Annotated in this window: 58 protein-coding genes (2 of these 58 only partly in view); 29 read left to right on the top strand and 29 right to left on the bottom strand. The window is 68.5% G+C overall.

Going from position 1 to position 55,867, the window contains the following annotated elements:
* A protein-coding gene (gene sigE / locus ACYVKL_RS14730; RefSeq protein WP_379165737.1) for an RNA polymerase sigma factor SigE crosses the window boundary here: on the bottom strand, positions 1-297 show its 5' end (the start). The gene continues 348 nt to the left of window position 1, outside the view; only the first 297 of its 645 coding nucleotides appear in the window; it begins with the start codon at positions 295-297; its stop codon lies beyond the left edge, outside the window.
* A 284-nt stretch (positions 298-581) separates the two neighbouring features.
* Here sigE and ACYVKL_RS14725 point away from each other — a divergent pair, with 284 nt between their 5' ends.
* The 6 genes from ACYVKL_RS14725 (at position 582) to ACYVKL_RS14700 (ending at position 5,638) form a co-directional block, all read left to right on the top strand.
* On the top strand, positions 582-1,229 hold the full coding sequence (locus tag ACYVKL_RS14725) for an O-methyltransferase (RefSeq protein WP_379163453.1): 648 nt from the start codon (positions 582-584) through the stop codon (positions 1,227-1,229).
* A 170-nt stretch (positions 1,230-1,399) separates the two neighbouring features.
* Positions 1,400-2,035, top strand: coding sequence for a TetR/AcrR family transcriptional regulator (locus ACYVKL_RS14720; RefSeq protein ID WP_213559633.1), 636 nt, complete (start codon positions 1,400-1,402; stop codon positions 2,033-2,035).
* Positions 2,036-2,069: 34 nt separating this feature from the next.
* The gene (locus ACYVKL_RS14715) at positions 2,070-3,005 is read left to right on the top strand and encodes an ABC transporter ATP-binding protein (protein WP_379163449.1); all 936 of its coding nucleotides are present in this window, start codon (positions 2,070-2,072) and stop codon (positions 3,003-3,005) included.
* A complete protein-coding gene (locus ACYVKL_RS14710; protein ID WP_379163446.1) occupies positions 3,002-4,663 on the top strand; it encodes an ABC transporter permease in 1,662 nt (553 codons plus the stop codon). The genes ACYVKL_RS14715 and ACYVKL_RS14710 overlap by 4 nt, the downstream gene beginning before the upstream one ends.
* Before the next feature lie 213 nt (positions 4,664-4,876).
* Positions 4,877-5,095 (top strand): hypothetical protein, encoded by a 219-nt coding sequence (locus ACYVKL_RS14705; RefSeq protein ID WP_379163443.1) that lies wholly within the window; start codon positions 4,877-4,879, stop codon positions 5,093-5,095.
* Positions 5,096-5,155: 60 nt separating this feature from the next.
* Entirely contained in the window at positions 5,156-5,638 is a 483-nt protein-coding gene (locus tag ACYVKL_RS14700) for a hypothetical protein (protein WP_379163440.1), read from the top strand.
* Positions 5,639-5,670: 32 nt separating this feature from the next.
* Here the strand turns inward: ACYVKL_RS14700 and ACYVKL_RS14695 are convergent, their stop codons facing one another.
* Together ACYVKL_RS14695 and glgC are read right to left on the bottom strand one after the other, a co-directional pair.
* On the bottom strand, positions 5,671-6,834 hold the full coding sequence (locus ACYVKL_RS14695) for a DUF7373 family lipoprotein (RefSeq protein ID WP_379163437.1): 1,164 nt from the start codon (positions 6,832-6,834) through the stop codon (positions 5,671-5,673).
* A gap of 120 nt (positions 6,835-6,954) precedes the next feature.
* Entirely contained in the window at positions 6,955-8,169 is a 1,215-nt protein-coding gene (glgC, locus tag ACYVKL_RS14690; RefSeq protein WP_213559639.1) for a glucose-1-phosphate adenylyltransferase, read from the bottom strand.
* Positions 8,170-8,316: 147 nt separating this feature from the next.
* Here glgC and glgA point away from each other — a divergent pair, with 147 nt between their 5' ends.
* The gene (gene glgA, locus ACYVKL_RS14685; protein ID WP_379165736.1) at positions 8,317-9,486 is read left to right on the top strand and encodes a glycogen synthase; all 1,170 of its coding nucleotides are present in this window, start codon (positions 8,317-8,319) and stop codon (positions 9,484-9,486) included.
* On the opposite strand, the gene ACYVKL_RS14680 is transcribed toward glgA, so the two are convergent.
* A complete protein-coding gene (locus tag ACYVKL_RS14680; protein WP_379163434.1) occupies positions 9,483-9,968 on the bottom strand; it encodes a GNAT family N-acetyltransferase in 486 nt (161 codons plus the stop codon). The two genes, glgA and ACYVKL_RS14680, sit on opposite strands and share 4 nt — an antisense overlap.
* Before the next feature lie 69 nt (positions 9,969-10,037).
* Here ACYVKL_RS14680 and ACYVKL_RS14675 point away from each other — a divergent pair, with 69 nt between their 5' ends.
* The gene (locus ACYVKL_RS14675; RefSeq protein WP_379163431.1) at positions 10,038-10,946 is read left to right on the top strand and encodes a LysR family transcriptional regulator; all 909 of its coding nucleotides are present in this window, start codon (positions 10,038-10,040) and stop codon (positions 10,944-10,946) included.
* Between the two features lie 11 nt (positions 10,947-10,957).
* On the opposite strand, the gene ACYVKL_RS14670 is transcribed toward ACYVKL_RS14675, so the two are convergent.
* From ACYVKL_RS14670 to ACYVKL_RS14630, 9 genes are all read right to left on the bottom strand, one after another.
* On the bottom strand, positions 10,958-12,136 hold the full coding sequence (locus ACYVKL_RS14670; protein WP_379163428.1) for a putative RNA methyltransferase: 1,179 nt from the start codon (positions 12,134-12,136) through the stop codon (positions 10,958-10,960).
* Between the two features lie 71 nt (positions 12,137-12,207).
* Positions 12,208-12,375: a DUF3117 domain-containing protein gene (locus ACYVKL_RS14665; protein ID WP_083869218.1), complete on the bottom strand. Its 168-nt coding sequence runs from the start codon at positions 12,373-12,375 to the stop codon at positions 12,208-12,210.
* Between the two features lie 165 nt (positions 12,376-12,540).
* Positions 12,541-13,101 carry a DNA-3-methyladenine glycosylase I gene (locus tag ACYVKL_RS14660; RefSeq protein ID WP_379163425.1) on the bottom strand — a complete coding sequence of 187 codons (561 nt, stop codon included), beginning with the start codon at positions 13,099-13,101 and terminating at the stop codon, positions 12,541-12,543.
* 8 nt (positions 13,102-13,109) lie between these two features.
* The gene (locus ACYVKL_RS14655) at positions 13,110-13,526 is read right to left on the bottom strand and encodes a DivIVA domain-containing protein (RefSeq protein ID WP_379163422.1); all 417 of its coding nucleotides are present in this window, start codon (positions 13,524-13,526) and stop codon (positions 13,110-13,112) included.
* Between the two features lie 91 nt (positions 13,527-13,617).
* Positions 13,618-14,754 carry an Mrp/NBP35 family ATP-binding protein gene (locus tag ACYVKL_RS14650; RefSeq protein WP_379163419.1) on the bottom strand — a complete coding sequence of 379 codons (1,137 nt, stop codon included), beginning with the start codon at positions 14,752-14,754 and terminating at the stop codon, positions 13,618-13,620.
* 72 nt (positions 14,755-14,826) lie between these two features.
* A complete protein-coding gene (locus tag ACYVKL_RS14645; RefSeq protein WP_379163416.1) occupies positions 14,827-15,693 on the bottom strand; it encodes a lytic transglycosylase domain-containing protein in 867 nt (288 codons plus the stop codon).
* Between the two features lie 176 nt (positions 15,694-15,869).
* The gene (locus ACYVKL_RS14640) at positions 15,870-17,327 is read right to left on the bottom strand and encodes a lytic transglycosylase domain-containing protein (RefSeq protein WP_379163413.1); all 1,458 of its coding nucleotides are present in this window, start codon (positions 17,325-17,327) and stop codon (positions 15,870-15,872) included.
* A gap of 132 nt (positions 17,328-17,459) precedes the next feature.
* The gene (locus tag ACYVKL_RS14635; protein ID WP_379163410.1) at positions 17,460-18,047 is read right to left on the bottom strand and encodes a DUF1003 domain-containing protein; all 588 of its coding nucleotides are present in this window, start codon (positions 18,045-18,047) and stop codon (positions 17,460-17,462) included.
* Positions 18,044-19,369, bottom strand: a complete 1,326-nt coding sequence (locus tag ACYVKL_RS14630; RefSeq protein WP_357191364.1) for a magnesium transporter MgtE N-terminal domain-containing protein — start codon at positions 19,367-19,369, stop codon at positions 18,044-18,046. The genes ACYVKL_RS14635 and ACYVKL_RS14630 overlap by 4 nt, the downstream gene beginning before the upstream one ends.
* A gap of 61 nt (positions 19,370-19,430) precedes the next feature.
* Here ACYVKL_RS14630 and ACYVKL_RS14625 point away from each other — a divergent pair, with 61 nt between their 5' ends.
* From ACYVKL_RS14625 to ACYVKL_RS14615, 3 genes are read left to right on the top strand one after another with little or no spacing between them, the layout of a single operon-like run.
* Complete coding sequence (locus ACYVKL_RS14625) at positions 19,431-20,387, top strand: HpcH/HpaI aldolase/citrate lyase family protein (RefSeq protein ID WP_379163407.1); 957 nt, start codon at positions 19,431-19,433, stop codon at positions 20,385-20,387.
* A 12-nt stretch (positions 20,388-20,399) separates the two neighbouring features.
* Complete coding sequence (locus ACYVKL_RS14620) at positions 20,400-20,894, top strand: YflT domain-containing protein (protein ID WP_213559650.1); 495 nt, start codon at positions 20,400-20,402, stop codon at positions 20,892-20,894.
* 4 nt (positions 20,895-20,898) lie between these two features.
* The gene (locus tag ACYVKL_RS14615; protein WP_213559651.1) at positions 20,899-21,474 is read left to right on the top strand and encodes a suppressor of fused domain protein; all 576 of its coding nucleotides are present in this window, start codon (positions 20,899-20,901) and stop codon (positions 21,472-21,474) included.
* 16 nt (positions 21,475-21,490) lie between these two features.
* Here the strand turns inward: ACYVKL_RS14615 and corA are convergent, their stop codons facing one another.
* Positions 21,491-22,591, bottom strand: coding sequence for a magnesium/cobalt transporter CorA (gene corA, locus ACYVKL_RS14610; protein ID WP_379163403.1), 1,101 nt, complete (start codon positions 22,589-22,591; stop codon positions 21,491-21,493).
* A 35-nt stretch (positions 22,592-22,626) separates the two neighbouring features.
* On the opposite strand from corA, the gene ACYVKL_RS14605 reads away from it, so the two are divergent.
* The 4 genes from ACYVKL_RS14605 to ACYVKL_RS14590 all read left to right on the top strand — a co-directional run bounded on the left by ACYVKL_RS14605 (position 22,627) and on the right by ACYVKL_RS14590 (position 27,038).
* Positions 22,627-23,481, top strand: coding sequence for a PHP domain-containing protein (locus ACYVKL_RS14605; protein WP_379163400.1), 855 nt, complete (start codon positions 22,627-22,629; stop codon positions 23,479-23,481).
* The gene (locus tag ACYVKL_RS14600; protein ID WP_379163398.1) at positions 23,478-23,744 is read left to right on the top strand and encodes a hypothetical protein; all 267 of its coding nucleotides are present in this window, start codon (positions 23,478-23,480) and stop codon (positions 23,742-23,744) included. Before ACYVKL_RS14605 ends, ACYVKL_RS14600 begins: the two co-directional genes overlap by 4 nt.
* A gap of 51 nt (positions 23,745-23,795) precedes the next feature.
* The gene (locus tag ACYVKL_RS14595) at positions 23,796-25,352 is read left to right on the top strand and encodes an FAD-binding protein (RefSeq protein WP_379163395.1); all 1,557 of its coding nucleotides are present in this window, start codon (positions 23,796-23,798) and stop codon (positions 25,350-25,352) included.
* Between the two features lie 468 nt (positions 25,353-25,820).
* Positions 25,821-27,038 carry an NAD(P)-dependent malic enzyme gene (locus ACYVKL_RS14590; RefSeq protein ID WP_379163392.1) on the top strand — a complete coding sequence of 406 codons (1,218 nt, stop codon included), beginning with the start codon at positions 25,821-25,823 and terminating at the stop codon, positions 27,036-27,038.
* Between the two features lie 58 nt (positions 27,039-27,096).
* Here ACYVKL_RS14590 and ACYVKL_RS14585 read toward each other — a convergent pair whose 3' ends face one another.
* Positions 27,097-27,978 carry a sterol desaturase family protein gene (locus ACYVKL_RS14585; RefSeq protein WP_379163389.1) on the bottom strand — a complete coding sequence of 294 codons (882 nt, stop codon included), beginning with the start codon at positions 27,976-27,978 and terminating at the stop codon, positions 27,097-27,099.
* 140 nt (positions 27,979-28,118) lie between these two features.
* Between ACYVKL_RS14585 and ACYVKL_RS14580 the strand changes: the two genes are divergently transcribed.
* The 3 genes from ACYVKL_RS14580 (at position 28,119) to ACYVKL_RS14570 (ending at position 30,513) form a co-directional block, all read left to right on the top strand.
* Positions 28,119-29,282: a sensor histidine kinase gene (locus ACYVKL_RS14580; RefSeq protein WP_379163386.1), complete on the top strand. Its 1,164-nt coding sequence runs from the start codon at positions 28,119-28,121 to the stop codon at positions 29,280-29,282.
* Positions 29,279-29,947 carry a response regulator gene (locus ACYVKL_RS14575; protein WP_213559657.1) on the top strand — a complete coding sequence of 223 codons (669 nt, stop codon included), beginning with the start codon at positions 29,279-29,281 and terminating at the stop codon, positions 29,945-29,947. Before ACYVKL_RS14580 ends, ACYVKL_RS14575 begins: the two co-directional genes overlap by 4 nt.
* A 146-nt stretch (positions 29,948-30,093) precedes the next feature.
* Positions 30,094-30,513: a hypothetical protein gene (locus ACYVKL_RS14570; protein WP_379163383.1), complete on the top strand. Its 420-nt coding sequence runs from the start codon at positions 30,094-30,096 to the stop codon at positions 30,511-30,513.
* A gap of 105 nt (positions 30,514-30,618) precedes the next feature.
* Here the strand turns inward: ACYVKL_RS14570 and ACYVKL_RS14565 are convergent, their stop codons facing one another.
* Positions 30,619-30,963: a hypothetical protein gene (locus tag ACYVKL_RS14565; protein WP_379163380.1), complete on the bottom strand. Its 345-nt coding sequence runs from the start codon at positions 30,961-30,963 to the stop codon at positions 30,619-30,621.
* A gap of 316 nt (positions 30,964-31,279) precedes the next feature.
* Here ACYVKL_RS14565 and ACYVKL_RS14560 point away from each other — a divergent pair, with 316 nt between their 5' ends.
* Entirely contained in the window at positions 31,280-31,924 is a 645-nt protein-coding gene (locus tag ACYVKL_RS14560; RefSeq protein WP_379163377.1) for a hypothetical protein, read from the top strand.
* Positions 31,925-32,005: 81 nt separating this feature from the next.
* Positions 32,006-33,457: an HNH endonuclease signature motif containing protein gene (locus ACYVKL_RS14555; RefSeq protein WP_379163374.1), complete on the top strand. Its 1,452-nt coding sequence runs from the start codon at positions 32,006-32,008 to the stop codon at positions 33,455-33,457.
* Between the two features lie 443 nt (positions 33,458-33,900).
* Here ACYVKL_RS14555 and ACYVKL_RS14550 read toward each other — a convergent pair whose 3' ends face one another.
* The 8 genes from ACYVKL_RS14550 to ACYVKL_RS14515 form a co-directional block, all read right to left on the bottom strand.
* Entirely contained in the window at positions 33,901-34,236 is a 336-nt protein-coding gene (locus tag ACYVKL_RS14550) for a hemophore-related protein (protein ID WP_379163371.1), read from the bottom strand.
* 91 nt (positions 34,237-34,327) lie between these two features.
* Complete coding sequence (locus ACYVKL_RS14545) at positions 34,328-35,689, bottom strand: sensor histidine kinase (RefSeq protein WP_379163368.1); 1,362 nt, start codon at positions 35,687-35,689, stop codon at positions 34,328-34,330.
* Positions 35,686-36,357: a response regulator transcription factor gene (locus tag ACYVKL_RS14540; RefSeq protein ID WP_357191398.1), complete on the bottom strand. Its 672-nt coding sequence runs from the start codon at positions 36,355-36,357 to the stop codon at positions 35,686-35,688. Before ACYVKL_RS14540 ends, ACYVKL_RS14545 begins: the two co-directional genes overlap by 4 nt.
* A gap of 70 nt (positions 36,358-36,427) precedes the next feature.
* Positions 36,428-36,853, bottom strand: coding sequence for a CBS domain-containing protein (locus ACYVKL_RS14535; protein WP_379163365.1), 426 nt, complete (start codon positions 36,851-36,853; stop codon positions 36,428-36,430).
* A 50-nt stretch (positions 36,854-36,903) separates the two neighbouring features.
* Positions 36,904-37,614, bottom strand: a complete 711-nt coding sequence (locus tag ACYVKL_RS14530) for an ABC transporter permease (RefSeq protein ID WP_379163362.1) — start codon at positions 37,612-37,614, stop codon at positions 36,904-36,906.
* Positions 37,611-38,267, bottom strand: coding sequence for an ABC transporter permease (locus tag ACYVKL_RS14525; RefSeq protein ID WP_379163359.1), 657 nt, complete (start codon positions 38,265-38,267; stop codon positions 37,611-37,613). Before ACYVKL_RS14525 ends, ACYVKL_RS14530 begins: the two co-directional genes overlap by 4 nt.
* A complete protein-coding gene (locus ACYVKL_RS14520; RefSeq protein ID WP_379163355.1) occupies positions 38,264-39,409 on the bottom strand; it encodes an ABC transporter ATP-binding protein in 1,146 nt (381 codons plus the stop codon). The genes ACYVKL_RS14525 and ACYVKL_RS14520 overlap by 4 nt, the downstream gene beginning before the upstream one ends.
* A gap of 16 nt (positions 39,410-39,425) precedes the next feature.
* Positions 39,426-40,322 carry an ABC transporter substrate-binding protein gene (locus ACYVKL_RS14515; protein WP_379165735.1) on the bottom strand — a complete coding sequence of 299 codons (897 nt, stop codon included), beginning with the start codon at positions 40,320-40,322 and terminating at the stop codon, positions 39,426-39,428.
* Between the two features lie 312 nt (positions 40,323-40,634).
* On the opposite strand from ACYVKL_RS14515, the gene ACYVKL_RS14510 reads away from it, so the two are divergent.
* Positions 40,635-41,642 carry a glycine betaine ABC transporter substrate-binding protein gene (locus ACYVKL_RS14510; RefSeq protein ID WP_379163352.1) on the top strand — a complete coding sequence of 336 codons (1,008 nt, stop codon included), beginning with the start codon at positions 40,635-40,637 and terminating at the stop codon, positions 41,640-41,642.
* Positions 41,643-41,694: 52 nt separating this feature from the next.
* Here ACYVKL_RS14510 and ACYVKL_RS14505 read toward each other — a convergent pair whose 3' ends face one another.
* A complete protein-coding gene (locus ACYVKL_RS14505) occupies positions 41,695-42,321 on the bottom strand; it encodes a TetR/AcrR family transcriptional regulator (protein ID WP_379163350.1) in 627 nt (208 codons plus the stop codon).
* Between the two features lie 131 nt (positions 42,322-42,452).
* Here ACYVKL_RS14505 and ACYVKL_RS14500 point away from each other — a divergent pair, with 131 nt between their 5' ends.
* The 4 genes from ACYVKL_RS14500 (at position 42,453) to ACYVKL_RS14485 (ending at position 47,726) form a co-directional block, all read left to right on the top strand.
* Positions 42,453-43,973: a flavin-containing monooxygenase gene (locus ACYVKL_RS14500; protein WP_379163347.1), complete on the top strand. Its 1,521-nt coding sequence runs from the start codon at positions 42,453-42,455 to the stop codon at positions 43,971-43,973.
* Between the two features lie 72 nt (positions 43,974-44,045).
* The gene (locus ACYVKL_RS14495) at positions 44,046-44,876 is read left to right on the top strand and encodes an SDR family NAD(P)-dependent oxidoreductase (protein WP_379163344.1); all 831 of its coding nucleotides are present in this window, start codon (positions 44,046-44,048) and stop codon (positions 44,874-44,876) included.
* 27 nt (positions 44,877-44,903) lie between these two features.
* The gene (locus ACYVKL_RS14490) at positions 44,904-45,818 is read left to right on the top strand and encodes an alpha/beta hydrolase (RefSeq protein WP_379163341.1); all 915 of its coding nucleotides are present in this window, start codon (positions 44,904-44,906) and stop codon (positions 45,816-45,818) included.
* A 111-nt stretch (positions 45,819-45,929) separates the two neighbouring features.
* Positions 45,930-47,726 (top strand): AMP-dependent synthetase/ligase, encoded by a 1,797-nt coding sequence (locus ACYVKL_RS14485; protein ID WP_379163338.1) that lies wholly within the window; start codon positions 45,930-45,932, stop codon positions 47,724-47,726.
* A 57-nt stretch (positions 47,727-47,783) separates the two neighbouring features.
* On the opposite strand, the gene ACYVKL_RS14480 is transcribed toward ACYVKL_RS14485, so the two are convergent.
* A complete protein-coding gene (locus tag ACYVKL_RS14480) occupies positions 47,784-48,653 on the bottom strand; it encodes an alpha/beta fold hydrolase (RefSeq protein ID WP_379163335.1) in 870 nt (289 codons plus the stop codon).
* A 105-nt stretch (positions 48,654-48,758) separates the two neighbouring features.
* On the opposite strand from ACYVKL_RS14480, the gene ACYVKL_RS14475 reads away from it, so the two are divergent.
* Together ACYVKL_RS14475 and ACYVKL_RS14470 are read left to right on the top strand one after the other, a co-directional pair.
* Complete coding sequence (locus ACYVKL_RS14475; RefSeq protein ID WP_379163332.1) at positions 48,759-50,312, top strand: molybdopterin-dependent oxidoreductase; 1,554 nt, start codon at positions 48,759-48,761, stop codon at positions 50,310-50,312.
* A 244-nt stretch (positions 50,313-50,556) separates the two neighbouring features.
* Positions 50,557-51,177 (top strand): Uma2 family endonuclease, encoded by a 621-nt coding sequence (locus ACYVKL_RS14470; RefSeq protein WP_379163329.1) that lies wholly within the window; start codon positions 50,557-50,559, stop codon positions 51,175-51,177.
* Positions 51,178-51,282: 105 nt separating this feature from the next.
* Here ACYVKL_RS14470 and ACYVKL_RS14465 read toward each other — a convergent pair whose 3' ends face one another.
* Entirely contained in the window at positions 51,283-52,779 is a 1,497-nt protein-coding gene (locus ACYVKL_RS14465) for a DHA2 family efflux MFS transporter permease subunit (RefSeq protein ID WP_379163326.1), read from the bottom strand.
* Positions 52,780-52,791: 12 nt separating this feature from the next.
* On the bottom strand, positions 52,792-53,421 hold the full coding sequence (locus tag ACYVKL_RS14460; RefSeq protein WP_379163323.1) for a PadR family transcriptional regulator: 630 nt from the start codon (positions 53,419-53,421) through the stop codon (positions 52,792-52,794).
* A 249-nt stretch (positions 53,422-53,670) separates the two neighbouring features.
* Between ACYVKL_RS14460 and ACYVKL_RS14455 the strand changes: the two genes are divergently transcribed.
* Both ACYVKL_RS14455 and ACYVKL_RS14450 read left to right on the top strand, forming a co-directional pair.
* On the top strand, positions 53,671-53,796 hold the full coding sequence (locus ACYVKL_RS14455) for a hypothetical protein (protein ID WP_379163320.1): 126 nt from the start codon (positions 53,671-53,673) through the stop codon (positions 53,794-53,796).
* 83 nt (positions 53,797-53,879) lie between these two features.
* Complete coding sequence (locus ACYVKL_RS14450; RefSeq protein WP_379163317.1) at positions 53,880-54,728, top strand: GNAT family N-acetyltransferase; 849 nt, start codon at positions 53,880-53,882, stop codon at positions 54,726-54,728.
* Positions 54,729-55,012: 284 nt separating this feature from the next.
* On the opposite strand, the gene ACYVKL_RS14445 is transcribed toward ACYVKL_RS14450, so the two are convergent.
* A protein-coding gene (locus ACYVKL_RS14445) for a multifunctional oxoglutarate decarboxylase/oxoglutarate dehydrogenase thiamine pyrophosphate-binding subunit/dihydrolipoyllysine-residue succinyltransferase subunit (protein WP_357191427.1) crosses the window boundary here: on the bottom strand, positions 55,013-55,867 show its 3' end. 2,889 nt of this gene lie beyond the right edge of the window; the window shows 855 of its 3,744 coding nt (coding positions 2,890-3,744); its start codon lies off the right edge, out of view; the stop codon is at positions 55,013-55,015.

Here is a 55,867-nt window from a genome sequence, read left to right as displayed (position 1 = left end):
GGTGATGCGGTGCAGCCAGCCCTCGAAGGTGCCGGGCTGATAGTTCTGCAGGGAACGGAAGACCCGGATGAAGGTTTCCTGGGTCAGATCCTCGGCGTCCTGCGGGTCACCGGTGAGGCGATAGGCCAGGCGGTACACGCGGTCGGCGTGCTCGCGGACCAGCTCGTCCCAGGTCGGCATGACGGAACGGTCGCCGGTGGCGTCGAAGGCGGCGGTCCCGGACAGGGCGGCCTCGTCGTCGGCGGGGGACAGCAGCAACTCCGCGTCCAGCGGGGTGTCGCTGTCCGGCTGCGGCATGAGCTGCGGGTGCAGGGTGTTGGCGTTCTCACGCGCCGCGTCGACCATGTGGATGGGGTTACCTCCTACTCGGGACCGTGAGCCTCGATATCGGTGTCAACCGATCCGATCGATCGGGTGTTCCCGTTTCCCGAAGCCCGCGGTCGCTGGCCTGGCGTGAGCATTACTCTGGCTGGTCCTGATGAGGCATCCGTATGCAGAGGCTGAGGGACACCTGAGAAAAATCGCCACACCGGCCGGTCACCGCCACGCCTTACCGGTGTATCGCCATTAGCCTCTACTTCGTGAGCCTGACTCCCGCGGCACAGAACCTGCAGCGCAACCTCGCCTACGTGGAGGAATCCGTCGCCGAGGACGACATCCTCGTCGGCGCGCGCGAACGCGCCCTCGAACTCGGCGCGGCCCCCATCGCGCCGGCCGTCGGCGCGCTGCTCAGCATGTACGCCCAACTGCTCGGGGCGCGGGCCGTGGTCGAGGTCGGCACCGGGGCCGGGGTGAGCGGGCTGTGGCTGCTCGACGGCATGCGCGAGGACGGCACGCTGACCACCATCGACTCCGAGCCCGAGCATCAGCGCGCGGCCCGCGAGGCGTTCCGGTCGGCCGAGATCGCGCCCGCCCGCACCCGGCTGATCAACGGGCGCGCCCTGGACGTGCTGCCGCGCCTCGCCGACGGGGCCTACGACCTGGTGTTCATCGACGCCGCACCGCTCGAGCATCCGCAGTACGTGGCGCAGGCGGTGCGCCTGCTACGCGAGGGCGGGGCGATCCTGCTGCACAACGCGCTGCTCGGCGGCCGCGTGCCCGACCCGGCCCAGCGTGACCCGCAGACCACGGCCGTCCGTGCGGCCACCCGCGCGATCGCCGAGGACCCGGACCTGACCAGTGTGCTGATCCCGGTCGGCGACGGACTGCTCTGCGCCTCGCGCGGCTGAGAACGCAACGCCCGGTGCCGATTTCGAGTTCGCCGCGGCGTTCCGCGCGTCGATAGTCCGCGTCGCAATCACTGCGTGCGGATAGTTTTCCGCGCCAGGAAAATCCCTGCTCGCCGAGGTTTTCGGTAGGGTCTTGCGCTCGCGTTGAACGAGTGTTTAATCTATTGAACATGCGTTCAACCGATGATCTGACCACCCGGGCCCGGATTCGCGACGCCGCGATCACCGTGTTCGGCGAACAAGGTTTCGGGGTCGGCGTGCGGGCCATCGCCACCGCGGCCGGGGTATCTCCCGGCCTGGTCATCCACCACTTCGGATCCAAGGACGGACTCCGCGAAGCCTGCGACGAGCATGTTCGCGACACCGTGCGGACCGCCAAGATGGAATACATCGAGAACCCCTCACCCGGCGGACTCATGCGGCAACTCGCCGAGATCGAGGAATTCGCCCCCGGCATGGCCTACCTGATGCGCAGCTTCCAGGCCGGCGGGTCGCTGATGAAGACCTTCTTCGAGCACATGGTCGAGGACACCGAGCAATACCTGCGGGCCGGCATCGCGGGCGGCAGCATCAAACCGCTGCGCGACGTCGCCGCCACGGCGCGTTACGTCGCCACCAACAACGGCGGCGGCATGATGATGTTCCTGCAGCTCTACGCCACCGAGCACCCGGGACCCGTCGACTTCCGCAAGGCCCTGCGCGAGTACGCCGATCGCATGATGCTGCCCGCGCTCGAGCTCTACACCAACGGGCTGCTCGCCGACTCCACGGCACTGGACACCCTGACCGCGCAGACCGCGCAATGAATCCGTCAACGTCGTTTTCCTGCAAGGAGATTCGATGAACCATCCGGCCAACCCGGTGATCGAAGTCCGGGATCTGCACAAGAACTTCGGGCAGGTGCGCGCCCTGGACGGCCTCGACCTCGAGGTCGCCGAGGGCGAAGTGCACGGCTTCCTCGGGCCGAACGGCTCGGGAAAGTCCACCACCATCCGGGTGCTGCTCGGCATCCTGTCCCGCACCTCGGGCGAGGCCCGGGTGCTCGGGCGCGACCCGTGGACCGACGCGGTGGCGCTGCACCGCGACATCGCCTACGTGCCAGGCGATGTCACGCTGTGGCCGTCGCTGTCCGGCGGCGAGACCATCGACCTGCTGGCCCGCATGCGCGGCGGCATCGACGCGGCCCGCCGCGCCGAGCTCATCGAGCGGTACGAGCTGGATCCGACCAAGAAGGCACGCACCTACTCCAAGGGCAATCGGCAGAAAGTGGCGCTGGTGTCGGCGTTCTCGTCGAACGCGCGACTGCTCCTGCTCGACGAGCCGACCTCCGGGCTGGACCCGCTCATGGAGCAGGTGTTCGGCGAATGCGTGGCCGAGGCGGTAGCGCGCGGCACCACCGTGCTGCTGTCCAGTCACATCCTGTCCGAGGTGGAGAAGCTGTGTCAGCGGGTGACCATCATCCGGGCCGGCAAGACGGTGGAGACCGGCACCCTGGCCGAGATGCGGCACCTGTCGCGGACCTCCATCACGGCCGAAATGATCGGCAGCCCCGGCGATCTCGGCAGGATCCCCGGCGTCGAGGACATCAGCGTCGAGGGCCACACCCTGCACTGCCAGGTGGACAGTGAACACCTCGGCGAGCTCATCCGGGTGCTCGGCGACGCGGGCGTGCGCAGCCTGGTCAGTCAGCCGCCCACGCTGGAAGAACTGTTCCTGCGCCACTATTCGCTCGACGGCGGCGCACCCGCGGACGAACGCGAGAAGGTGGCGAAATGACCTCCGCGACCGCCGCCGCGCCACGCGTACTCGAATCACCCTTGCGGGCAGCCGATTTCACCGGCACCGGGCAGCTGCTGCGGCTGTATCTGCGACGCGACCGGATCGTGCTGCCGCTGTGGATACTGCTGCTGTCGCTGCCGCTGGGCAGCGTGTACATCAAGAGCATCGAGAAGGTGTACAGCACACCGGATGATCTCGCGCATCTCGCGGCCAGCATCCTCGCCAGCCCCGCCCAGCTCGCCATGTACGGGCCGGTCTACAACGCCACCAGCCTGGGGGCCGTGGGCATCTGGAAAGCGGGGATGTTCCACACGCTGATCGGCGTCGCCACCATCCTCACCGTCATCCGGCACACCCGCGCCGACGAGGAGACCGGCCGCACCGAACTGCTGGCCGCCACCCGGGTGGGCCGCTACGCCGGACTCACCGCCGTGCTGATCATGACCTACGGTGCCGCCCTGGCCACCGGGCTGCTCGGATTCGTCAGTCTCGCGGGCACTTCGGTGCCGAAGAGCGGATCGCTCGCGTTCGGGCTGGCGCTGGCCGGCTGCGGTGTCGTCTTCGCCTCGGTCGCGGCCGTCACCGCGCAGCTGTCGGTCAGCGCCCGGGTGGCGCGCGGGCTGGCCTTCGCGGTGCTGGGCCTCACCTACACGCTGCGGGCGATCGGCGACGCGCGCGCCGGGAACGGGCCGACGAGTCCGCTCACCTGGCTGTCTCCGCAGGGCTGGTCGCTGCAGGTGCGGCCGTTCGCGGGCGACCACTTCGCGATCCTGCTGCTGCACCTGGCCACCACGCTGGTACTGACCGTCGTCGCGTATTACCTGCTGGCACACCGGGATATCGGCGCGGGTCTGATCGCCGAACGGCCGGGCGCGGCCACCGCCGGGGACACCCTGAACGGGCCCTTCGGACTGGCGTGGCGGTTGCAGCGCGGCACCCTGCTGGCCTGGACCGCCGGGCTCGGGCTGTACGGCCTGCTGATCGGCAGCGTCGTACACGGCATCGGCGACGAACTGGGGACCAGTCAGGCGATCAAGGATCTGATCAGCCGGATGGGCGGCTCGGATTCGCTCGAGAAGGCCATGATCGGGTTCGCGTTCACCATGGTTGCGGTCGGCGCGGCCGCGTACGCGGTGTCGGCGACCCTGCGGCTGCACGCCGAGGAGAGCACCGCGCACACCGAGACCCTGCTGACTGCGGCCGTGTCGCGAACCCGCTGGGTGGCATCGCATCTGGTGTACGGGCTGTTCGGGCCGGTGCTGGCGTTGTCGGTGTCGGGCCTGCTGGCCGGACTGATCTACGGGCGCGCCGCCGGCGACGTCGGCGGCAAGCTGGGGCAGACCATGGCGGCCGCCCTGGTGCAGGTGCCCGCCGTGTGGACCTTCACGGCCGTCACCGTGGCGCTGTTCGGGCTGCTGCCGCGCTGGAGCGCCGTCGCCTGGGGGGTGCTCACCGCCGCCATCGCGGTGCTGCTGCTGGGCTCGCTGGCCGGTGCGCCGCAATGGTTCCGCGACCTGAACCCCTTCGAGCACCCGCCGAAGCTGCCCGGTGCACCGTTCACCGCCACGCCGCTCGTCGTGCTGCTGCTGGTCGACGTGGCTTTGATCACGGTGGGGCTCATCGCATTCCGGCGTCGGGACCTGCGTTCGGCCTGACGGCGACCGCCCCGCGAACGGCCGCCCCGGACATCCGGGGCGGCCGTTCGCGTCGCCGGCCCGGGGACGGCCCGGCAGCGAATCATCAGCTGCCGGTGCGGGTGTGGCGGGAGGGCAGCGATGGCGGCGCAGGGGCAGTGCGCAGGGGTGGATTCGGACCCGGGCGGGGGTGTACCCCAGAAGGGAACGATTTATGGCGAGGAGGTGGGGGAGATGTTCGAGGGACTGGCTCTCGGCGTACACCTGCCGCAAGGATGGCTGTGGCCGGCGCTGGTCGTCTTCGGCGGCATCCTGTGCGTGGCACTACTGGTGCTGGTGCTGATCAGTGGCGCCCGATTCGACGACGGCAAGTCGCGATACGTGCCCACCACGACTGGTACCTGCCAGCCGTTCTGCGGCAGCGGCGCACCGGTGCCCGGATTCCCGAACTGAACGGTCGCGTCGAGGTTTCCGGGCGGCATTCCCGGATACTCCACAGGGATGGTTCGACGAGTGGGGGTTCCCATGGGGCAGCGGGTACCGGCCGTGGTCGGGTTGTACCTCCGGGCGGCCGGGCAGTGGCGGCGCATCGCCGAATTCCGGCTGGCCGCCGACGGACACGCCACCTTCCGGGCGGTGGATCCGATCGAGGGACTGGTCGCGCGGGTCTGGTACCACCAGGGCGTCGACATCCTCGGCGAGAACCGGACCGTGCTGCCCGGCGACGGGGCCGAATTCCTGCGAGCACTGCTGCAGCCGTTCGGTTTTCGCGACTACCGGTTCCGCGACGACAGCACGCCGCGCGGCGGGCCCAGCCGCACCCGGCACACGGTCTCGCGCAGCGCGGCCGCCGATCGGCCTGTCGAATGCGAGAACGACTGCGCGGCAGCGGAAGCCGAATACCGTCACCGCGCCGACGCGGAGCAGCCCGGCGGTGACCGGGCGCACCGCCCGGCCGCCTGGCGCCTGATCGACGCCGACGTCATCCGATTCTGAAGCGGCACAGCCACTCCGCGCCGCCCGAATCGCTACAGACTGTTGGCCAGCAGCGCGTACTGCGCGACCGCCTTCTTCTGCGCCTCGGCATCATTGGCCCCGTCCATGACACCCACATACTGCTTGTAGCGGATGTAGCAGCGGCTCGGCTTCTTGTCCGAGGAACGGTGCACGCATTTGGCGTCGGGCACCTTGTCCGGGGCGCTCGCCGAGGTCTCCTGCAGGTTGCTGATCATGCCGGTCACCAGATCGCCGGCCGCGCCCGCGTCCCGCACCCGGATCACGAAACTGCCGTCGGCGACCGACATCTCGTCGGCGCCGGTGTCGGCCACCAGCTTGGTCCAGGACTTCAGATCATCGGACGGCAGCACCAGCCAATTGGCCGGGAAGACCGCGAACTTGTCCGGATCCACGGTGCGGTGGTCGCGGTCGGTCACCAGGGTGCGGGCAAGCAGGCGATCGGGATCGACCGGCAGCTGCGTGATCTGATCGGCCGGGGTCGCCTGGAACGCGTCCAGCACCGGGACCTCCGCATCGAGGGTCTTCTTCGTCCAGGACAGCAGCCCCTGCACATCGGCGGTGGGGCGCAGGATGAACAGCGAGATCACGAAATCCTTGTGCGCCATGGCCACTCCGATGGTCGGCACGCCCGGCCGCCAGTGCGCGTACGCGTCGGGATAGTCGGGCAGGGTGAGCTTCTGGTTCGCGTTCAATGCCACGCTGAAGTCGGCGTCCTCGAGCTCGCGCGCCGCCAGCTTGGCGGCGTCGGAGGTCGGGAAGCGCAGCACCCGGGTGGTGATGGTGGTGCCGTTCGGATCCGGATTGTCGTCGACGTCCTCGCGATCGGAGCCGCTGGACGCGAAACCGGCCAGGAAGCCGCGGTTGACGAGCACGTTCTTCACCGCGGACGCCAGGTGACTGACATTGAGCACATCGTCGACGTCGGCCAGCACCGCGCCGCCGCGGCCGATGTTCAACGCGGGGTCGATCCGGTCCGACGGGGCGACGGCGGCGGTCATCCGGATGCCCTCGAGCGTCGCGCCCTTGCCGCCGTTGTTGCGGTCGTAGGTGTAGCGGTTGACCGGATAGGAGCCGGTGTCCAGGGTGCGGACATCCAGCTCACCCGGAACGGCGATCCCGGATTTGCCGCATCCGGCCAGCGCGGCGGTCAAAGCGAGACAGGTGATTGCGGTCATGACACGCGCCCGGCGGCCCATGCTGATCCCTCCCGCGCGGCCCGGTCATCGGCGGCGCTCCCTATCCAGAGATTTTCGGGCCAAGCCCCACCGACTGTCCAGCCAAATCCCGTGTCGCGCTCAGACCCAGACGCCCTTGCCCACGGTCACCACGCCGCCATTGCTCACCGCGAAGCGCTCGCGATCGCGGTCCAGGTCGACGCCGATGATCTCGCCCTCCGACACCACCACGTTCTTGTCCAGGATCGCGTGCCGCACCACCGCGCCCCGGCCGATCCGGGCGCCCGGCATGATCACGCTGCCCTCCACCGTCGCGCCATCCTCCACCAGCACATTCGAGAACAGCACCGAATTGCGGACGGTCGCCGCCGACAGCATGCTGCCCGCGCCCACGATCGACTCCTGGGCCAGGCCGCCGCGACCGAACTTGGCGGGCGGCAGGTTCTCGGCCGCGCCGCGGATCGGCCAGTGCTTGTTGTAGAGGTCGAACACCGGGTCCACCGACACCAGATCCATGTGCGCCTCGTAGAAGGCGTCGAGGGTGCCGACGTCACGCCAGTAGCCGCGGCTGCGGTCGGTCGCGCCGGGCACCACATTGGTGGCGAAGTCGTAGACCGCCGCCGCGCCGCCGCGCACCAGGGACGGGATGATGTCGCCGCCCATGTCGTGATCGGAGTCGTTGTCGTCGGCGTCGGCGCGGATCGCGTCCACCAGCACCTTGGTGGTGAACACGTAATTGCCCATGGAGGCGAAGGTGACGTTCGGGTCGTCGGGGGTGCCCGGCGGGTGCACCGGCTTCTCCAGAAAGCCGATGATGCGGCCGGATTCGTCGGAATCGATACAGCCGAAGGCGCCGGCCTCGCTGCGCGGCACCCGGATGCCCGCCACCGTCACGCCCGCACCGGACTCGATGTGCGCCTGCACCATCTGCTCGGGATCCATCCGGTACACGTGGTCCGCACCGAACACCACGATGTACTCGGGGTCCTCGTCGTAGATCAGGTTCAGCGACTGCATGATCGCGTCCGCCGAGCCGGTGTACCAGCGCGGGCCCAGCCGCTGCTGCGCCGGCACCGGGGTGATGTACTCCCCGCCGAACCCCGACAGCCGCCAGGTCTGTGAGATGTGCCGGTCCAGGGAATGCGACTTGTACTGGGTCAGTACACAAATCCGCAGGTAACCGGCATTCACCAGATTCGACAACACGAAATCTATGAGCCGGTACGCGCCCCCGAAGGGCACCGCGGGCTTGGCCCGGTCCTTCGTGAGCGGAAAGAGTCGCTTTCCCTCGCCACCGGCGAGCACGATCCCTAATACGTGCGGCTGGCTCCTCACACCACTGAAACTACCGGGTGCGTCCGAACACCGAATGTCCAGCATGTGCCGTGTTCGTCGCGATCTTCCCGGCCCCGCCGATTGGTTAGCGGGACGGCGACCGATTATTTTGGACCGGTGAGTTACCGCGCGGACGGAGCTCGCGGACTGCGAGTGGCCATGATGACCCGCGAATACCCGCCCGAGGTGTACGGCGGGGCGGGGGTGCATGTCACCGAACTGGTGCCCAGGCTGCGGCAACTGTGCGATGTGACCGTGCACTGCATGGGGGTCGCGCGCACCGATGCCGTGGTGCACCAACCGGATCCGATGCTCTTTGCCGCCAACTCCGCGGTGCAGATGATGTCGGCGCAGCTGCGGATGGCCGACGCCGCGGCCTTCTCCGACGTGGTGCACTCGCACACCTGGTACACCGGACTGGCGGGGCATCTGGCCGGGCAGCTGTACGGGATTCCGCACGTACTGACCGCGCATTCACTGGAACCGCGGCGGCCCTGGAAGGCCGAGCAGCTCGGCGGCGGCTACCGGCTCTCGTCGTGGTCGGAACACAATGCCATGACCTTCGCCGACGCTGTGATCGCGGTTAGTGCGGGCATGCGCGAGGACGTGCTCGACGCCTACCCGGACATCGATCCGGACAAAGTTCATGTGGTGCACAACGGGATCGACGCCGACGTCTGGCATCCGGGCGGGCCCGCCCTCGAGTCCCGCGACGTGCTCACCGAACTCGGCGTGTCGCCGGAGCGGCCGATCGCCGCGTTCGTCGGGCGCATCACCCGGCAGAAGGGCGTGCCGCACTTGCTGGCCGCGGCCCGCCACCTCGATCCCGACATCCAGCTCGTGCTGCTGGCCGGGGCCGCCGACACACCCGCCATGGAGGCCGAGGTGGCGACCGCGGTCCGCGCGCTGCGCGACGACCGGGATGGCGTGTTCTGGATCAAGGAGATGCTGCCCACCGAACTGGTGCGGCAGGTGCTCGCCGCCGCAACGGTTTTCGTGTGCCCGTCGGTGTACGAGCCGCTGGGCATCGTCAACCTGGAGGCCATGGCCTGCGGGACCGCGGTGGTGGCCTCCGACGTGGGCGGGATCCCCGAGGTGGTGGCGGAAGGGGAGACCGGACGTCTGGTCCATTACGACGAGAACGCGCCGCGCGACTACGAGCGCGCCCTCGCCTGGGCTGTGAACACCGTCGCCGCCGACCCGGTCACCGCCGCCGCCATGGGAGCGGCCGGACGCAACCGGGCTATCGACGCCTTCGACTGGAACCGGATCGCGGCGCGCACCGCGCACATCTACGACCAGGTGCGCAAAGGTTAGAGCGGATACCGCATGAACACGTCGGCGCGGTCATAAGGGCTCGGCGGCAGTTCCGAGGGCGGGACGTGCACGAAACCCATCGTCTCGTACAGGTGCACGGCGCTGGCCAGGCGTGCGTTGCTGGCCAGGAAGAACTCCGTCGCGCCCAGAGCCCGCACCCGATCGATGGCCGCGGTCAGCACCACGCGGCCGATGCCGCGGCCCCGGAAGCGCGGCGACACCGCCATTTTCGACAGCTCGAAGACGCCCGGCTCCTCCTGAACCAGGGCGACACAGCCGATGGCCGCACCGTCCAGCCGGGCGATGAGCACCTCGCCGCCGTGCTCGACAATGGCCTGCGGATCGTCGAGGGTCGCCAGGTCGGCGGCCTCCACCGCGAAGAAGGCCTCGATCCACTCCAGATTCAGATCCTTGAAGGCGCGGGCGTCCTCCGGCCCCGCCATCGGCGCGACCACGATGGCGGAGACAGTCTGTTGAGTCACCCCGAAAGCATGTCGGACATCGAACCATAACGTCCAATACTTGATAGCTGTGATCGATATGATCAGCTTATGAACACCGGGGTGGAGCTGCGGCACCTGCGCTATTTCCAGGCGGTCGCCGACGAACTGCACTTCGGGCGCGCCGCCGCCCGCCTGCACATCGCCCAGCCCGCCCTCACCCAGCAGATCCAGCGCCTCGAAACCCTGCTCGGCGCAAGGCTTTTCGACCGCACTTCGCGCACCGTCGCGCTCACCCCCGCCGGCCTGGTGCTGCGCGACCGCGCCGCTGCCCTGCTCGGCCACGCCGAACGCGACCTCGCCGAGGTCACCCGCATCGGCCAGGGTGGCCAGGGCACCCTCCACCTCGGCTTCGTCCCCTCGGTCCTGCCGCTCGAACCGCTGCGCGGCGTCCGCGAATTCCGCGAACGCTTCCCGCTGGTCCAGGTCGACCTGACCGAAGGCTTCACCAGCCATCTGATGGAACGCCTCGCCAACGGCACCCTCGACATGGCCATCGTCCGCGACCCCGACATCCAGCCCGGCACGGTCACCACCCCGCTCATCACCGAGCCGTTCGTGGCCGTCCTCCCCGCCGACCACCCCGATGCGGGCCGCACCGCCCTCACCGGAGCCGACCTCGCCGACAACCCCCTGGTCTTCTTCCCGCGCGCCGCCGGCGGACTCGCCTACGACAAGAACCTCGCGCCCCTCCTGGAATCCGGCCACCGCCCCCGCGTGGTCCAGGAAGCCACCAACTGGACGATCATCCTCTACCTGGTCGCCGCCGGCCTCGGCATCACCATCGCCCCGCGCAGCGCCACCTTCACCGCCCCCGACTCGGTCCGCATCATCCCCCTGACCGGCACCGAAGCCGCCACCACCATCTACACCGCAACCCGCGAGGCCGACGACCGCCCCCTGGTCCACAACCTCCTCGCCCTACTCCCGAACCGCCCGGGAACCCCGCCACGCGACTAGCGCGCGGCGGATCACAGCGGCAGATACACCGAGACCGTCACCGACGCGGTCACCGCAACCGGATCCGGCAGCGCCGCAATCTCCTCTGCCCGCCCGGCGTCCCCGTGGAACGCCGACGGCCCCATGGCCACCACCCGCGCCACATCCTCGTGCGAGAGCGACATCGTGTACTCGACGGCTTCCCGCCCCACCAACTCGAACCGACCCCCGAGCGATTCGGCCAGCCGATCCTCCTTGGCCGCATCCACACTCACCATTCCGAGTGGCTCGATCAGCTCACCGAGATGTCGCGAAGTGGGGGTCACGACGATGAATCGCCCGTCCGCGTTCAGCACCCGGGCTACTTCATCCGCGTTGCGCGGCGCGAACACCGACACCACCGCGCTCATCGCACCATCCCGCACCGGCAACCCCCGCCAGGCGTCAGCCAGCACCGACCCGGCCCGCGCATGTGCCCGAGCCGCCCGTCGCGCTGCCGCTTTGGACACGTCGAGGGCGATCCCGCGCAGGCCGGGCACGGCGTCCAGCATCGCGGCCAGGTAGTACCCGGTCCCGGCACCGATCTCGAGCACCGCCGGGGCAGACGAGTCGGCGTGAGTGGCTTGGCCTGGTCCGGATGGGGAGACCACGCCGTTGGATAGGAGAGTTGTGGCGAGTCGTGCCGCGGAGGCTGCCGCAACGGATATTCCGGGCGCGGTGAGTCCGGCGTGGAACCGGCGGCGCGCCCCTTGCACGGCAGCGCCGGGTACGCGTGGATTGCCGACGCCTGCCGGGGCTGCGGGGCCATCTTTGCGGCGCGGTCCGGGTCGGGCCTCGCCCGTATCGGCAGCCGGAGGCGAGTCCGCTCCGAATACAGCTGTGTCGACGCCGGGTACGGCCGCCGCGACCGCGGCTGCCAGGGCGGCGGCGATGGGGGTGAAGTGGCCGGCGGATTGGAAGGCGGCGCGGGCGTCGAGCATGGCCGGGGTGTCGCCGGTCATCTTGGTGGACGCGCCGGTGAGGAGGCTGACGTAGCCCTGCTTGGCCAGGTCGAAGCTGTGGCCGTGCGGGCAGCGCAAAGTCCGGGTGGACGCGGCGGTGGCGTCGTCGGCGACGGCCGCGAGGGGTTGGCCGCACTGTGGGCAGGCCAGCAGGTCGGCGCAGGCCAGGAGCCGGTCCGCGGGGGACGGCTCGGCCGCGCCGACTGTCATGGGTTCTCGAATATCGTTCACCGTTGTACCGGCGAGCCGGTGGGGCTCACCGGCACCGGCGAACTCAGCGATCAGCTGGTGACTTTGACGAGTTCGTCACCCAGCGCTGCGGCTTCATCCGGCGTGAGCTCGACGACCAGCCGCCCGCCACCCTCGAGTGGAACCCGCATCACGATTCCACGCCCTTCTTTGGTTGCCTCGAGGGGACCGTCCCCGGTGCGGGGCTTCATGGCCGCCATCCTCTGCTCCCTCCAGATCTGCGCGGTCTGCTGCGCACTTTCATGGAACTCCAGTTGTCACCAACCAGGCAGCCCGCCGGTATGTGGCGGGCTACACCTTGACCATTCTTCCCTATCGCGGATCGGGGCGGGTACCTGAGTTCCAAAAACCGACCGACGTGGCGTTCAGCGAGTCCTCACATTCACCCAGCAATCGGCGATGTGATCGTCTACCATCCCTGTCGCTTGCATGAGTGCGTACGCCGTCGTGGGTCCCACGAACTTGAACCCGCGGCGCTTGAGTTCTTTTGCGAGAGCGGTGGATTCGGCGGTCACAGCGGGCACATCGGACATTTTCCGCGGCCGTTTCCGAGGGCTCGGGGCAAAGCTCCAGAGCAGGGTGTCGAGGCTCTCATCGAGATCCCTGGCAACCCGCGCATTGTGGATGCTGGCCTCGATCTTGGCGCGATTGCGAACAATGCCCGGGTCGGTCAGGAGGCGTTCCACGTCGGCCGCGCCGAACCCCGCCACCCGCTCGATCGAGAACCCCTCGAAAGCCGTTCGGAAGGCCGGGCGTTTCCGCAGGATCGTGATCCACGCCAGCCCCGACTGGAAGGCCTCGAGGCACACCCGCTCGAAGAGCGCGTCGTCGCCGTGCAGCGGGCGGCCCCACTCCTGATCGTGGTAGTCCCGGTACAGCTGCGACCCCTCCGACCATCCGCACCGGATCCGGCCGTCGGGCTCCATGCCCGCGGTCACGGGGCGCTGGGGTCGTCGCCGGACTCGGCCGGGAGCACCTGCGGCAGCCCGCCCTGCCCGTCCGTTTCCGGGGTCCCCGGGATACCGGCGGCGGGCGGGGTCGCGGGCTCTTCTTCCGGCGCGGCCTCCCCGTTCGCCGCCCGGGCGAGTTGTCCCTCGAGTTCGTCGATGCGGGCCGCGAGCCGGGTCAGCGCCCAGTCCACCTCGCCCGCCTTGTATCCCCGGAACACCTGCTGGAAGCGCAGCGCCCGCACATCGGTCCCGCTGATCCCGGCGACCGGCAGCACGGTCACCGTCGTGCCCTCCGGCAGCGGCCCGAGCTCCTCGGACCGCCCGAAGATCGCGCTGGCCACCAGGAACAGCAACGCGGCGACCAATCCGACGATCAGCACGTACAGCAGCATCGTGAGCATGCCCCGAGCTTAGGGGGAGCCCGAACCGGCGTCCGCCGATACCCCGGCGGAAACCGGCCGTCGAATTCGCCTGTCCCCTAAGGGAAGGTCGTTAGAGGTGGCGAGTGGTGTCGATGGACAGCGACATGCCCGCGAGGCCGCGGCGGCGCACCGACAGCTTGTCGGCGATGTCGAGCAGCGCCTTGCCCGACGCGCTCTCGGGGGCGCGCAGCACGATGGGGGTGCCCTCGTCGCCGGCCTCGCGGAGCTGCTGCTCGATCGGGATCTGGCCCAGCAGCGGCACATTCGCGCCGATGGTGCGGGTCAGGTTGTCGGCCACGGTCTGGCCGCCGCCGGAGCCGTAGAGCTCCATGCGGGAGCCGTCGGGCAGATCCAGCCAGGACATGTTCTCGATGACGCCGGCGATGCGCTGCCGGGTCTGCAGGGCGATGCTGCCGGCGCGCTCGGCGACCTCGGCGGCGGCCAGCTGCGGGGTGGTGACGACCAGGATCTCCGCGTTCGGGATCAGCTGGGCCAGCGAGATGGCCACGTCGCCGGTGCCCGGCGGCAGATCCAGCAGCAGGATGTCGAGGTCGCCCCAGAAGACGTCGGCGAGGAACTGCTGCAGCGCGCGGTGCAGCATCGGGCCGCGCCACACCACGGGCGTGTTGCCCTCGGTGAACATGGAGATCGAGATGACCTTCACCTCGTGCGCGATCGGCGGCATGATCATGCGCTCGACCTGGGTGGGCCGCTGCTCGGTGCCCAGCATGCGCGGGACGCTGTGGCCGTAGATGTCGGCGTCGAGCACGCCCACCGAGAGACCCTTCGCGGCCATGGCGGCGGCGAGATTCACGGTGACCGAGGACTTTCCGACGCCGCCCTTGCCGGAGGCGACCGCGTACACGCGGGTGAGGGAACCGGGCTGGGCGAAGGGGATGACCGGTTCGGCGGCGTCGCCGCGCAGCTTGCGGCGCAGGTCGGTGCGCTGCTCGTCGTTCATGACGTCCAGGTCGACGGTGATGGCGCCGACGCCGGCCACGTCCGCGACGGCCTTCGTGACCCGTTCCTGGATGGCGGTTTTCATCGGGCAGGCCGAGGTCGTCAGGTAGATCACGACCTTGACGGCGCCGTCCACGCCGACATCGACGCTCTTCACCATGCCCAGTTCGGTGATCGGCTTCCGGATCTCCGGGTCGTTCACCTTCGCGAGGGCGCCCCGCACATCCGATTCCGTAACCACTGGCATGGGGCCAAGTCTAGGAGCGCCGGTTTCGCGCTCCAATGCGGGGCACTCGAGCTGGACACCGGCGCGGCCGGGTCAGATGCGGGGGAGGGCGGCTGCCGAGGGCGCGAGGCCGGAACCGTAGGCGGTCTCCCACGCCATCACGTTCGCGACGTAGGCCATGGAGTTGTTGTAGCGCAGGATGGCCCGCGTCTGCTGGCCCGGGTCGCGCATGTCGAGGCCGCCGGAGCACAGGTACTTGCCCGCGGTGAGGGTGGCGTCGTAGATGTTCTGCGGATCGGCGATGCCGTCGCCGTTGCCGTCGGCCGCGTACTTGCGCCAGGTTTCGGGCAGGAACTGCATGGGTCCCACGGCGCGGCGGTAGCTGCCGGACAGGCCGTCCAGGTCGCCGCCCTCGGAGGTGGCGATGACGTTGTTGCCGTAGAGGCTTCCGTCGAGGATCGGTCCGTAGATGGGTTGCAGCGGGTTGCCGTCGTCGTCGACCTTGCCGCCGAAGCCGTGCGTGGATTCGACGCGGCCGATGCCGGCCAGCAGGTTCCACGGCATGTTGCAGGTCGGATTCTCCACCGCGAGTACGCGTTCGGCGTTCTCGTAGGCGTCGTGGGCGATGCCGGGCATGCCGAGCGGTCCGGCGGGCCGTGCGGAGGGCACCCGGCCCTCGGGCAGGGCGACGGACTTCACTTCCGGCGGGCCCACGGGGGCAACCTGTTTGGCCTCGTGCAGCAGGGGTTCCGGAGCGGCCGCGGGGGGTGCGGCTTCCGGCTGGGGTAGTTGATCCTCGTCGCCGCCGAACTGATGCTGGACGGTTGCCGCGAGCTTGTCGGTGAGGTGACCATCGCCCGCTCCGGTAACTGTGGCGAGGCCAGCGGGCACGAGCCCGGTCAATGCGATGACCGATCCACGACGAACTCTGGGGACCGGGGGTTTACGGTGACGACCCACTGTGTGGTGACCCTCCATTGCCATCGGTTGATACCGGGGAGATGCAACGTAGGTCACGTTACCTTATCCGAGACCTTCTTGTTACACCTTCGTGATCAACTCTCAGGATTTGAAGGATCGCCTTGTCAGACGCGAGTTCCGGCGCGGCGCGCCGAAACTCGCGAAACACACATTCGTTACGGAACCGGCGCGGGGGCCGGAGCCGGGAGCGGAATCGTGATGCCGAACGGCAGCGTGATGCCCGGCGCCGGGGTGGTGGTGTCGACGGTGTCCGGGACGGTCGCGGCCGGCGGCACCGCCTGCGGTTCCGGCGTCTTGGAGGGCGTGACGGTTTGCTGGTCCTGCGGTTGCTGGGCGCCCTGCTGCGGCTGGTCCTGCGGCTTGGCCTCGGCCTGCTGCACCGGCGCCGAGCAGGTGGTGATGATCGGCTGATCCTTGGGCAACGGCTTGCCGTCGGGGCCCAGCTTCTGGTCGGCGGGCGTGGCGTCCTGCGGCTTGGCCGGATCCTCGGCGGCCGGATCGGCAGCCGGGTCGGCGGGCTTCTGATCCGGCTGCGGGGCCGGAATCGCCACCTGCTCACAGGGATTGGCGGGTACCACCGGCGCGGGGCAGAAGATGCCGCACGGAATCGGCGGCAGGCCCGCGATGGTGATCATCACCTGGCTCGCCCCGGGCGTGGTGGTGACCACGGTCTGCTGGGTGCCCTCGGGCGCCGGGGTGGCCGGAATCGTGGTGGAGGCCACCGTGATATCCGGACCGTTGACCGGAACGTAGGTGTTGGGCACCAGATCCGGCGAGATGCTCACCGACTGCGGCGCGCCGCCGGTCCGGTAGGCGTTGGCCCAGCTGAGCACATTGGCCGCGTAGGCCACCGAATTGTTGTACCGCAGCACCGCGCGCAGCTGCTGCTGCGAGTCGGCCAGATCCAGCCCGCCCGAGCACAGGTACTTGCCGGCCGCCAGCGCGGCGTCGAAGACGTTGTTGGGATCGGGTGTGCCGCTGCCCTTTCCGTTGGCGGCGTAGGCCGACCAGGTGCTGGGCAGGAACTGCATGGGCCCGACCGCACGCACGTAGTTGCCGTCGGCGGCCTTGATGATCTCGTTGCCGGGCAGGGTCCCGTCCAGCGCCGGACCGTAGATCGGGGTGACCGTGGTGCCCGCGGCGTCGGTGTGCCCGTTGTTGGCGTGGTTGGACTCGATGCGGCCGATACCGGCCAGCAGGTACCACGGCAGATGGCAGTTGGGGTCCGAAGACTGCAGCGCCAGTTCGGCATTGCGGTAGGCGGCCAGCACGATCTCCGGGATGCCCAGCAGGCCACCGCCACCCGGCAGGGAGATGTCGCGCAGCGGGACGGTGCCGCCGAACAGCGGCACGCCGTCGGCGGGCGGGGTCATTGCGCTGAGTTTGCGGGGCGCCTCCGGAGCCGCCGGAACCAGTCCGACGAGGCGGTCGGAGGGTCCGTCGACGGGGGTGTTGAGGCTCGCGTTGGTCGCGGCGGAGGCCGCGAGCAGCGCGTCGGGCGCGGCCTGTGGCGCCACGGGGTGGACCGTCGTATTGGTGGCAGAACCGGCGGTGACCAGGCCCGCTATCAACAACGCCGACGCTGTCACCGGAGCAGAAATTCTCTTCGCCACCACACAATCCCCTCGGTCGTGCGGCCGGGGCCCGGTGATGACACGTATGCTGCGGCAGTGTCTGGGTCGGTCGCTCGGAACAACGTGATCCAGGTTACCCATGAGTCAGCTTGTTCGGTACAACTTCCGTGGTCAGTCGCCATCTTCTTGTGGCGAAATCGGGACCTCGGGAGCCTTTCGGTCGGTACTCTTTTTTGCTTTCCGAACCTTGACGATCTCCCCGTCGACGGCCAGTTTCTCCAATCTGACCAGGCCTTCCTTGATATCGTCCAGCTCCCGGCGCACGTAGTCGCGCGTGGCGACTTCACCTACGGCGAGTCGCAGTGCCGCCAGCTCCCGGGCGAGGAACTCGGTATCGGCTTTCGTCTGGGCCGCTCGCGACCGGTCTTCCTCCAGCGACACCCGGTCCCGGTTGTCCTGCCGGTTCTGCGCCAGCAGGATGAGCGGCGCGGCGTAGGCGGCCTGGGTGGAGAACGCGAGGTTCAGCAGGATGAACGGATACGGGTCCCATTGCAGCCGAAGGGCGAAGATATTGAGCAGGATCCACACCGCCACGATCGCGGTCTGGATCACCAGGTAACGGCCGGTGCCCAGGAAGCGGGCCACCTTCTCGCTGCCGCGGGAGAAGGCCTCGGCGTCCCAGTCGAGGCCGCGGAAGCGGTTCTCGAGCGGCGTCTCCAATCGGCTGCGGGCGCTGAGCTTTTCGAATCGCTCGCTCATGCGCGGCCTCCCGTCCCTTCGATCACGGGCAAGCCGTGCACATCGTGAGTGTCTTCGTCCTGCTCGCGCCAGTCCTCGGGCAGCAGGTGGTCGAGCACGTCATCGACGCTGACGGCTCCCAATAGATGATTCTCCGCGTCCACGACCGGTCCGCACACCAGGTTGTAGGTGGCGAAGTAGCGGGTCACGGCGGTGAGCGGGGCATCGGGGCGGAGCTGGACCAGATCGGTGTCGACGATGCCGCCGACCAGGTTCGCGGGCGGTTCGCGCAGCAGCTGCTGGAAGTGTACGCAGCCCAGGTACCGGCCGGTCGGTGTGGCGGTGGGCGGGCGCACCACGAACGCCATCGAGGCCAGCGCCGGAGTCAGCTCGGGATCGCGGATGCGGGCCAGCGCCTCGGCCACCGTGGTGGAGGCGGTGAGCACCACCGCGTCCGGGGTCATCAGACCGCCCGCGGTGTAGGGCGCGTGCTCGAGCAGTCGCCGCACCGGTTCGGAGTCCTCCGGATCCATCAGCGCCAGCAGCGATTCCGCCTCGCCGGCGGGCAGTTCGCCCAGCAGGTCGGCCGCGTCGTCGGGGTCCATGGCCTCGAGCAGGTCGGCCGCGCGTTCCACGCCGAGCTGCTCGAGCAGTTCGACCTGGTCGTTCTCGGGCAGCTCCTGCACCACGTCGGCGAGGCGCTCGTCGTCGAAGGCCGCGGCGACCTCGATACGGCGTTTGAGCGGCAGCTCGCGCAGCATGTGCGCGACGTCCGCCGGTCGCATGCCCTCGAACTGTCCCAGCAGCTGGGTGACGTCCTGGCCCGGCATGTTCAGCTCGGTCTGGGTGAGGCCGCGCACCATCGCCCAGTCGACCACATGCACCGCGCCGCGGCGGCCGAAACCCACGCTCAGGCGGCGGCGTTCGCGCACCGCGACCCGGGAGACCACCCAGTCGCGGGTGCGGCTCTGCTCGATGCCCAGGTCGACCACCACCACGTCCGCGCCGGCCAGGTGCGGCAGCTCCGGGTCGGCGACGCGGACGGTCGAGTCGAGAATCTCCGCGATGGCCAGCAGTTCGCCTGGCCGTTGCTCGAAGCGGCGCACACTGATGGTGCCGGTGGTGAGGGTGAGCGCGCCGGGATCGACCGCCTGCACCCGCAGCATGGGCACGAAAATCCGCTTCCGAGTGGGCAGTTCGACGAGCACCCCCAGCACCCGGGGCTGCTGGCGGTCATAACGTATCGAGATCACGATGTCCCGGACGCGGCCGATAGACTCGCCGTCCGGTCCCAGTACCACCAAGCCCGCCAACCGGGCGGCGAAAACCTTCATCGCTGCCATGTTTGATAAGGCTAGTGGGTCCAGCGTGTCTGAAATGCCACGCCACGAGAAGGAGTGACCCATGACATCGCGCCGATCGGTGCTGGCCGTACCCGGCAGTAACCCGCGCATGATCGAGAAGGCCAAGGGGCTGGGCGCCGACGAGGTGTTCCTGGACCTCGAGGACGCGGTCGCGCCGGCGGCGAAAGCGGCCGCGCGGGCGAACATCGTGGCGGCCCTCAACGCCGGCGGCTGGGGCTCCCAGATCCGCGTGGTGCGGGTCAACGACTGGACCACCGAGCACACCTTCGCCGACGTCATCGCGGTGGTCGAGGGCGCGGGCTCGGAACTGGACGCCATCCTGCTGCCCAAGGTCACCGACGCCGGTCAGGTGCAGGCCCTGGATCTGCTGTTGACCCAGCTGGAGAAGGCCAACGGCCTGCCGGTCGGGCGGATCGGCATCGAACCGCAGATCGAGAACGCGCTGGGGCTGCGCAATATCGACGCCATCGCCACCGCGAGCCCGCGGGTGCAGACCCTGGTGTTCGGGCCCGCCGACTTCATGGCCTCCATCAATATGCGCACCCTGGTGGTGGGGGAGCAGCCCGAGGGCTACAAGCCGGGCGACGCCTACCACCACATCTATATGTCGATCCTGCTCGCCGCTCGCGCCCACGGCCTGCAGGCCATCGACGGCCCCTATCTGGCGGTCCGCGATATCGACGGCTTCCGCCGCAATGCCGCGCGCACGGCCGCACTGGGTTTCGACGGCAAGTGGGTGCTGCACCCGGATCAGATCACCGCGTGCAACGAGATCTTCAGCCCGCGCCAGGCCGACTACGACCGGGCCGAGGAGATCCTCGACGCGTACGCCTTCCACACCTCGGCCGAGGGCGGCGCGCGGGGCGCGGTGATGCTCGGTGACGAGATGATCGACGAGGCCAGCGCCAAGATGGCCCAGGTGATCGCTGATAAAGGCAGGGCCGCCGGGATGGCGCGTACCACGCGTTTCGATCCAGCGGCTGTCGGACAGAAATAGCATGATGGAGTCATGACGAATCCCATGGGGAATGCGAGCCGGGGCCGGCAGCCCGCCCTGCCGACGCCGCCTTCGGGCTGGCCGATCGGCTCCTACCCGACGTACGCGGAGGCGCAGCGGTCGGTCGACTACTTGGCCGACAACCAGTTCCCGGTGGAGGGCGTGACCATCGTCGGCGTCGACCTGATGCAGGTCGAGCGCGTGCTGTATCGCCTGACCTGGGGCAAAGTCATTGGCGGCGGCATGGTTTCGGGCGCCTGGCTGGGTCTGTTCCTGGGTCTGCTGCTGAGCATGTTCACCACGGGCGGGGCGATCGGCCCGCTGGTGGTCGGCCTGGTCGGCGGCATCATCTTCGGGCTCATCTCGGCGTCCATCCCGTATGCGGCCACCCGTGGCCAGCGTGATTTCGCCTCCACCATGCAGTTGGTGGCGGGCCGCTACGACGTGCTGTGCGACCCGAAGACCGCCGAGCAGGCGCGGGACATGCTCGCCAGATTGGCCATCTAGGTCGATGGAGGTATTGGACCAGGTCCGGGCCGCGGTGCTCGGACACTTCGGGGTGGAGTCCGCGGACGCGGCGTCGGTGACGTTCCTGGGTCTGGAGCCCATCGACATCCTGCGTATCCCGGACGGCGAGTTCGTGCACTATTCGACGCTGGGCGGCTCCCGGCATCCGATGACGGATCCGGCGGCGGCGCTGGCCGATCCGGTGCGCGGGCCGCGCGCGGAGCTGGTGCTGACCCTGCGCGGCGGTGCGGGCGCGGGTTCGGGGCTGACTCGGACCCTCGGCGTGCTGGTGGCCGCGCCCGCGGTCGAAGGCGTTGTGCTGCAGGCGGACGCGCTGCTGGATCTGGGCGAGCCGATCTGGGCCAACGCGCCGTTCACGGCGGTGCTGCTCGGTGACAGCGAGATCCCGGAGGTGGTGCTGCCCGATCCCGCCGACCCGGTGCGCTTCCTGACGGTCGCGCCGATCACGGCGACCGAGGCGGCGTGGGTGCGGATCCGCGGCGCGGCGGCCCTGCGGGACGCCTGGCAGGAGGCGGGGATCGACGTGCGTGACCCGGCCCGCCCGGCGGCGAGCCTCTAGCTTGCCGCTCGGTTGCTCAAAGCCATTTGTTGCGCCGGAAATTCGCGTAGAGGCCCGCGCACAACAGCACCATGACCCCGATCACGATCGGGTACCCGTAGTGCCATCGGAGCTCCGGAATGAAATCGAAATTCATGCCGTAGATACCGGCGATCGCCGTCGGCACCGCGGCCATGGCGGCCCACGCGGAGATCTTGCGCATGTCCATGTTCTGCTGGACGCTCACCTTGGCCAGCGCGGCATTGATGAGGGCGCTGAGCGATTCGTTGAAGTCGAGGATCTGGTCGGTGACCGCGGTGTGGTGGTCGGCGACGTCGCGCAGGTAGCGCCGGATCTCCTTGGGCAGCGGCAGCGTGGTGTCGTGGGTGAGCACCTGCAGCGGTAGTTGCAGGGGCTTCACGGCCCGGCGTAGTTCCACCACTTCGCGTTTGAGCTGATAGATCGCCTCGATCTGGAGCTTGTTGGCGGGGGTGAAGACCTCTTCCTCCATGGCGTCGACGTCTTCCTCGATGTCGGCGGTGACCGCGACATAGGTGTCGACGACCTGGTCGGCCACCGCGTGCAGGACCGCGCCGGGTCCGAGCGCCAGCTGAGCGGGGTCGGCTTCCAAGGCTTTTCGCAGTCCGCCCAGTTCGCCGTGTTCGCCGTGGCGCACGGTGATGACGAAGTCGGGTCCGGTGAAGACCATGATCTCGCCGGTGTCGACGATCTCGGCGACGCTGTTGAGCTCGTGTTCCAGGTACTGGACGGTGCGCAGGACGAGGAACAGGATGTCGTCGTAGCGTTCGAGTTTCGGGCGCTGGCGGGCTTTCACCGTGTCCTCGACGGCCAGGGAGTGCAGGCCGAAGGTCGCGGCGACGTCGGTCATCAGCTCCTTGCCGGGTTCGAGCAGGCCCAGCCAGACGAAGCCCTCGCCGCGCTCGCGCACTTCGGCGAGGGCGTTCTTGTAGGTGCACTCGTCCCACAGCCGGCGGCCGTCCACGTAGACGGCGCAGTCGACGATCCGGCCGTGTTTCGCGGGCGTGGCGACCGGTCGCTCACCGGACCGCCCCGGCCAGTGGAACGAGGACAGCGGCGGGATCGAGGACACATCACCGATGCTAATCGTCCCGGCCATGGGTGATCGTTTGCGCCGCAGGCAAGATAGGTGGGGTGCGCATCGATCTCCACACCCATTCCAACGCGTCCGACGGCACGGACACCCCGGCCGAACTGATCGCGAAGGCCGCCGCTGCCGGTCTCGACGTGGTGGCCCTCACCGACCATGACACCACCTCCGGCTGGGCCGAGGCCGTCGACGCCTTGCCGCCGGGATTGACGCTGGTCCGGGGCATGGAGATGTCGTGTGTCGGGCTCGGCGAGGACGGTTATCCGGTGCCGGTGCACCTGCTGGCCTACCTGTTCGATCCGAGTGACGAGTCCTTCGCGCAGGAGCGGGAGCGGTTGCGCGCCGAACGGGTGGTGCGGCTGCGGGCGATGGCCGAGCAGATGGCGGCCGACGGCCTGCCGATCGATCCGGAGGCGGTGATGGCCTCGGTGGGTCCGTCGGCGGGCCGCCCGCATCTGGCGCGGGCGCTGGTGCAGGCGGGGGTGGTGCCGAGCGTGGACGCCGCCTTCCAGGATCTGCTGGCGCCGCACGGCCGCTACTACGTCGAGAAGGCGGACACGCCGTTGCGGCGGGCGGTCGAGATGGTGGCGTCGGCGGGCGGGGTGTCGGTGGTGGCGCACCCGCGCGCCCGCAAGCGGGGGCGGCTGCTGGCGCTCGATCACATTCGTGAGCTGACCGAGGTCGGGCTGGCGGGGGTGGAGATCGATCACATCGATCACAGCGAGGCCGACCGCGAGGTGCTGCGCAGGCTGGCCGCGGAGCTGGGTCTGCTGACCACCGGCTCGTCCGACTACCACGGCGCCAACAAGACCATTCGGCTCGGTGAATTCACCACCGACCCAACACAATTCGAGGAAATTGTGGGCAAAGCCAGTGGGGTCCCGGTGATCACCGCGTGAAGGTGTTCCGGGGTCTGAGCGGAATCGTCGCCGGCGGCACGGTGGTGCTCGCCGTCACAGTGGCCGGCGCTGCCTGCATCGGTGCTCGGCGCGGTTTTCCGGGCCCCGGAGGGGAGTCGGTGACGTGGCATGTGGCCGCGGCACTGGCGGTCGTTGCCGCCCAAGTTTATTCGGATAGACGTCAAGGTTTTGCCGCATTTTTCGGATGTTTGGTTGTTTTCGGGATAGCCGGATATCTGCTCTGGGCGCAGTGGTGGAATTGAAATACGCATAACGGTTGCGAGTAGTTGAACTGTCGTCGAATATTTGTCTATATGACCGAATTCGACGCCGATGTGCTGGTGCTGGGAGGTGGCCCGGCGGGCGCCTGGGCCGCCTTGGCCGCGGCCGCCGCGGGCGCGCGGGTCCTGGTGGTCGACAAGGCCCGCTGCGGCGCCAGCGGACCGACCGCGCGGGGCGGGGTCACGCTCTGGAACATCCCGCCGGGCCGGGCCCGGGACGAGGCGGTGCGGCAGAACTTCGCGCACGGCGGCGGCCTCGGCGAGGTGGACTGGATGTACCGGGTGCTGGAGGAGACCCACCGGCGGGTCGGCCAGCTCGTCCAGGGCGGCCTCCGCTACCAGGGTGAACACGCTCATCGCCCGTCGCGGGTCTATCTCGACGGGGCGAAGTATCTCGGCCGGCTGCGGCGCAGCATGGTGATCGCCGGGGTGCGGATCCTCGATCACCATCCGGCCCTGCAGCTGATCACCGACGGCGACGGGGTGGTGTCGGGCGCGGCGGGCGTGTCGCTGCGCGGCGGGTCCCGCAACTGGACGGTGCGGGCCCGCGCGGTGGTGCTGGCCACCGGTGGCTGCGCGTTCCTCTCCGGCGGCGCGGGTACCGATGTGGATACCGGGGACGGCCTGCTCATGGGCGCGGAGGCCGGGGCCGAACTGTCCGGCATGGAGTTCTCCAACGCGTATTCTCTGGCCCCGGTGGCCGATTCGCCGGTGCCCGGGGGCCGCCCGGTCGCGGCGGTGTTCGGCTCCGATCAGGTCATGCATTTCGCCACCCTCTACGACGAGTCGCGGGCGGTGCTGTGGGGCCGGGGATGTGGTTCGCGGGCAGAGGCTTTCGCGGCCATCGCCGACGGTCGCCGGGTCTACGCCGCGCTCGACGAACTCCCCGAGTCGGTGCGCGCGGAACTGCTGCGCCTGGGCCCGAGCTCGACCGGGCAGGTGCCGTTGTGCGCGGTGCTGGAGGGCACCGTGCGCGGCACCGGCGGGTTGCGTTTGACCGGGCCGGATTGCGCCACCACCGTGCCGGGTCTGTACGGCGCGGGGGATGTCACCACGCGGGAGCCGATCACCGGTGCGGTCAGCGGTTTCGGTGGTCAGAACGGTGCGTGGTCCATCTCGTCCGGGGTGTGGGCGGGCGCGGGGGCGGCCGGTTTCGCCGCGGCGCGCCGCAAGCTGGGCAAGGCCCGCCCGGTGCCGGGCGTGGGCCTGGGTGACAAGGCCCGGCTGGATCCGCGGGCGGTGGTCGGGCTGGTGCAGGAGCACACCGTGCCGCTGCGGCGCAGCTATTGGCGCAGTGATGGCAGCCTGCGCGACAGCATCGGCGAACTGGACGGTCTGTGGCCCGGTGTCGAGTTGGCGCTCGGCGGAAAAGGTCCGGATCGGCTGCGTGCCCGGCAGGCCGCGGCGCTGCTCGCGGTGGCGCGCTGGACGAAATATTCGGCGCTCGCCCGCACCGAGACGCGCGGTATGCATCGCCGCACGGACCACCCGGGAGCGGGAAGTGACTGGCGGGTACGGTTGCTGTCGGGCGGGCTCGAATCCGTCTGGGTGCGACCACAACCCGTGGTCGCGGAGGCCGCGCCGGCCTGAACCGGCCGGTAGGTTACTGGGCGGTTGACCAGCCCCCGTGACAACCTCACAGGCGTCCCCGCGACCGGGATGTGACAGTTCTCCGAGTTCGGGTTCCCACCAGCGAGTTTCCGTTCACCTGCGTGTGACGCGGCTGACTTACTCTTCAACGATGGTGAGGCGACGTGACGGACCCGGGGTCGATTTTGCACCCCGTCGCGACGACTGGCAGAATGGGCCGATCCCGGCCGCAGCCACCGCCCGGCCCGGGACACTCGGTGATCACGAACTCCGACTCGCGGGTTCATACGGGATCACCCCGACTGTCTCGTCCGGACACACCCCTCCGGTTCTCGCTCGACGATCTGTGCTGCCGCCGACCATTCCGTCGCGGCGAAAAGATATATATGAGCACCGAAACCATAAAAACAGCTATTACCGAACGGTAACCGTCAAACGGTTGAGTCCGAACCGATCAGGAGTGAAAGCGTGTCACCCGTGACTGAAGCAGTGAATGCCACCGAGGCCCCCGCGTCCAATGGCGCGAACCTGTCCGACATCACCACGGAAGAAATTTTCGCCGGGCATCTTGGCGGCAAGCTTTCGGTCGAACTCACCGCACCGCTGGAGACCCAGCGGGACCTGTCCATCGCCTACACCCCGGGCGTCGCGAAGGTCTGCCTCGGCATCGCCGAGGACGAGTCCCTCGCCAAGACCTACACCTGGGCCGAGCGCCTGGTCGTGGTCGTCTCCGACGGCACCGCCGTGCTGGGCCTGGGCGACATCGGCCCGCGCGCGTCGCTGCCGGTGATGGAAGGCAAGGCGGCGCTGTTCAAGAAGTTCGCCGGGCTGGACTCGATCCCGCTCGTGCTGGACACCAAGGACCCCGACGAGATCGTCGAGACCCTGATCCGCCTGCGCCCCAGCTTCGGCGCGGTCAACCTGGAGGACATCTCCGCCCCCCGCTGCTTCGAGATCGAGAAGCGCGTCATCGAGGCGCTGGACTGCCCGGTCATGCACGACGACCAGCACGGCACCGCGATCGTGGTGCTGGCCGGTCTCAAGGGCGCGGCCGCGGTGCAGGGCCGTGACATGTCCGGCATGAAGGTCGTGGTCTCGGGCGCCGGCGCCGCCGGTGTCGCGTGCACCGACATCCTGCTGGCCGCGGGCGTCTCCGACATCATCGTGCTCGACTCCAAGGGCATCGTGAGCAAGGACCGCGACGACCTCAACGACGTGAAGGCCGAACTGGCGCAGCGCACCAACCCGCGCGGCATCACCGGCGGACCGGCCGAGGCGCTCGCGGGCGCGGACGTGTTCCTGGGTCTGTCGGCGGGCACCATCGCCGAGGAGCTCATCGCTTCCATGGCGCCGGAGTCCATCGTGTTCGCCATGTCGAACCCGAACCCGGAGATCCACCCCGAGGTGGCGGCCAAGTACGCCGCCATCGTGGCCACCGGTCGCAGCGACTTCCCGAACCAGCTCAACAACGTGCTGGCCTTCCCGGGCGTGTTCAAGGGCGCGCTGGATGCCGGCGCCCGCCGCATCACCGAGGGCATGAAGGTGGCCGCGGCGGATGCGATCTTCAATGTGGTGGCCGGTGAGCTGTCCGCGGACAAGATCATCCCCAGCCCGCTGGACCCGCGCGTGGCCCCGGCCGTCGCCGAGGCCGTGGGCAACGCCGCCCGCGCCGAGGGCGTGGCGTAACTCTTTCCGGCAAACGGCCCCCTCGCAGGATCCTGCGAGGGGGCCGTTTGCTGTCGAATCAGGCTGCGGCGGGGGTCTTCTCGCGCTCGGCCTCGACCTGGTGCTCGCTCCAGCCGGGCGGGCCGAAGATGTAGCCGAGGCGGCCGCGCCAGGTCTGCGCGCCGCGGACATCGCTGACCAGATTCATCAATTCGGCGTAATTGACCTTGATGGGATTGTCGCTGTCGAGGTCCTTGGTCAATCCGTAGCGAATCGGTTCGGTCTCGGCGGCGAAGCTGTTGAACAGGCGATCCCAGATGATCAGCACGCCACCGTAATTGGTGTCCAGATACGGCTGATTCGAGCCGTGATGCACGCGATGGTGGGCGGGCGTGTTGAACACGAATTCGATGGGCCGCCACAGGGTTTTCACCCGCTGGGTGTGGATGGGGAACTGGTAGAGCAGGCCCAGCGATTGCAAGGCGAACACCATCCAGGCGGGGAAACCGAGCAGCGCGGCAGGCACCCACCAGAAGCCGCGCAGGATATTGGCCACCGGATGCGCCCAGGACAGGCGGATGGCGGTGGAGAAATTGAAGAAGCGGCTGGAGTGGTGCACGTTGTGCGCGGTCCAGAGCAGTCGCACCCGATGGTCGGCGCGGTGCGCCCAGTAGTAGCAGAAATCGGTGACGATCAGCCCCAGCACCCACACCCACCAGCTCTTCGGCGACAGGTGCAGCGGGGTGAAGTGCGCCGCGAGCACCACGCCGGAGAAGGGGATCACCTGCGCCAGTAGGGGTTTGGCGATGCGGCCGATGGTGAAGGTCGCGATGTTGGAGGCGGTGTCGCGGCCGTTGACGCCGTTGGCGGGACGGTCCGGGTCGCGGCGGTCGGCGATCCATTCGATCAGCATGAGCGCCGCGAACGCGGGCAGGGCGTAGACGAACAGGTCGGCGTTCACGGGCGGGCTCCTCGGCGGAACGGTGGGGCTGCGAGCATGTGTTCGACGGTAGTTCGATACGGGCCGCGGATCGTCGCGCCCACGGGGGATTCTCTGTCCCCCACACGGGGGAGGGGTGGTCCGCGAGGTACCGTGCGGCCATGGATGTGACCAGGTCACTGGCCCGGCAGTCGCTGTTGGTGGCCGCCGTGGCAGCGGTGCTGGACGGCACGCAGATGGTGATGTGCGGGGCCTTCGGTCTCGCGCCCGTGGCCGCCACCATCCTGACCGTGGCCACGGTCGCCGCCGATCTGGCGCTCGCCGCCCCCGCCGCGACGGCGGCGGCGGTCGCGGTGGCGCAGGTGGTGGTGAAGGTGTCGGTGGCGTTGTTCGCGCACCATTACGGGATCACCGCACGGGTTTTCGACGTCGGTTTCCTGGTGGCCGGGTATCAGGCGGGCGCGTGGCTGTCCGGGGTCGTCTCGGTGCTGACGGTGGCGTTGCTGGCGGGCGGCGCGTTGACGGTGAACGTGATGGCCGCGATGGCGGGCGTCAACAACAATCCCGTGCGCTTGGCGATCGCCGCGCTGGGCGCGGGCGTGGTGCCGTGGCTGGTGGGGCGGTACACGGCGGCGCGCGGCGCGTATATCGCGGAGCTGGAGCAGCGGGAACGATTGCGCCGCCAGGAGCAGCGCGCGGCCCTCGACCGGGCGCTGGCCGACGAACGCGAGGCCATCGCGCGCGACCTCCACGATGTCATCTCCCATCATGTCAGCGCCATCGGCATTCACGCCGGTGTGGCGCGAATGGCGTTGTCCCGCACCGATCCCGAGGCGGCCGCCCGCTCGGTGCACGCCGTCGAATCCAGTAGCCGTGCGGCGATGGTGGATCTGCGGCGGCAACTCGACCTGTTGCACGGCCGCGACGACGACGGGCAGCGACAGCCCGGCCTGGCCGACATCGACGACCTGGTGCAGCGGGTGCGGGACGCCGGATTGACTGTGCGCGTGCAGGTTACGGGCGAAGCGCCGGTGCTTCCGGAATCCCTCGACGTGATGCTCTACCGGGTCGTGCAGGAGCTGCTGACCAACGCGCTGCGCCACGGCGGTGACCCCGCCGACCTCGAAATCACCTACCGCCCCGGCCTGGTCGAGGTTCACGAGGCCAATCCCATCGCCGTGCACCCGCCGACCGGTGACGTGCACCGTGGTCTGGACGGTATCCGCCGCCGAATCGAACTGTTCGACGGCACCCTCGATTACGGCCCCAACCCCTCCGGAACCCACTGGGCCATCCGGGTTTCCGTCCCGATCGGAGCCGCATGACCATCACCGTCCTGATCGCCGACGACCACACCGTCTTCCGCTCCGGCCTGCGCGCCGTGGTCGATGCCCATCCGGACCTGGAGTGCGTGGCCGAGGTGGGTGACGGCCGCGCCGCCATCGAGGCCGCCGCCCGCACCCACCCCGACGTGGCGATCCTCGATGTCCGCATGCCCAAGCTGGACGGTCTCGCCGCGACCGAGGCGATCGTGGCCGCGGGCGGCACCCGGGTGCTGGTCCTGACCACCTACGACAGCGAGGCCAACCTGCACCGCGCCTTGTCCGCGGGCGCGAGCGGCTTCCTCCTGAAAAGCCTGCCCCCGGAGGAACTCGTGGCCGCCATCCGCGTCGCGGTCCGCGGCGACGCCGTCATCGACCCCTCCATGACCAGGCGCCTCGCCCCCCGTTTCGCCCTCGGCATCGCCCCGCCGATCGAACCGCCCGAGCTGGGTCAACTGACCGCCCGCGAACGCGAAGTCCTGCTGCTCCTGGCCGACGCCCGCAGCAACGGCGAGATCGCCGCCGCTCTCGGTGTGGGCGAGGAAACCGTGAAAACCCATGTCTCCCGGGTCCTCGCCAAACTCGGTGTCCGAGACCGCATCCACGCCGTCGTGTACGCCCACCAGCACGGATTGGTTCGCCCCGACCGTCCGGACACCGTGCGGTAGCGGGCCGCCCTCGTATCAGTGGCTGTGTCAGCTTGCCGTCAGTCTGCTGTCAGCGGGCCCGGACAAAGTACTCCCATCGAACAAAACAGCCCGGAACACACACCGGATCCGGGCCACTGCCACAACAGCTTTCGAAGGAGCACACCATGTCCGCCACCACCGCCACCGCCGCCCTCGCCCTGACCGACCAGGACAAGGCCACCATCCGCTCCGCCGCCTGGGGTGCGGTCTCCCTCGTCGCCGCCGCCTCCGACAAGCCCCACAAGGCCGCCACCGCGGGTTCCATCGCGCTGGGTTCGGCGACCGGACAGGTCGGCCACCTACTGAACGCGAAGTCCCGCGACATCCACCTGTCCGGCAAGACCGTCGCCGATCTCGCCGACCAGGTGCTGCCCGCCCTCACCGTGGCGTTCGCCGTGCTCGACCAGCAGGATCCCGCAGAGGCCGCCAACCTCCGCACCACCGTCCTGGTCGCCATCGAGGCCGCCGCGGCGACCAGCCGCACCGGTCAGCCTGTAGTCGCCGAGATGACCCGCAAGGTCGCCGCGGCCCTGCATGCCGCCTGAGATCCCTTCGGGCTGTTGCCCTTCCGCCATGCCGTGCCGGACGATTCGGTCGGCACGGCATGGCGGCACACTGTGAATACCGCTGCCATCGGCGTCCGGCGGCGGTCAGGAACCGAAGCTGCCCGTGGACGGCGCGCCGCCGGAGCCGCAGCCGGGGTTGGACGGTTGCGGGTCGGGGGTGCTGCCGGGGGGTGCGCTCTGCACGGTCATGGTGATCGATTTCGAACTCATGCCCTGCTTGGCCGTGATCGTGTGGGTACCAGCGGTGGTGGGCTGCCAGTTGATGTAGCTGTAATTCTGCAGCGGATCCTGCGGGCCGGCTCCTGGGATCGTCGACCCGATGCACTGACCGTTGTCGTACACCTGCACGGTGGGACTGCCGCTACCGAAGTCGAGGGTGTACACGGCGAACCAGAACGTTTTGCCCGCGACGACCTGGACGTTATCCATCACGCGGGGCTCGAACGCGATCGAGGAAACCATCGCCGACGCAGAGGGCGCCGCGAGCAGTGTGATCGCCGCGAATACCGGTGCACCACAAGCGATTCGGCGGACGAAGCGATTTGTTTTCTGCATTCTCGAACTCCTGCCATCGACCCGAGCTCTGGGGTCGGACAGACGCTAACGTCCCCCGGTTGTGAAGCGCAGATCTTTCATGCAAGTGAGGGTGCCCCGAATTCCCTGGGCAACCAGCATTGCCGCCCCAACCGCCGGCACCCGAAACCTGTCATAGGGACGGGCTAGCTTCACGCGCATGGGATTGTGTGTGGGAACCGATGGGCTGGCCTTCGCTGCGGAGAGCGGTAGTGACCCTGAGTATCTCGACGGTTTGAACGATCAGCTGCGGGCGCTCAACGAACTACTGGCCAGGGAAGGGCTGCCGCTCCATCGGGAGCCGACGGTGCGAGGCGCTGCGGTGACCCGGGACCGGATATCGGGGGTTCCGTATTCCTTCTTGCACTATCTGCGACGGGCGTACGCGCGGGCCTGTGAGTATCCGGATCAGCCTCTGACGCCTGTTGCGGAGGCCGAGAGTGCTGCCGACGACCCGGCAATCGAAGCGGTCGGGAGTACCTTCACGTCTCACCTGATCTGTCACTCGGATTGCGAAGGGTATTACGTGCCAGTCGATTTCCATGAGGTCCTATTCTCGGAGCATCTCGCTATCGACGGTGCGATCGTCGGATCCAGCACGGCGTTGCTGCGTGAACTCGTCTACGTCGCACCCTATTTGGGTGTCCGGCTGGTCGACGGAGGGCTCTCGGACGCAGAGATCGAACGGATCTATGCGGGACTGGATCATGATGACGAAGGGCCGCACTCGTTCTTCCGGGAGCTCGAGGTTTGGATCATGCTCTTCGAGGCGGCGCGGGTGTCCATCGAGAACGGCACGATCATCGAGTTCCATTGATGATCTTGAATTGATCGAATTATGTTGCAGGAACGGACATTTCGGGTTCCACGGGTAGGTGTTCGGGCGTAGAATTAGCAGATGGATTCGAATGGGGTGACACTCGACGACTGCGGTATCGCTGAACTGGCGGCCGCAGTGGCGACCCTGTCGAACTCCGTCCAGAACGCGACGATGGCCCAGTTCTCCGACGAAGATGTCGTGGCGTTGATGCAGCAGCTGGAAGCCTGCAAAAGGCAACTGGCCGCATTGGATACGCGGCTGATCATCGAGGCTGGTGAGCGGTCGCTGCATGCGCGTTCCGGGGCCGGGAAGATGGTGCCGTTCCTGCGGCACACCCTCGGACTGTCCCGGTATGACGCCGCGTTGCGGGTGAAGGTCACCCACCACTGTGGGGAATTCTTCGAACCCTCAGGGCACCTGCGCCCGGCGACCTTGCCGTTGATGGCGGAAGCCTTTGCCGCCGGGGATATTTCGCGGGATCACGTCCGCAACATCATGGATGTGATGGACCACCTCCCCACCGACATTCCCACCGAAGCCCGCGATGAGGCCGAGGAGATTCTCGTCTCGTACTCGCGTGAAGGCTGGCCGGATGACCTGCCCAAGATCGGCCGGGACATCCTGGCGCGGCTCGATCCGGACGGGAAGGTCGTCTCCGATGCCGACCGTCGGCGTCGCCGCGGCATCACCCTGTGCCGCCCTGGTGTGGATGGCATGTCGCGGATCGAAGGCTGGATCACTCCCGAACTGCGGGCATGCCTGGATGCGGTGTTCGCCAAGCTCGCCCGGCCCGGCATGTGCAACCTCGAAGACCCTGAAAGCCCCACCGCCAGTGGCGGGTTCATCGCCGACAGCGTCCTCGACGCCGCTGCGCGGCGTGACCGTCGCGATGCCTCGCAGCGCACCCACGACGCGCTGATGGCGCTCGTGCAGCCGGGCGTGAACATGCGCGCACTCGGCATGCACCGGGGCCTGCCGGTCGAGGTCGTGCTCACCATGAGCCTGTCCGACCTGGAGAACGGGACCGGGGTCGCGACCACCAACACCGGCACCCAGATCTCCATCAACGAGGCGCTGAAGATGGCCGAGGGCACTCACCCGATCATCGCCGTGCTCGACGGGGACGGGATGCCGCTGTACCTGCAGCGGTCCCGCCGCACCGCGAACCGGGCCCAACGCCTCGCACTCATCGCCCGAGACAGGGGATGTACCCGTCCGGGGTGTGAACAACCCGCCTCGATGTGCGCCGCACACCACGTCAATGATTGGGCCAAGGGCGGACCCACCGACATCAACAACCTGACCTTGGCATGCGATCACTGCCACGCGCTCATCAATGACGGGCCCGATGGGTGGAAAACCGTTGTCATGGGCAAGGACTCACCCCATCGCGGGCGAACGGGGTGGATTGCACCGAAGAGTGTTGACCCCACCGGAACTCCACGAGTCAACGATCGCCATCATGTCGGGCAGTCGATTGCGGCTGCGATCGATTCGAGTTGTCGAAAGTGGCGCTCACGGGCTGCGTGAATCCAGTGCTGCTCGTGTCCTGCTGGCGTGCGCAAAACTACATAGAGTGTGGTCGCCTCGCCTGCCCTACCGGACCTGGGCTGACGCCGAGTTGGGTGCCGTCTCCCACCGATCCCGGCCCACGGACTGCACGGATCACCTTCTCGAGACAAAGACCAAAGACCAAAGACCAAAGACTCAAGGCTCGAGGACTCGAGACGACCCCCAACCCTTCCCTCCCAGCACACCTCACGGTGCGTGTACCTCGACAACTTCAGAGTGCTTGTACCCCACACCGGGCCGATCCACGGCCGAGCCGTAATGAGGCTGGAAGGTGAGTGAGCCTCCCAACCGGGCCAGCCCCTCTCCCTTCTCCAGGCGTCTTTTATCTTTTGTTCTCTTTATCTTTGAACCAAAAACACGCAGGGCCCGGCCATATAGACCGGGCCCCACCTGATCACGACCTACTTGTGCTGCTTCCCGCAAGCCTTGTGATAGTCGATGACAGCCTGACGAGCCGCCTTCAGATCCTGAGCCTCCTGCGGATTGGCCTGCCGCCAAGCCTTGATCTCCGCCCGCCGCTGATCCTTGGGAAGCCCCTTGACCTTGGCAAGCTCAGCAGCAACATCAGGATGCGCCGCCAGGTACGCAGCAACCTTGGGCGCGGAGTCGGCCCGCGCAGCAGCCGCGGCAGCGGGCCCGCAGGTAGGTGCATCGGCGGACGCGGTACCGGGAATCGCGAAGGCGATGGTCGCGGCTCCAGCGGCTCCGACCAGCGCCGCGGCGAGGGTGCGTTTCATGCTCACTCCAGTTCGTGTGATGGGTTCGCCGTCGAATCTGCTCCCCGAACCTGAAAGCTCCCTGAATCCGAGACCCATCTTCAGGTGATCTTCAGACGAGCGGCAGAGTCAGCCGAAAGACCGCGCCGGTGACATCGGAGCCACAGGCTTCAGGTGCGAGACACACCAGGTCACCGCCGTGGGCACGGGCCAGGCCACGGGCGATGGCCAAGCCGAGACCGGAACCGTCGGGCCGGTGGTCGCGCGCGGAGTCGAGGCGGACCAGGCGATCGAAGACGCGCTCGCGGGCCTCGGCCGGGATACCCGGACCGGTATCGGAGACGGTGACCGCCACCGGCTCGGATGCTGCTGCGCCGGAGCGTATATCGACGGTGATCGAGCCCTGATCGCGCATGGCCTGGCAGGCGTTGGCGAGCAGGTTGGTGAGGATCTGGGTGAGACGTTCGGGGTCGGCGGAGACGGTGACCGGATCGCCCGTGAGATGGAATTCGGTGTCCGGGTGCAGCATTCGCATCCGGTCGAGCTGGGTGGCGGCGAGTGCGTGCAAGTCCACCGGTTCGCGCCGCAGCTGGAGGCCGGCGTCGATACGCGCCAGATCGAGTAGGTCGTCGACGAGGCGCCCCGCGCGGCGGGTCTCGCGGACCAGGAGCAGCAGCATGCGCTGGCGGTCCTCGGGATCGGTGTCGGTGGGCTGCTGGAGGACGGCTTCGGCCAGCGAACGCACCCCGGTGATGGGGGTGCGCAGTTCGTGAGCGGCGTCGCCGACGAAGGCGCGGATCTGCTGTTCGGAGGCGCGAGCGCGGGATTCGGCGGCCGCGGTATCCCGCAGCGCGCCTTCCAGTGCGTCCAGCATTTCGTCGAATGCGGCTGCCGTGCGACCCAATTCGGTGTCGGTGCGGGACGGTTCGAGGCGGCGGCCGAGATGCCCGTGCGCGATGTCGCGGGCGAGCCGGGTCATGGCGTCCAGCGGTTCGAGCGCGCGGCGCACACTGAACCAGAGGGCGAGCGAGATCGCGACGATCGCGCCGGTGGTGGCCAGCGCCAGCAGGAACCCGAGCCGGGATTGCACTCGTGCGAGCAGCGGGGTGTCGATCTGCAGTGTCAGCCGGCTGTCGTCGATCGCCCCGGACCCGGCCAGCCGGATGAGGCGGGTCTTGGTGGTGGGATCCTCGGCGAGCCGGTGATCCAGGCTGCCGAAGCTGCGCCCGTCCGCGAGCACCAGCCGCACCCGCACCGACCGTGTGTCCACCCGCGTGACCAGGTCTTCCGGCGTCACCCCGTCGTGCGCGAGTTGCCGGGCCAGTTGGGCGCGGTCGGTGAGCACCGTGTTCTCGCTGCGCGTCACCACCAGCCCGAACAGCGCGTGCACGCTCACCGCCACCAGCACCAGCACGATGCCGGAAACCAGTGCGGCCGTGAGGGTCACGCGTCCGCGCAGCGAGACGGTCTTCACCGCGGCGCCCGCAAGGTGTAGCCGAGCCCGCGCACCGTGTGTACCACCCGTTCCCCGTGTTCCTCGAGCTTGCGGCGCAGCGCGCTCACATGCACCTCGACCAGGTTGGGGTCGTAGTCCTCGTATCCCCAGACGGCCGTGAGGATCTGGGTCTTGGTGACCACCCGGTCCCGTTGTGCGGCCAGATACGCGAGCAGTTTGAATTCGGTCGCGGTGAGGGTGAGTTCCTGTCCGGCGCGACGCGCGGTGCCGGTGTCGACGGTGACTTCGAGGTCGCCGATCACGGTGCGGCGCTGCAGTTTTCCCATGCGCCGCAGCAGTGCGTCGACCCGCGCCACCAGTTCGGTGAGGTCGAACGGCTTCACCAGGTAGTCGTCGGATCCGGCGCGCAGCCCGCGCACCCGGTCCTCCACGCCGTCGCGGGCGGTGACCATGACGACGCCCGCCGCGGATCGGGCGCGGACCGAATCCAGGAGGGCGAATCCGTCCCGTCCGGGCAGCATGACGTCGAGCACGACCACGTCGGGTCGGAAGGTGTTGAGGTCCTGTTCGAGTAGTGCGCCGTCGCCGCGGGCGAGCACGTCGTGCCCGGCCGCGGTCAGTCCGGCTCCGACCGCCGCGCGGATGGCTTCGGCGTCTTCGATGACAAGAATGCGTCCCGGTTGCACCCGGCAATTCTCCGGTCAGTGGCTGTGAATCCGCTGCGAACCGGGACGCTTTCCTGGGGATGGCAGGGGGCTAGTGCGGTACCGCGACAGCGCTGATCAACGCGGCCAGCTGTTTGTCGCTGACGTTCTTGGCCAGATCGGATTCGCAGATCATGCCGGCCAGCTGGTTGCCCTTGCGCATGTCGAGCACCGGCATGCGTTTGATCTGGTTCTGCTCCATGACGTCGAGGACGGTGCCGAGATCGGTGTCGACGTCCACCGACCAGACGCGGCCCTGAGCCAGGTCGCCGGCCCGGACGCGGCCCGGATCGTGGCCCATGGCGATGCAGTTGACCACGATGTCGCGGTCGGTGAGCATGCCGATCAGCTGCTGGTCGCTGTCACAGATGGGGAGTGCGCCGACATCCATGTTGCGCATCATCTGGGCGGCGCGGTCGAGCGTCTCATCAGCGGGGATACATTCCGCATTCCGGTGCATGATGTCGCGAGCCTTCACTGCGAACCTCCTGTCTCGGATGGGTGTGCCAGGAGACATCGTGACCCCGATCACACCGGAAGGTCAATGCGCCTGTTTCGGATCCGGCCCGTGAGCTGGCCCAATCGTCCGGTTCCCGGCGCGCTCAGCCACACCACGAAGGCCAGTAGACCGTCCAGGATGAGCGCCAGCGCGGCTACCAGGATCGCGCCGACCAGAACCTTGTCGTAGCGGTAGAGGCTGATGCCGTCGAAGATGTAGCGGCCCAGACCGCCGAGGTTCACGTAGGCGGCGATGGTGGCGGTCGCCACCACCTGCAGGGTGGCCGCGCGCAGGCCGCTGAGCAGCACCGGCAGCGCGTTGGGGAGTTCGACGCGCAGCAGCACCCGCGGCTCGCTCATGCCCATGGCGCGGGAGGCGTCGACCACGATCGGATCCACGTTCGCGATGCCCGCGTACGCGCCCGCCAGCAGCGGCGGAATGCCGACGGTCAGCAGCGCCAGCAGGGGAGGGGTCAGTCCCAACCCCATCAACAGCACCACGAAGGTGAGCACACCCAGTGTCGGCAGCGCCCGCATGGAGTTCGCGAAGCCGACGATCAGCGCCGACCCGCGCCGCGTGTGCCCGATCAGCAAGCCGATCGGCACCGCGATCACCGCCGAAAGACCCACGGCCAGCAGGCTGTACCAGAGGTGCTCGAGTATGCGCCGCCCGATCCCGGCCGGGCCGGACCAGTTCGCGCCGTCGGTGAGGAAGTGCCAGGCGTCCAGGAAAAGGTTCACCGCGCACGCCCTTTCGAGTCACGCTCTTTCAGCCACGGTGTGGCCACCCGGCCCAGCAGGTACAGCACGCGGTCCACGATCAACGCCAGCGCCAGCACAACGATGATGCCCGCGATGATCTCGTCCGGATAGTCACGCTGATAGCCCTGCGTGAACAGTTTGCCGAGCCCGCCGACCCCGATCAGCGCGCCCACGGTCACCATCGAGATGTTGGTGACCGCCACCACCCGCAGATTCGCGAGGAACACCGGCAGCGCGAGCGGGAAGTCGACGGTGAGCACCCGCCGCCAGCGTGGATAGCCGATGGCGTCGGCAGCGTCGAGGGTGGCGTCCGGCACCGAATCCAGGGCCGCCGGGACCGCCGTGACGAGCAGCGCCACCGAGTAGATGGTCAGTGCGATAACCACATTCAGTGGATCGATGACGCCGATGCCGAGCAGCGGCGGCAGGATCACGAACAAGGCCAGCGACGGAATCGTGTACGCGACACCGGCGACGGTGGTGGTGACCCGCCGCAGCCAACGCGCTCGATGCGCCAGCGCGCCCGCCGGAATCGCGATCACGAGCCCGAGCGCCAGCGGCAGCAGCGCCAGCCACAGGTGGGTGCGCGCGTACCCGGCGATGTCACCGAAATTGTCGACGAGGTACCTCACCTCGGCTCCTCGAAGAAGACCCGATTGCGTTCGGCGTCCTCGTCGGTGCGCTGCCGGTGCAGCTGTTCGAGGACGTCGCGGGCGTAGATCGCGCCCAGTACGCCACCGGAATCATCGACGGCGACACCGATTTCCGCGGGCGAGGAGATGGTGGCGTCGAGGGCTTGCCGCAGGTCGCCGGCAGGCGGGAAGAGGGAGCCGCCCGCGGCCATGCAGTCGGTGAGCGAGTGCCCGGCGCGCACGCCTTCCACGCCGGTGGTGTCGATCCAGCCCATGGGTTTCTTGGCGGAGTCGATGACCAGCCGCCATTCGCCCTTGTCCAGGCGGATGCTCGCCACCTGGTCGGGGGAGACGGTCGACAGGTCGTGCAGGGGGACCGTGTCGGCGGGCCGGAACGACAGCTCCCGGTAGCCGCGGTCGCGGCCCACGAATCCGGCGACGAAATCGGTTGCGGGCTGGGCGAGTACGGTGCGCGGCACATCGTGCTGCTGGAGGTGCCCGCCGGGTCCGAAGACCGCGATGTGGTCGCCGAGTTTGATGGCCTCGTCGATGTCGTGGGTCACGAACACGATGGTCTTGTGCAGTTCGGCCTGCAACCGCAGCATCTCGTTCTGGAGTTCGGTGCGCACCACCGGGTCGACGGCGCTGAACGGTTCGTCCATCAGCAGGATGGGCGGGTCGGCGGCCAATGCCCGCGCCACACCCACGCGTTGCTGCTGCCCACCCGACAGTTGCGCCGGATAGCGTTGTGCCAGGCCGCGATCCAGTCCGACGCGGTCCATCACCTCCAGCGCCGCCTGCCGGGCCGCGCGCCGGGATTGCCCGCGCAGGACCGGCACGGTGGCCACATTGTCGATGACGGTGCGGTGCGGCAGCAGGCCCGCGCTCTGGATCACGTATCCGATGCCGAGCCGCAGTTCGACCGGGTCGACGCGGGAAATGTCCTGTCCGCCAACGGTGATGGTGCCGACGGTGGGGCTGATCATGCGGTTGATCATCCGCATGGAGGTGGTTTTACCGCAGCCCGACGGCCCCACGAACACGGTGAACGACCCGGATTCGATGCGCAGGCTCAGGTCGTGGACGGCGGTGGTGCCGTCCGGGTATGTCTTGCTGACGCCGGTGAATTCGATGTCGGACACCGTGTGCGGCCCTCTCTTATGCGATCGGCTTGTCGAGTCCCTGGGCGGCGACCCACTGCTTCGCGGCCGCGGCCGGCTCGGTCTTGCTGCTGCCGGAGACGGCGGTGTTGAGCGAGATGAGTTCGGGGGTGGTCAGTTTCGCCGAGGCGGCGTCCAGCACCTTCACCAGCTTGTCGCTCTTCTTGGCGGTGTTGAAGAGCGGCACCACGTTCTGCGGCAGGAAGTTGTGCTTGGGATCGGTCAGCACCACCAGGTTGTTGGCGGCGATAGCGGGGGAGGTGGTGAAGATGTCGGCCGCGGTGACCTGACCGTCGGTCAGGGCCTTCACCGTGGCCGGGCCGCCGCCGTCGGCGATCGGCACGAAGTTGGCGGCCGGGATGTCCAGGCCGTAGTTCTTCTTCAGGCCAGGCAGGCCGTCCGGTCGCTCGGAGAATTCCGCGGGGGCGGCCAGTTTCACGTCGGCGGAGTGCGCGGCGAGGTCGGCGATGCTGGTCAGGTTCCACTTCTCGGCGGTGGCCTTGGTGACCACCACGGCGTCGGAGTCCTCGCCGGGTGCCGGGGTCCCGATGGCGAGCTGCTCGCCCAGCGCCTTGACCAGCGCGGCGTTCACCTCGTTCGCCGCGACGGCGGTGCTCGACTTGTCCAGGTACTGCAGCAGATTGCCGGTGTAGTCGGGGATGACGTCGATGGCGCACTGCTTCAGCGCGGGCACGTACGCTTCGCGACTACCGATGTTCAGCTTGGTGTCGACGCTGAAACCGTTGACGCGCAGCACTTCCGCGTAGACGTCGGCCACGGTCTCGGATTCGGGGAAGTTGGCGGATCCGACGGTCACCTTGTCGGCGTCCCCGCCGCAGTTGCCGCCGCCGCCGAGTGGATTGGATTTGTTGTCGCCACAGGCGGACAGCGCCATGGCCGCGGCCAGCGCCACCGACGCGGCCAGAATTCGGAGTACGGTCCGGGAGATGCGCTTGCCGTCGGCGCGCGTGGTGATGAGCGAATGCACTGTCGTCCTTCCGAGCTGCACGAGACGCCTACGGCAGGCGGGCTGCCTGCGGCAGGCGGGGTGTCTCCACCCCTGGAACAGACCTAACTGTCCATATTGCCCGTGTCTTCCCGCGAACGGTGCCTACCTACGGTCGGTTTCGCGCTTTCGGCCGAAACGGCGCGCCCAATCCCCGGCCCGGTCTCACCTCCCGGAGGACCGGCGCGGCAGACTGTTGCCGTGTCCGGCACAGACTCCCACCCACCGCACGCCCGCGGCGCCCGCGCGGCCCGCCGTCGCCCGCGCCCGTCCGGGACCGAGCGGAAACGCCTGGTCCGCGCCGCGCGAACGCTGGCGCGGGGAGCGTTGGTCACTGTGGTCGCGGTGGCCGCGGTGGCGTGCGGCAGCAAGGACACCGGCCCGATTGTGACGGTGGGGGCAGGGGATTCACCGCAATCCCGGATGGTCGCCGAAATTTATGCCGGCGCGCTGGCCCGCACCGGCCTGCACACGCGCGTCCAGGACCGAGTCGGCGATCGTACCGACCAGTTCGCCGCCGTGGACTCCGGCGAGATCGCGCTGTTCGGCGAAGTCACCGGCGATCTCCTCACCGCCCTCGACTCCACCGCGACGGTCACCAAACCCGACGCCGTGAATGCCGCACTCGCCAAAGCCCTTCCGCAGGGCGTGGTCACCTCCGACCCCGCCGACGGCACCGACCTGCGCCCCACCATCGTCGCCGGCGCTTCCCGCCCCGCCACCCTCCCGTCCTCCCTGAAGGACCTCGCCCCCCACTGCGAAGACCTGATCCTCGGCATCGACACCGGCGCCCCCCTCGACGCCCAACGCGCCCCCCTCGACCCCGAACGCGACGTCCTGACCCCCCTGCGCACGGTCTACCACTGCACCGTCACCCGCACCGTCACCTTCACCACCGAGGCCGACCTCCGAAAAGCCCTCTCCGAAGGCGAAATCCACCTGGCCGTCCTCTCCGGCCCACCCGCCTTCCTCCCCGGCGACGGCGCCGACCTAGCCCCCCTCTCCGACCCCGACTACGCCTTCCGCGCCGCCATGATCGCCCCCATCCTCCGCAAATCCGCCCTCACCGACCCCCAACTCCGCAAACTCAACTACGTAGCAGGCGAACTCACCACCACCGCCCTCGCCGACATGGTCCACCAAATCCGAGACCAATCCGCCATCCCTTCCTCGGTAGCCAGAGACTGGCTCGACGCCCACGCTCTCTGATCTGGCTACCTGTCACCGCCCTGTCCCACAACGGCTCTCAGGGTCGCGCGGCTCACTGTTGCAGTGCCGCAGCCAGATCCGCGTTGAGGGCGAGGGCGGGGAGGGAGGTTACGAGCATTTCTACGAGGGTGTCGCGGGGGATGGGTTCTTCGCGGAGCCAGGTGAGGGTGGTTTCTTCGACGAAGGCGATCCAGCCTCGGACTGCGAGGGCGAGGCGGGGGCGGTCGGGGTCGTCGGTGGGGATGGGGGCTTCAGCGAGGATGCGGTCTACCAAGGCCATGCGGGTGGCGTTGACCAGGGCTACCAGTTCGGGGCTGGCGCTGGCGGGGCCGCGGAGGAGGGCGAGGTAGGAGGTGCGGTTTTCGGTGACGTAGGCGATGTAGCGCTCTATCGCGTCGTGGAGCATGTCGAACAGGGACAGGGTGGGGTCGGGGGTGGTGCGGGCGAGGAGTTCGGCGTTGGCGTGGTGGACGATCGCCAGGTGGAAGTCCTGCTTGGTGGGGAAGTAGTGGAACAGCAGGCCGCGGGAGATGCCGGCCTGTTGGGCGATCTCGCTGATCGAGATGTCCTCGAGGGCGCGGTCGCGCAGCATGTGGGCGCCCAAGGTGATCAGCTGCTCGCGGCGTTCGCCGGGGCTCAGGCGCACGCGTTTGGCCCGGCTGTCCGGTCTAGTGCTCACGGCGCGCTCCTTGGTCATCTGTCCGACTCTACTGAACGTGAGTCAATAGCTACTGAATGCGAGTCTTCGGTATTGACTGGCACTCAATAAGAGTATTGACTCACACTCAATAAGACCATATTCTCGAGTACATGAGTCGCAAGGTTACAGACAAAGCTGTCGGCAACCGGCCTGCCCGGCACGCCCACGTGATCATCGTCGGCAGCGGGTTCTCGGGCCTCGGCCTCGCCATCCGGTTGAGCAAGCAGGGCCGCTCCGACTATCTCGTGCTCGAGCGCGGCAACGACGTCGGCGGCACCTGGCGGGACAACACCTACCCGGGCGCGGCCTGCGATGTCCCCTCGCAGCTGTACTCGTACTCCTTCGCGACCAACCCGGAGTGGTCGCGCTCGTTCTCCAAGCAGCCGGAGATCCAGCGCTACATCCAGTCCGTCGCCGCCAAGTACGACGTGCGCGACAAGCACATCTTCGACTGCGAGATGACCGGCGCCCAGTGGAACGCCGCCGACGCGCGCTGGGAGATCCAGACCAGTCAGGGCGCCTTCACCGCCGACATCCTGGTCTCCGCCGTCGGCGCGCTGTGCGAGCCCAACCTGCCCGACATCAAGGGCATCAACGACTTCCAGGGCGAGATCTTCCACTCCGCCCGCTGGAACCACGACTCCGACCTGACCGGCAAGCGCGTCGCCGTGATCGGCACCGGCGCCTCCGCCATCCAGATCGTCCCCAACATCGCCGGCCAGGTCGCGCACCTGGACGTGTACCAGCGCACCGCGCCCTGGCTGCTGCCCCGCGCCGACCGCGAGTACCTGGCCCCGGAGAAGTTCGCGCTCAAGAAGATTCCCGCGCTGCGCAACCTCTACCGCGCCGGCATCTACGCCGCCCGCGAGACCCAGGTGATCGGCCTGGCCAAGTTCCCGCCCGCCATGCTCGCCCTCGAGGCGGTCGCCCGCGCCAAGCTGTTCGCCGAGGTCCGCGACCCCGCGCTGCGCGCCAAGGTCACCCCGAACTTCCGTATCGGCTGCAAGCGCATGCTCATCTCCAACGAGTACTACCCGGCGCTGAGCCGCGACAACGTGGACGTGGTCACCGACGGCATCCAGGAGATCCGCCCCAACGCCATCGTCACCAAGGACGGCGTCGAGCGCGAGGTCGACGCGATCATCGTGGCCACCGGCTTCCACGTCACCGACTCGCCGGTCTATGACACGGTTTCCGGCCGCGACGGCCGTACGCTGTCCGAGGTTTTCGACGCCATCGGCCAGCAGGGCTACAAGGGCTCGGCGATCAACAACTACCCCAACATGTTCTTCATGCTCGGCCCGAACGTCGGCCTGGGACACACCTCGATGGTGTTCATGCTGGAGTCGCAGATCAACTACATCTCCGACGCCATCGCCCAGTTCGACAACCTGCACCTGCGGACCGTCGAGGTCCGCAAGGACGTGCAGGACGAGTACAACGCCGGTCTGCAGCGCAAGCTCGAAGGCGCGGTGTGGAGCACCGGCGGCTGCGCCTCCTGGTACCTGGACAAGCACGGCAACAACACCACGCTGTGGCCCGACTTCACCTTCCGGTTCCGTAGCCTGCTCGAGCACTTCGACGTCGCGGCCTACGAGACCACCACTCAGCCTGTCGCACAGGCTGTTTAGTCAGCACCCCCAGCCGTCACCGATCCCGGGGCCGTCCAGCCGACCGCCCCGCAAACACCGAAAGCGGTAGCCGTGAGCAACGATGCTTACTTCAAGGACAAGGTCTGCGTGATCACCGGTGCGGGTTCCGGCATCGGCCGCGCGCTGGCGGAGAACCTGGCCAAGCGCGGCGCGCACCTGGCGCTGTCCGACATCGACGCCGAGGGCCTCGCCGAAACCGTGCGACGCTGCGAGAAGTTCGGCGTGAAGATCAAATCCGATCGCCTGAACGTGGCCGAGCGCGAAGCCGTGCTGCTCTACGCCGACGAGGTGAAGAAGCACTTCGGCAAGGTCAACCAGATCTACAACAACGCCGGTATCGCCCACCACGGCAATGTCACCGACACCGCGTTCAAGGACTTCGACCGCATCATGGACGTCGACTTCTGGGGCGTCGTCAACGGCACCAAGGCGTTCCTGCCGTACCTCATCGAATCCGGTGACGGCCACGTGGTGAACGTGTCCAGCCTCTTCGGCCTGATCGCGGTCCCCGGCCAGAGCGCCTACAACGCCGCCAAGTTCGCGGTCCGCGGCTTCACCGAGGCGCTGCGCCAGGAGATGCTGATGAGCGGCACCCCGGTTCAGGTCACCTGTGTGCACCCCGGCGGCATCAAGACCGCCGTCGCCCGCAACGCCACCGTCTCCGAGGGCCTGGACCAGAAGAACCTGGCCAGCCTGTTCGACAGCAAGCTCGCGCTGCACACCCCGGAGATGGCCGCGCAGACCATCACCGAGGCCGTCCGCAAGGGCCACGGCCGCGTGCTGATCGGCTGGGAGGCCAAGGCCCTCGACCTGTTCGTGCGCACCACCGCCTCGTACTACCAGCGGATCGCCGCGGTGGTGCAGAAGCGCGTCCTGCCGTAATACCGCGATTCTGAAGGACATTCGGACATGCCCGATGTGACACTGCCGTTGCCCCTCGTCCGAGCCGCACTGAATCCGGTCTTCCGGATCATGCTCAACCACCGGCTGCCGTTCGGTGTCCAACGGGCGCTGATGGATTGGGGTGCACCGGCGCAGCGCGCGCCGCGCGGCACCCATGTCGAGCACATCCGGCTCGGTGGCCGCCCAGCCGAACGCGTTTCGGTCGGGCCGGTCTCCGACGGCGCCACCGTGCTGTACCTGCATGGCGGCGGCTACACCGTCGGCTCGCCGGTCACGCACCGCGCGCTGGCCGCGTACCTGTCCCGTGAAACCGGGTGCGCCGTCCAGGTTCCCGATTACCGGCTGGCCCCCGAGCACCCGTTCCCGGCGGCGCTCGAGGACGCCGAGGCCGCGTTCCTGGAGTTGGTGGGCGCCGGGTTCCGGCCCGAACGCATCGCGGTGGCCGGTGATTCGGCCGGTGGCGGGCTCTCGCTCGCGCTGGCCGAACGGTTGCGTGACCGGCACGGCCTGACGCCGGCCGCACTGGGGTTGATCGCGCCGTGGGCCGACCCGAACGAAGTGCCCGCGCGCGACCGCGATCTGGTCATCAACAAGCCGTGGTCGCGGGCCTGCGCCGCGGCCTATCTGGGCGGTGGAGACGGCTCCGACCCCGGTTACGCGCCGCTGCTCGGCGACCTGGGCGGGCTGCCGCCCACCTATGTGCAGGCCGACCGGGGTGAATTGCTGCACGCGCAGTGCACCCGGCTGGTCGCGCAGCTGCGCGCGGCGGGCGTGCCGACCGAGTTCACCGAGACCGACGGTCTCTGGCATGTAGCTCAGTTGCAGGCGGGTCTGGTCGCCCGGGCCGCCGCGGTCACCGTCGAACTCGGGCAGTTCCTGCGCCAGGCGCTTCGACCAGCGCAAAGCCGGTCAATAGGATAGGGACGAGACATAACGCGTGGCCGCCCGGTGACAGGTTCGGGCGGTCCGCGGAGAGTTACCTGTGAGCGTGGCGTAAATTACCCGCCAGTAAACCTCTGTGGAAGGGCAGCGATGCGAGAGTTCGAAGTCCCGGCTACCTACACCATTCCGGAGAACGCCAACATGTCGGACGGCGCGTTCCGGCATGCTGAGAAGACCCCCGACCTGGTCGTCTTCAACACTCCGAATGGCAAGGGCGGCTGGAACGACGTCACGGCGGCGGCGTTCGCGAAGACCGTGACCGACGTGGCCAAGGGACTGGTGGCCTCCGGTATCGAGCTCGGTGACCGTGTCGCCGTCATGGCTCAGACCAGCTACGAGTGGGTCGTGCTCGACTTCGCGATCTGGGCGGCCGGCGGCTGCACCGTCGCGATCTACGACTCGTCCTCCGCCGAGCAGGCGCGCTGGATCCTCGAGGACTCCGCCACCAAGCTCACCATCGTCCAGAACGACAAGCACCGCGCCACCATCGCCGAGATCGAGGCCGGGCTCGACAGTCTGCGCGAGGTGCTGCAGATCGACAAGGGCGCGATCGCCGACCTCACCGCTCGCGGCAAGGATCTCGACGACGCCGTCGTGCACGAGCGCCGCGCCCAGGTGAAGGCGGCCTCCCCGGCCACCCTGATCTACACCTCCGGCACCACCGGCCGGCCCAAGGGCGTCATGCTCTCGCATGCCAACCTTTACGCCGAGTCGGCCGCCGACCGCTCCTCCATGAGCGAGTTCCTGCAGCCCGGCCGCAAGTCGCTGCTGTTCCTGCCGCTGGCCCACGTCTTCGCCCGCGCGGTCGCGCTGGCCGCGTTCGACGCCGGCGTCACCGTGGCCCACACCGCCGACTGGTCCACGCTGGTCGAGCAGTTCGGCCAGTACAAGCCGAACTTCATCCTCTCGGTGCCGCGCGTGTTCGAGAAGGTGTTCAACGGCGCCAAGCAGAAGGCGCACGACGGCGGCAAGGGCAAGATCTTCGACTACGCCACCGAGATCGCCATCCAGTACAGCCAGTCGCTGGAGACCGGCGGCCCCGGCGTCGTGCTCAAGCTGCAGCACCTGGTGCTCGACAAGCTGGTGTTCAGCAAGCTGCGCGAGGCCATGGGCGGCCAGTGCTCCTCCGCCGTCTCCGGCGGCGGCCCGCTGGGCGCGCGCCTGGGCCACTACTTCCGCGGCGCCGGCGTCACCATCTACGAGGGCTACGGCCTGACCGAGTCCACCGCGGCCGTCAGCGTCAACACCCCCAAGTTCATCAAGGTCGGTTCGGTCGGCCGCCCGCTGCCCGGTCACGGCGCCAAGGTCGCCGACGACGGCGAGCTGCTGATCCGCGGCCCGGTCGTGTTCGGCGGCTACTGGAACAACCCGGAGGCCAGCGCCGACGCGTTCGACGCCGAAGGCTGGTTCAAGACCGGCGACCTGGGCGCCATCGACGAGCAGGGCTTCATCGCGATCACCGGTCGCAAGAAGGAAATCCTGGTCACCGCCGGCGGCAAGAACGTCTCCCCGGCCATGCTGGAGGATTCGCTGCGGCAGAACGCGCTGATCAGCCAGGTCATGGTGGTCGGCGACGGGCAGCCCTTCATCGGCGCGCTGGTCACCCTCGACCCGGAGGCCCTGCCGGCGTGGAAGACCCGCAACGGGATTCCCGCCGACACCCCGATCGAGCACCTCATCGAGAACCCGGCCCTGGTCGGCGAGATCAACGACGCGGTCGCGGCCACCAACAAGCTGGTCTCGCACGCCGAGGCGATCAAGAAGGTCCGCATTCTGGCCGTCGACTGGACCCAGGAGGGTGGCGAGCTCACCCCGAAGCTGTCCCTGAAGCGGGCGGTCGTCATGAAGCAGTACGCGGCCGACGTGGACGCGATCTACAACTCCTGACCCGGAGTCGAAAGCGGCGCTGACGGTGGAACTTCCACCGTCAGCGCCGCTTTTCGTTCAGCCGGGCAGCCGGTCGAGGAAGTCGGCGATGAGCGGCGCGATCTCGGCGACGTGGGTTTCCAGGGCGAAGTGGCCGGTGTCGAACAGGTGCAGTTCGGCGTCGGGAACGTCCGCCAGAAAGGCGTGCGCGCCCGGTGCGGGGAAGAAGAAGTCGTTCGCACCCCAGGCGATGAGGGTCGGGGGCGTGTACTTGCGCAGCCACGCTTGCCATTCGGAGTACCGGGCCACATTCGACTTGTAGTCGTAAGCCAGGGCCAGCTGGGCCTCCTTGCGGCCGGGCAGGTCCAGGTAGTGCTGGTCCAGGGTCCAGGCGTCGGGGTTCAGCAGGCTCGGGTCGGGGACGCCGCCCTCGTACTGGCTCCGGGTGCCCTCCAGGGTGAGCAGGCCGAGGATCACGTCCTCGTCGCCCTCGTGATCGGGGCGCAGCGCGACGAAACCCTGTGCGGCCTCGGACAATCCGGCCTCGTACGCATTGCCGTTCTGGACGATCAAGCCGCTGATCCACTCCGGATTGCGGGTGGCCAGCCGCAGCCCGACGGGCGCGCCGAAGTCGAAGATGTACATGGCGAACGGGGTCAGCCCGAGCTGCCGCACGAACCCCTCGGTGACGTCGGCCAGCCGGTCGAAGCTGTACTCGAAATCGGCCGGGGCCACGGTGTTCCCGAACCCCGGATAGTCGGGAGCGATCAACCGGTAGCGGTCGCCGAGCGCGTCGATGAGCCGGCGGAACTGGTGCGATGCGGTGGGAAAGCCGTGCAGTAGCAGCAGGACCGGGGCATCCGCGCGAGCGGGCACGGACTCGCGGTAGAAGACGTCGACACCGTCGACCTCGAGGTGACGGTGCTGGACCCGGGGAAGTTCGCTCATGACTGGGTCAACCGGCCGACGCGCCGAATATTTCAGGTGACGACGTCACCGGATCGTCATTTCTCGCGAGGGTGCGCGGGCCGAATCCGGCAGTAGGGTCGGTTCGTGGCCGATCGCGAAGTACGAATCGCCGGCGGCATCGTCGCGGGCCTGGTCACGCTCGGTGTGGCCGAAGCGGTGTCGGTGCTGATCAGTCCCGACAGCACCCCCTTGCAGGCCGTCGGAGCGTGGGTCGTCGACCATACGCCGGACGGGTTCCGCGAATGGGTGATCGGACTGGTCGGCACCAACGACAAACTGCTGCTGTTCGTGTCGATGGGCGTGGTGGCCGTCGTGCTGGCCGCCGTCGCCGGACTCGCCGAACGGGAGCGGCGGCCGCTCGGGTCGATCCTGTTCGCGGTGTTCGGGCTGCTGGCCGTGATGGCCGCACTGGGCCGACCGGCCGCCGCCTGGACCTGGGCGATCCCGGCGATACTCGGCACCGCCGCCGGAATCCTCGTGCTGCGCAGCCTGATTCGCCGTCTCGCCGAATCCCCGGAAGGTGGCGACGAGACCCCGGCCGAATCGGACTCCACCGAAGCGCCGTCCGCGCAACGGCGGCAGGTGATGCGCTGGCTCGCCGTCACCGGCGCCGCCGCGGTGGCCGCGGGTGTGGCAGGGCGGATCATCGGGCTGCGGTCCCGCGACGTGTCGGCCGAACGCGCCGACGTGCAACTGCCGACACCGACCGGCGCCGAGCCGCCGATCGACCCGGGCGCGGACCTGAAACTGCCGGGCCTCACCCCCTACCTCACCTCGAACTCCGACTTCTACCGCATCGACACCGCGCTCACCGTCCCGCAGGTCAGCAAGGACGACTGGTCGCTGCGCATCCACGGCATGGTCGATCACGAGATCCGGCTGAGCTACGCCGATCTCGCCGCCCGCACCCCCATCGAGCGTCTGATCACCCTCACCTGCGTCTCCAACCCGGTCGGCGGCGAACTGATCGGCAACGCCCGCTGGCTCGGCTACCGGCTCGACGAGCTGATCGCCCAGGCGGGACCGCACCCCGACGCCGACATGGTGCTCTCCCGCAGCATCGACGGCTTCACCGCGGGCAGCCCGCTGGCGGTGCTCACCGACGGCCGCGACGCCATGCTGGCCGTCGGCATGAACGGCGAACCGCTCCCCACCGCGCACGGCTATCCGGCGCGACTGGTGGTGCCGGGCCTGTACGGCTACGTGTCGGCCACCAAGTGGGTGACCGAACTCGAGATCACCAGATTCGATCGCGCGGAAGCGTTCTGGACCAAGCGCGGCTGGTCGGCGCGCGGCCCCATCAAGACCGAATGCCGCATCGACACCCCGCGCGGCCGCGGCCTCGCGCCCGGCAAGATCACCATCGCGGGGGTGGCCTGGGCGCAGCATCGCGGCATCCGCGGCGTGGAAGTCCGTATCGACCAAGGGGACTGGCAGCCCGCGCGCCTGGCGGCCGCGCCGTCCATCGACAGCTGGGTGCAGTGGGCCTTCGACTGGGACGCGCCCGCGGGCAGCGGCGTGCACACCGTCTGGGCGCGCGCCACCGACGGCACGGGGGAGACCCAGACCGACCAACAGCAGGACGTCGTGCCCGACGGCGCAACCGGATACCCCTCGCTGTCGGTGCGAATCGGCTGAAAGAGACTGTTTCGCCGCGAGAATCATCGCCACGACCCGCGTGCCGCCGATCCATTGCGCGAAGCACCCTGTGCCCGCGCATCGTCCGCGCGGCTCGCCGGTCCCGCGCGGGTGAACGTTCCTGATGGCCGATTCGGCGGAGCGCGAGGATTAGGATCGGCGCGGCAGTCGTGGCTTGGTCCGGCCGCTCGGGGCATCCGCTCGCCCGGGGGCACAGCTCGTTCGGGGAATGAGGGGAGCACGCATGTCCGGGGTACTCGAATGGGCGCGGGCGGAAAACCTGCAGCCCGAACCGATCACGCTCGACGTCTGGACGCAGCTGCCCCCTGACTTCTACCGGCTCGTCGAGGTGGTCAACGGTGACGTGGTGCGCGCCGAAACGCCCGCCCTGCCGCACCGCAACGCCACTCGCCGGCTGGCCGCCATGCTGGAGTCCGGGGCCGAGCACCACATGAGCCGATACAACGACGGCTCGCTCTACGTCGGCGTCGACCAGGAGGTGCTGCTGTGGGAATCGCCGCGCCTCACCATCCGCCGCCCCGACATCATCCTGTTCTCCTGCGCGCCCGCCGATGTCGGCCCGCTGCGGGCCGAGCGGGTGAAGATCGCCGTCGAGGTGGTGTCCCCGGCGACCGAACGCGTCGACACCGCCGACAAGATGGCCGAGTACGCACTCGCCGGAATACCTTGGTACTGGCTGGTCTACATGGATCGCGATCGGGTGCGCGCCATCCAGACCCACGTCCTGGTGCTGGGCCACTACCGGCCGCTGCGGCGGCTGACCGCCCACATCGGCGAGACCCTGACGGATATGCCGATCGATATCCGCATCGACTGGACCCGCCTCGTCGGCCTGCTGCTCTGACCGAGACCCGGGGGCGGAAACAGCGCTGCCCGCCGGGAATCCCCGGCGGGCAGCATCTTTGGATTCGAGCCGATCGACCAACGGCCGATCGGGCCCTCCGGCAGGTCAGTGCGCCCCGATGTTCGCCTTCGCCATATCGTCCTGCTTCCCCTCGCCCTGCTTGCCGTGTCCGATGAACATCGCCGAGGCGACGACACCGATCAGCAGGATCGCTGCGGGCAGGTACATGGACTGGCTCAGCGCGGTGCTCAGCTTCTCCAGGATCGGATCCCGCACCGCCGCGGGCAGATCGCTCAGGCTCTTACCGCCCGCGCCCTCACCGATCGGGCCGCTGTGCAGGCCCTGCGCCGAGATCCGCGCCGACAGCAGCGCGCTGATCGCCGCCGAACCGAGCACCGAACCCACCTGACGGGTGGTGTTGTAGACGCCCGCGCCCGCACCGGCCTGCTGCACCGGCAGGTTGTGAGTGGCGGTGGAGGCCAGCGGCGCCCAGATGCAGGCATTCGCGATACCGGCGAACCCGCCGACGATCATGAACAGCGGGATCGAGCCGTCCGGCTTCATCAGCACCGCGAAACCGAACAGGGTGGCCGCGAAGATCGCGAAACCGGCGGTCGGGATGACCCGGGGCGCGACCTTGTCGGAGATCTTGCCGATGATCGGCGCGAACACGCCGGTCAGAATGGCCATCGGCGCGAACACCAGCGCCGAGCGGGTCGGCGACATCTCGTGCACCTGCTGCAGGTAGAAGTAGGCGGGCACGAACACGCTGGTCACCGCCGCACCCATGGCCGCGATGCCCACGTTGGACAGCGCGAAGTTGCGGTCCTTGAACAGGCTCAGCGGCACCAGCGGCTCGACGGTGGTGCGCGCCTGGTTCCACACGAACAGCACCAGCACCACCGCGCCGGCCGCGATCATCGCCCAGATCTTGGCGTCCCAGTCGTGGGTGTTGCCTTCCTGGATGCCGAACACCAGCAGGAACATGCCGACACCCGACAGCGCCACGCCGACCAGGTCGAACTTGTGCTCGTGCGTGGGCAGCGACGGCACCAGCCAGAACGCCAGCGCGAAGGCGATGATGCCGATCGGCACGTTCACGTAGAAGATCCACTGCCAGCCCTGCCAGTCCACCAGCACGCCGCCCAGGATCGGGCCGACCAGGGTGGCCAGACCGGCCACACCGCCCCACAGGCCCATGGCCGCGCCGCGCTTGTCCGGCGGGAAGGTGCGGGTGATGACGGCCATGGTCTGCGGCGTCATCAGCGCCGCGCCCAGGCCCTGCACGGCGCGGGCCGTAATCAGCATGTTGATGCTGGTCGACTCGGCGCACCAGAGCGAGGCGAGGGTGAACACGACCAGGCCGCCGAGGTAGATGTTCTTGGGGCCGAAGCGATCCCCGAGCCGGCCGGTCACCAGCAGCGGGACCGCGTAGGCCAGCAGATAGGCGGAGGTGACCCAGATGACCTGGGAGACATCGGCGTTCAAGTCCTTCATGATCGCCGGATTGGCCACCGCGACGATGGTCATGTCCAGCAGGATCATGAAGAACCCGACGACCAGCGCGTATAGCGCGAGCCACGGATTGCGTTGAGTGGACATGGATTCGGGTTCCTATCCCTGGGAGTGGGTTCTGGTGTCGACGCGCTCGCAGGACTCGGTGTCGAAGGGTTCCCATTCGAGTTCGCCGCTCTCGAGCTCGGCGATGAGTCCGCGCAGCCAGGTGACTTCGGCCGTGCTGTGCGCGCGTATGTAGTCGACCCGCATCCAGTAACGGCGCGGGACATCGGAGGCGGCGGCCAGGTCGCGGAGCGCGGTCAGCTCGGCGACCCGCGCCTCGATCGAGGCGACGCGTTCGCGGAGGGCATCGATGACCTCGTCCACGGGCAAATTGTGCGCTTCGGCCAGTCCGGTCACGAAGGGCGGGTAGTCGTTGGCCGGTTCGCGCAGCAGGTCCCGGACTCGGGTGCGCAGTGCCGCGTGGCCGGCCGTGCGAATGCGGTAGGTGGTCCGTTCCGGCCGGTTACCGGCCCGATCGGTGCTTTCCGCCGCGATCAGTTCCTGGTCGGTCAGCCGGGCCACGGTGTGGTAGAGCGACCCCGGCTTGATCTTGGTGAACTCGTCCTCGTGGCGGCTGAGTAGCAGTTGATACATCTCGTACGGGTGCATCGGGCGTTCCTCGAGCAGTGCGAGAACCAGCATCGCCATCGGCGTGAGCGCTGGTGTCGACTGCTTCTTGATCACTGCTACCTCCGTTTCGGGTGGCGCAACCGCCCGCCACCGACATCCTCCGTACCAAATATTCCACGTGGAATATACGACGCGGAACAACCGGCGCACAACCCCTCCCGCGCGGATGACTCGCCAGTGTGTGTGACACCGATCACTGCACGTCGAAATGCCTTGTCGCAGCACATTTCCCGACCAGCCGCAACCAAAACCGACCGGTAGCATCAGCTTTCGTCAGGGAAGTAGCAGAAAGAGGTCCGCACCATGTCCGATCAGGAACCCACGACTCAGGACGCGGCCGCCGCCGGCGTCGCCGCGATGATGGCCGCCTGGGACATCAAGGGCACCACCGATTCCGCTGCCGAGCAGAAGGATTCGGAGAGCGAGTAGCCCTCCGAGGCCCCTCGACAGCCCGTCGAGCCACCCCCTCGGCGGGCTGTTCTTTTCACGGTCATTTCCGCGATGATGAACCCATGGGGTGGACGATCACTGAAGACCCGGCGGCCTACGAGCAGGCCGCGGGGGAATTCCTGCTCTCGGACCCGATCCGGAACACCGTGCTGATCACGGTGCCCGACCGGCTCCGGCGTGAGGGGCTGACGATCTTCGGGGACGCCGCGCCCCACTTCGGGTGGTGGACCACGACCGGCGGTGCGGTCACGGCCGCGTTCTTCCGGACACCGCCCTTCGGAATCGTGGTGTCCCCGTTGCCGTCCGAGTCGGTGGCCCCACTGGTCCGCGACTACTCGGCGATCGACCCGGCCTTGTCCGCGGTGTCGGGCCCCGCCGACTCCGCCCGCGCCGTCGCGGAACTCTGGGGACGGTCACACGGCACCGCGATCACCTCGAGCCGCGCCGACCGCCTCTACCGGCTGGGCGAACTGGTCCCACCCGAACCCGCCCCGGCGGGCATCGGCCGCCTCGCCACCGACCGCTACCGGGACCTCGCGATCGACTGGCTGCTCGAATTCACCCGCGATATCGGCGACCCGCCCCCGGCGCACCCCGACCGCATGATCGCCGAACGCCTGACCCGCGGCGGTCTGTCCCTGTGGGAAGTGGACGGCACCCCGGTCTCGATGGCCGGCACCGGCGCACCCGTAGCCGGAACCGTCCGCATCGGCCCGGTCTTCACCCCGAAACCCCTGCGCGGCAAGGGCTTCGCGGCAGCCGCCACCACCTACGCCAGTCGCGCGGCCCTCGCCACCGGCGCGACCGACATCATGCTCTTCGCCGATCTGGCCAACCGCACCAGCACCGCCCTCTACCAGCGCCTCGGCTTCCGCCCGGTCGGCGACTACAGCATCTGCCACCTGGCCTGAAACGGCGCGGGGCACGGGTCGGGCCCGTGCGGAAGCCATCAGCCCGAGCCGATCACGATCGACTGGAATCGCCTCGGCGCCCTGACTCGATGGCGGCCGCGAGTTCTTCCGCGGTCAGGACAGGGTTGTGGTCCAAGGCCTTCCATCGGTCGAGGGCCGCACGCTGACCCTCGATTAACTCCTCGTCAGGAGAGCGGTTCGTGGACATGGGGTGACGGTACGCCCTGAAACGGCGCGGGGCCGGATCTCGGTGAGAGATCCGGCCCCGCACTGGGATTCGGTGACTAGGCGGTCGGGGAGAACGCCTCGTCGATGATTTCCTGCTGCTCCACGGCGTGCACCTTGGACGAACCCGAGGACGGGGCCGACATGGCGCGACGGGAGATGCGGCGCAGCTTGCCGAAGCGGGCGGGCAGGATCTCCGGCAGGTTCAGGCCGAAGAACGGCCACGCACCCTGGTTGGCCGGCTCCTCCTGCACCCACGCCAGGTCACTGGCGTTCGGGTACTGCTCCAGCGCCTCGTTGAGGCGGAACTTCGGGATCGGGTACAGCTGCTCGACACGCACGATCGCGACATCGTCGCGGTTGTGCTTGTTCTTCTCGGCGGCCAGCTCGTAGTAGATCTTGCCGGAGGTGAGCAGCACGCGCTTGACCTTGGCACGGTCGCCGTTGCCCGACTCGTAGGTGGGCTCCTCGAGCACGGTACGGAACTTGTTGTCCGTGAAGTCCTCGATCTCGGAGACCACGGCCTTGTTGCGCAGCATCGACTTCGGGGTGAAGACCACCAGCGGGCGGCGGATGCCGTCCAGGGCGTGGCGGCGCAGCAGGTGGAAGTAGTTCGACGGGGTGGACGGGACGGACACCGTCATCGAACCCTCGGCACACAGCTGCAGGAACCGCTCGATCCGGCCCGAGGTGTGGTCGGGACCCTGACCCTCGTGACCGTGCGGCAGCATCAGCACGACCTCGGAGAGCTGACCCCACTTGGCCTCACCGGAGGAGATGAACTCGTCGATGATGGACTGCGCGCCGTTGACGAAGTCACCGAACTGCGCCTCCCACAACACCAGAGCGTCCGGGTTGCCCAGCGAGTAGCCGTACTCGAAGCCGACCGCCGCGTACTCCGACAGCGCCGAGTC

The sequence above is a fragment of the Nocardia tengchongensis genome (genome assembly GCF_054781395.1).
Note: the sequence above shows the minus strand (reverse complement) of the source record. Positions and strands in the feature narration are given on the sequence as shown.

Excerpts from the sequence above, each read along its gene's own strand:
- ACYVKL_RS14675 (WP_379163431.1), top strand. The coding sequence starts at position 10,038 with ATGAACACCGGGGTGGAGCTGCGGCACCTGCGCTATTTCCAGGCGGTC.
- ACYVKL_RS14715 (WP_379163449.1), top strand. The coding sequence starts at position 2,070 with ATGAACCATCCGGCCAACCCGGTGATCGAAGTCCGGGATCTGCACAAG.
- ACYVKL_RS14630 (WP_357191364.1), bottom strand. The coding sequence starts at position 19,369 with ATGGCAGCGATGAAGGTTTTCGCCGCCCGGTTGGCGGGCTTGGTGGTA.
- ACYVKL_RS14665 (WP_083869218.1), bottom strand. The coding sequence starts at position 12,375 with ATGGCGGCCATGAAGCCCCGCACCGGGGACGGTCCCCTCGAGGCAACC.
- ACYVKL_RS14485 (WP_379163338.1), top strand. The coding sequence starts at position 45,930 with ATGCGAGAGTTCGAAGTCCCGGCTACCTACACCATTCCGGAGAACGCC.
- ACYVKL_RS14650 (WP_379163419.1), bottom strand. The coding sequence starts at position 14,754 with ATGCCAGTGGTTACGGAATCGGATGTGCGGGGCGCCCTCGCGAAGGTG.
- ACYVKL_RS14515 (WP_379165735.1), bottom strand. The coding sequence starts at position 40,322 with ATGGCGCTGTCCGCCTGTGGCGACAACAAATCCAATCCACTCGGCGGC.
- ACYVKL_RS14550 (WP_379163371.1), bottom strand. The coding sequence starts at position 34,236 with ATGAAACGCACCCTCGCCGCGGCGCTGGTCGGAGCCGCTGGAGCCGCG.
- ACYVKL_RS14470 (WP_379163329.1), top strand. The coding sequence starts at position 50,557 with ATGTCCGGGGTACTCGAATGGGCGCGGGCGGAAAACCTGCAGCCCGAA.
- ACYVKL_RS14500 (WP_379163347.1), top strand. The coding sequence starts at position 42,453 with ATGAGTCGCAAGGTTACAGACAAAGCTGTCGGCAACCGGCCTGCCCGG.
- ACYVKL_RS14670 (WP_379163428.1), bottom strand. The coding sequence starts at position 12,136 with ATGACAGTCGGCGCGGCCGAGCCGTCCCCCGCGGACCGGCTCCTGGCC.
- ACYVKL_RS14655 (WP_379163422.1), bottom strand. The coding sequence starts at position 13,526 with ATGCTCACGATGCTGCTGTACGTGCTGATCGTCGGATTGGTCGCCGCG.
- ACYVKL_RS14615 (WP_213559651.1), top strand. The coding sequence starts at position 20,899 with ATGGAGGTATTGGACCAGGTCCGGGCCGCGGTGCTCGGACACTTCGGG.
- ACYVKL_RS14635 (WP_379163410.1), bottom strand. The coding sequence starts at position 18,047 with ATGAGCGAGCGATTCGAAAAGCTCAGCGCCCGCAGCCGATTGGAGACG.
- ACYVKL_RS14455 (WP_379163320.1), top strand. The coding sequence starts at position 53,671 with ATGTCCGATCAGGAACCCACGACTCAGGACGCGGCCGCCGCCGGCGTC.
- ACYVKL_RS14695 (WP_379163437.1), bottom strand. The coding sequence starts at position 6,834 with ATGACCGCAATCACCTGTCTCGCTTTGACCGCCGCGCTGGCCGGATGC.
- ACYVKL_RS14480 (WP_379163335.1), bottom strand. The coding sequence starts at position 48,653 with ATGAGCGAACTTCCCCGGGTCCAGCACCGTCACCTCGAGGTCGACGGT.
- ACYVKL_RS14570 (WP_379163383.1), top strand. The coding sequence starts at position 30,094 with ATGTCCGCCACCACCGCCACCGCCGCCCTCGCCCTGACCGACCAGGAC.
- ACYVKL_RS14555 (WP_379163374.1), top strand. The coding sequence starts at position 32,006 with ATGGATTCGAATGGGGTGACACTCGACGACTGCGGTATCGCTGAACTG.
- ACYVKL_RS14720 (WP_213559633.1), top strand. The coding sequence starts at position 1,400 with ATGCGTTCAACCGATGATCTGACCACCCGGGCCCGGATTCGCGACGCC.
- ACYVKL_RS14625 (WP_379163407.1), top strand. The coding sequence starts at position 19,431 with ATGACATCGCGCCGATCGGTGCTGGCCGTACCCGGCAGTAACCCGCGC.
- ACYVKL_RS14465 (WP_379163326.1), bottom strand. The coding sequence starts at position 52,779 with ATGTCCACTCAACGCAATCCGTGGCTCGCGCTATACGCGCTGGTCGTC.
- ACYVKL_RS14660 (WP_379163425.1), bottom strand. The coding sequence starts at position 13,101 with ATGGAGCCCGACGGCCGGATCCGGTGCGGATGGTCGGAGGGGTCGCAG.
- ACYVKL_RS14575 (WP_213559657.1), top strand. The coding sequence starts at position 29,279 with ATGACCATCACCGTCCTGATCGCCGACGACCACACCGTCTTCCGCTCC.
- ACYVKL_RS14490 (WP_379163341.1), top strand. The coding sequence starts at position 44,904 with ATGCCCGATGTGACACTGCCGTTGCCCCTCGTCCGAGCCGCACTGAAT.
- ACYVKL_RS14705 (WP_379163443.1), top strand. The coding sequence starts at position 4,877 with ATGTTCGAGGGACTGGCTCTCGGCGTACACCTGCCGCAAGGATGGCTG.
- ACYVKL_RS14595 (WP_379163395.1), top strand. The coding sequence starts at position 23,796 with ATGACCGAATTCGACGCCGATGTGCTGGTGCTGGGAGGTGGCCCGGCG.
- ACYVKL_RS14565 (WP_379163380.1), bottom strand. The coding sequence starts at position 30,963 with ATGGATAACGTCCAGGTCGTCGCGGGCAAAACGTTCTGGTTCGCCGTG.
- ACYVKL_RS14620 (WP_213559650.1), top strand. The coding sequence starts at position 20,400 with ATGACGAATCCCATGGGGAATGCGAGCCGGGGCCGGCAGCCCGCCCTG.
- ACYVKL_RS14710 (WP_379163446.1), top strand. The coding sequence starts at position 3,002 with ATGACCTCCGCGACCGCCGCCGCGCCACGCGTACTCGAATCACCCTTG.
- ACYVKL_RS14580 (WP_379163386.1), top strand. The coding sequence starts at position 28,119 with ATGGATGTGACCAGGTCACTGGCCCGGCAGTCGCTGTTGGTGGCCGCC.
- ACYVKL_RS14450 (WP_379163317.1), top strand. The coding sequence starts at position 53,880 with ATGGGGTGGACGATCACTGAAGACCCGGCGGCCTACGAGCAGGCCGCG.
- corA (WP_379163403.1), bottom strand. The coding sequence starts at position 22,591 with ATGGCCGGGACGATTAGCATCGGTGATGTGTCCTCGATCCCGCCGCTG.